We start from the raw sequence: 55881 nt of genomic DNA on the forward strand, positions 1-55881 counted from the left end.
ATCCTCGCGGACACCGGGGCGACGGTGCTGGTGACGGCCAATGCCATGCGGCTGTTGCGTTGGAAGAGCAGCTGGTAAGAGCGACAACGGCATCGTGTTAGGGCAGACCATGCAGCAAGCCATCACGTCGGACGGCCTTCGCCGGGTGGTGCTTGTCGTCGCACTGCTGAACCTGGGTTATTTCGGCATTGAATTCGCCGTCGCGCTGGCGATCGGCTCGGTGTCGCTGTTCGCCGACAGCGTCGATTTTCTGGAAGATGCCTCGGTCAATCTCCTCATACTGCTCGCCATGGGATGGTCGCTGCGTGCCCGCTCGCGGGTCGGCATGGCGCTGGCGCTTATCCTGCTGGTGCCGGGCCTGGCGACGCTGTGGACCGCGTGGGAAAAGTTCAACATGCCGGTGCCGCCGCAGCCAACGGCTCTGACGCTGGCGGGGTTGGGCGCTCTCGCGGTCAATCTGTCATGCGCCTACATGTTGGCGCGCTACCGCCATCACAGCGGCAGTCTTACCAGGGCGGCATTCCTCTCGGCCCGCAACGATGCGGTCGCCAATGTTGCGATCATACTGGCCGGATTGGTGACGGCCTTCCTGTGGCGCTCGGCGTGGCCGGATCTGATCGTCGGCCTGGGAATCGCGGCACTGAATGCAGACGCGGCGCGCGAGGTCTGGGGGGCAGCTCGGGAAGAGCACCGGGCCATTTCGTGAACTCCAAAACGCTCAGCGCGCTGCCGATTGCCACTCCGCCAATGCAGCAGTCAGCCGGAAACCTGCGCGATCTCTAATATAATCGCACCCTTTCAAAGCGGGCGGAGGGAGAACCGCTCATAAGTAAAATCGGAGGAAAACCATGAACAGCATGAGCCTCACCACACTTGGACGAAGTCGACCGGGTCGAAGCGGTGAAACGATGAACCGCTCAAGGCCACGCACGTCATCAAAAGGCCCGCGTCCCTGATGGAGGACGCGGGCCCGATTTTCGGCGGCATGCCCTAGGCAGGTATCAAGACGGCGATGCGGTGGATGCCGACCACCTTGCTGGTGTTGGCTGCCTCGTCGGTCTTGCCCTTGGAGCAGGTGTACACGTCACCTTCCTTGAGCTTGAATTCCTTGTCCGCCTTCTTGATCGTGAATTCACCGGCAGCAATGGTGCAGACCATGTCGTTGTCCATCACCATTTGAGGGGCGGCTGCTCCGGGCTGAAAGACTATATCGACAATTGAGATGCTCTTGTAAGCGGGGATATCGGAATTGCCGGTGCCGACCTCGACCAATCTGACGCCGGGGGCTATCTCCTTGCCTTCCTTCGGGCCGTATTTCTTGACCTTTGCAGCAGCCGCCAGCGTGAACAAAGGCGTTACCGCTGCCGCCGTCACGCCGAGCGCGATTGCAGACCTGCGATTTATGGTTTTCATCGCATCCTCCCATTTTATGTTTGGCCACGCACCAATGCGCATGACCACAATATATTAACACATATGCAGATAATTGCAGCACGGCGTTTCGGAGCTTCCGGGAGCGAACCGCCTCCCGGTCGAATGCGACCGAATAGCAAACAATTCCATGCTATGCTGACGAGCCATCAAACGGACGGCGGGGGATAGCAATGTTGGAAACGGACAAGGTATTCGCCGGCTCAATTCCGGAAAACTACGACCGCTATATGGTGCCGTTGATTTTCGAGCCGTTCGCCGCAGATCTTGCACGACGGGCAGCGTCCTTGTCGCCAAGCGCCGTTTTGGAAACCGCCGCGGGCACCGGGGTTGTCACCCGCGCATTGGCGCCAAAACTGTCCGCCGATGCAAGCTATGTCGTAACCGACCTCAACCAGCCGATGCTCGACTACGCCGCTTCGCGGCAAGCTCCCGACGATCGCATCAAATGGCGTCAGGCGGATGCTCTGGCGCTACCGTTTGAAAATGCGGCCTTCGATCTCGTTTGTTGTCAGTTCGGCGCGATGTTCTTTCCCAACCGCTCATCTGCCTACCGCGAAGCCCGGCGAGTCCTGAAGCCCGGAGGACATTTTCTATTCAGCGTATGGGATCGCATCGAGGAGAACGTGTTTGCCGACGATGTGACGAACGCTCTCGCAAGGATTTTTCCGAACGATCCGCCGCGCTTTCTGGCACGCACGCCGCATGGCTACCACGATACGGCACTGATCCGTAGCGAGCTGGAGGACGCAGGTTTTTCCGGTGTGGTGATCGAGACGAGGGCCGAACAAAGCCGTGCCTCCTCGCCGCGTCTTCCGGCCGTTGCTTATTGCCAGGGCACTCTCCTTCGCAATGAAATCGAGGCCAGAGAGGCGGGAAAACTGGACGCTGCAACCGACTACGCCGCAGCCGCGATTGCAGACAGGCATGGCAGCGGCGAGGTTGCTGCCAAAATCCAGGCTCACATAGTGGTGGCTGTGGCCTAGGTGTTGGATATCCCGCTCCGGCACTTGGCGACATTCAGCTGCTGTGCGGCAAACATCTTGCCGCTATCCCGAATTCTCAGACATTAACGTTCATTCGCCCGAGTGGCAGGTCGACAAGTGCCAGGTCGATAATCGCCGGTCTGACCGATCGCCGGGGCTTGATGGCGGCGGCTGCCGGCCGCAAGATTCCGGTCGGCCCGGCTTCACTTTCGCAGCCATGGCCGACTCCGCCCAGCAAGGTCTAGTCATTTCGCTTTCTTGACTCGGCCGACAAAAACGGGCAGCAAAGTCATCATTGGAGGGCAGTTTTGCCAACTATGCAGGTTTTGGAGGGCGTTTTTCGGTGTGACCGTCGCCCAATCGGCGGTCGGTAGAGGGATTGGTTAACCAACTTTGTCCATCTTTTGAATCAATCGGCAACAGACGCGAAGCGTGCTGGGGGCACCAGGCGAACTGTGAATGTCACGGCTGCGAAATCCGCTAGCCGGCATCGGCCGATTGAGAGTGGTTGAATGGCGTTTGTAAGTGCGAAAACCCGGGGTGACAGTCCTGCAACTGGATTGACTTCGATGAGGCCCGGCCTGCGCTGGGTCGCGGTTCCGGCCGTCGGCGCAGCCATTGCTTTATGGTCGGTGGCGACCTTGGCCGGCCTTTATTCGATGGGAACTTCGCTCACCGCCGCTTCCAACGGTCTCCCGCAAAGCCTGCTCGCGCCGCGCACCATCGCACTCGCCGATCCTCGCCGCAGCCTTGCAAAGGCGCAGGCCCCGACGTGGGCCGCAGCAAACGCGGCGCTGTCGGCCAAGCTGCTGCAGCACGGGTGCGATGCCAACTGCCTGCGGTCGGCGTCGAACTTCGTCCACCAGGGAAAATCGGCGCGTCTCAAGCGCAATACCGTGCCGCTTGTCGCCGATGCATCGCGGCAATCGAGCTTCGACGACGTGGTGGCCAAAGCAGGGCTGTCGCCGCAAAAGCTTGCCGCCGCCTTTGCCCGTGCCGGCTCACCCGTCATGCTCGCAAGCCTGCCGGCCGACGCCCGGTTCGCCGAGCCGGTACGCATACCCGACCCGAACGGCCCGGCGTCGGTGCGCTTCGGGCCGGCGGTGGCGGAGATCGAACGCTCGTCGCGCCTGGCGCTGGCGCTGGCGAATACATTGCCGGAGCAGATGATCGATGTGCTCCCGGCCGCCATCGCGGCAAGCGAGCCCGCAGCCTCACAAGAGCTGCAAGAACCTGAGGTCCAGCTAGCCTCGCTGCCGCCGCAGGACGACATGTCCGACAGCATTCCGCTGCCGACGCTGCGTCCGCGGGCGGACATCGATAAGCCGGCCGAGGCGCCGCGGGCTCAAGCGTCAAGAGATCAGGCGCCAAAAGACCAGGCGCCAAAGGCCCAGGCGCAAAAGGATCAGGCATTGAAAACGGAGCCGCCCAAGGCGCAGGCCTCCAGGACCGCCAAGGCGAGCAAGGTGCAGACGGCCGACGCCCCGCCGGTCGAGACGCCCGGCAGCCTGTCGCCTCGCAATTCGTCACAAGCGGCAGTGCCGGCCGTGTCGGGCAAGCCGGGCAAACGGTCGAAGACGCAGGGCGGCGATATGCTGGCCTATGCCAAGCCCGACATGTCTTCCGGCGGTCTCGGCGGAGCCTTCAGGAACCTGTTCACCACGCCTAACCTGGGCAGCGGCGTCGCCGTCTACGACATCTCGGCCAAGACCGTCTACATGCCCGACGGCTCGCGGCTGGAGGCACATTCGGGACTGGGCGCGATGGTCGACCAGCCACGCTACGTCCACAAGAAGAATGTCGGCCCGACGCCGCCGGACACCTACAATCTGACGATGCGCGAATCGCGCTTCCACGGTGTCGAGGCGATCCGTCTGACGCCGGCCAGCGGCAGCAACAAATATGGCCGCGACGGCCTGCTCGCCCACACCTACATGCTGCGCGGCGGCCGCGCCGAATCGAATGGCTGCGTCGTCTTCAAGGACTATGCCCGCTTCCTCGCCGCCTACAAGAAAGGCAAGATCAAGCGCCTTGTCGTCGTGCCGCGCCTGTCGAAGCCGCTGACACGCGTCGCCCAAGAGGGGCGAGGGGCGTAGATTGCTCGCGGCAGCCCTTCATGGCTTCGTCATCCCAGGGCGGAGCGAACGCGAAGCGGAGCGCAGACCCTGGGATCCATGCCGTTACGTCAGCCGAAGAATGCAACGACGCAGATTGAAAGCCGTTCTGTAGCGATCCCTTTCACCTCCTGTCCTTCCCGCATCAAAAAGTCCCGCCCGTTGCAGCGCGGAGAGGTCACGGCATGGATCCCAGGGTCTTCGCGACGTCGCTTCGCGCCTGCTCCGCCCTGGGATGACGAAGCTGGGGAGGTTTGGCCAATCTCGAAGGTTTTCATTCCCGGCCGAGGATATTATGACTGACCCGTAAGGGCGGCTCCAGCTTCAAACAATCGCGAGGACATCATGACAATACACGCTGTCGTCTGGGGCGAGAATATTCATGAGCGGACCAACGAGGTGGTCGCGGGCATCTATCCCGAGGGCATGCATGCGACGATCGCCAATGCACTGAAGCTCGACCCGGAGATTTCGGTGTCGTGGGCGACGCTGGAGCAGAAGGAGCATGGGCTGCCGGCCGACCGTCTGGCCGAGACCGATGTCTTGCTGTGGTGGGGGCACAAGGACCATGGCGCCGTCGCCGACGAAGTGGTCGAGCGCGTGGCGCGCCGCGTCTGGGAAGGCATGGGGCTGATCGTTCTCCATTCCGGCCATTTCTCGAAAATCTTCAAGAAGCTGATGGGCACGCCCTGCACGCTGAAATGGCGCGAGGCGGGCGAGCGCGAACGGCTTTGGGTGACCAGCCCCAACCACCCTATTGCTGCCGGGATCGGCGAGTATTTCGAGCTCGAGAACGAGGAGATGTATGGCGAGCAGTTCGCCGTGCCGGAGCCGCTGGAGACCGTCTTCATCTCGTGGTTCCAGGGCGGCGAAGTGTTCCGGTCGGGGCTGACCTATCGCCGCGGCGCCGGTAACATCTTCTATTTCAGGCCCGGCCACGAGACCTATCCGACCTATCACGACGCCAACGTCCACAAGGTGCTGCGCAATGCGGTGAGATGGGCGCACAACCCGCAAGGCTCCAATCCGGCCATCCTCGATGCGCCGAACGTGCCGGTGGAAAAGGCGCTCGAGCCGATCGTCGAGCGCGGCGGAAAACTTCATTCCGCGGGCGAAGCCGGCTTTCGCTAGACCAAATCCATGATCGAACAAGAAGATAAAGCCCTGTCCTAAGGATAAGAATCATGCGCCTCTTGATACTCGGCACCGGTTGGATGGCGGAGGAGCACGCCAGGCAGTTCGGCAAGATCGAGGGCGTCGAACTGATCGGCGCCGTCGATCTCGACCGTACGCGTGTCGACAAATTTTCGGACATCTACGGTATCCCCAACCGGTTCGCGTCGCTGGACGAGGCGCTGGCGTGGGGCAAGTTCGACGCGGTGGCGAACGTGACGCCCGATCGCATCCACCATCCGACCACCATGATGCTGATCGCGGCGGGCAAGCCGGTGCTGTGCGAGAAACCGCTGGCCGAAAACTTCGAGAAGGCCAGTGAGATGGCCGATGCCGCCGAGCGGGCCGGCATCATCAACATGGTCAACCTGACCTATCGCAACGTCGCGCCGCTGCAGAGGGCGCGCGCCATGGTGCTGGCCGGCGAGATCGGCACGGTCAGGCATGTCGAGGCGTCCTATCTGCAGAGCTGGCTGATATCCAAATTCTGGGGCGACTGGCGCACCGATCCGAAATGGCTGTGGCGGCTGTCGCGCGGCCACGGCTCAAATGGCGTGCTGGGCGACGTCGGCATCCACATTCTCGATTTCGCCAGCTATGGCGCGGCGCTCGACATCGACCATGTGTTCTGCCGCCTGAGATCCTTCGACAAGGCGCCCGGCAACCGGATCGGCGAATACGAGCTCGACGCCAACGACAGTTTCACCATGGCGCTCGATTTCAGCAATGGCGCCTTCGGCGTCGTCCATGCCAGCCGCTGGGCAACCGGCCATCTGAACGAACTCCGCCTGCGCATCTACGGCGACAAGGGCGGCATCGAAGTCGTGCACAATCTGACCGGCTCGGAGCTGAAGGCCTGCATCGGCGAGGATGTCGAGAACGCCAAATGGCAAGTTCTGGACGCCGGAACGGTACCGACCAACTACCAGCGCTTCGTCGATGCGGTCCGCAACGGCGTCCAGGCCGAACCGTCATTCCGCCATGCGGCCGAATTGCAGAAGGTGCTCGACCTCGCAGTCGTGTCGGATGAGAAGCGGGCCGAATTGAGCACCGATACGCAGTGATATCGTTCAGGGAATCGTGAGAGGAGCCAGCCATGATCACGCGGCGCGCCGAATGTTCCTGCGGTCAGCTGTCAGCCACCTGCTCGGGCGAGCCGGTACGCGTCTCGCTCTGCCATTGCTTGGCCTGCAAGCGACGCACCGGCAGCGCGTTCAGCTTCAACGCGCGGTTTTTGGACGGTGACGTTTCTGTCCAGGGCCGCTCTGCGGAGTTCACGCGCATTGGCGACGAGGGCGGCCGCGTCATCTACAGCTTCTGCCCGATTGCGGCACCACCGTCCATTACCGGATCGACACTCAGCCCGGTCTGACCGCCATCCCGGTGGGCGCTTTCGCGGACCCTGCGTTCCCGCCGCCCTTCCTGTCCTTCTACCACGAGAACCGGCGCTGCCAGTGGGTCGAGGTCCGAACCGAACCTTTGGCGACGTTCGGCTGAAGCCGCCGGCCACAGCCGGCTGACGTTTTAGGTCAAAACCCAATCATTCTGAACGACCGAGTTCGACCCGGTCCGACCGTACAAGGCATTTCAGGCGACGAAGTCGATCCATCACCGTGCGTGGCTCGATCGCGCCAAAACAAGGCATTGTGCGTCGGCTGAGCACGCTCCATCACACTTGCGCTCAACGGGGCACGACAAGTGCCGACGGTCCAATTGATCGCTGATAGTTAATACGTGCTGGCCATGCTAGAATTTAGCGTCCCCGACGCGGTTAAAATCGGGGAATTGCGACCGGTTGACGGCGCGGGAGGTCGACGGACAAACCACGAACAGACCACAGGGAGGAAGCAATGTTTCGGACACCAGTTCATCTTGCATTCTTGACAGCGTCGATTGTTGCCCTGCCATCTTACGCGGCCATGGCCGATGACACACAGATCGCACGCGGCGAATATCTGGTTACGATTGCCGGCTGCAGCGACTGTCACACATCCGGTTACTTCTTCGGGAAGCCCGACATGTCGCACTTCCTTGGCGGTTCAGATGTGGGCTTCGAGATTCCTGGCCTTGGTGTCTTTGTCGGCCGTAATATCACGCCTGACAAGGAGACCGGTATCGGAAGCTGGACCCCGGAGCAGATCGTCACCGCGATCCAGACCGGCGAACGGCCGGACGGCCGCATCCTGGCGCCGATCATGCCTTGGCGCGATTTTGCGCATCTCACCGCGGATGACGCCATGGCGATCGCGGCATTCCTCCAAAGTGTGAAGCCGGTCAGCCACCAGGTTCCCGGCCCGTTCAAACCCGGGGAAGCGGTGTCGACCTTCATGATGCGGATTATGCCGCCGGGGGAAACCGCAGCCGCTGCAACGAAGTAGGGCGGCTTTGATCGGAATGAGATTTTTCGCCGAATAATGGGTGAATGTCCGCCTTGGAGATGGTGAGGCCGATGCCGGAACGGCAGAAATGGGTCGATCGAGCCGTTGCGCGAGGGGAGCTTTGAGAAGCGCCATGAATGTCGCGATATTGGCGCTACCTACTCGTTCCCGTCGACGAGACGAATGGCAGCATTCCACCCTTCCCGGTCCTCGGCGGCGGACGCGATGAACGGCTCGATTGAGCCCGAAACCAACTTCTGTCACATCGGTAATCTGGCGCCACCTCCTCGGCAAGATATGTGCTATTCTGAGACTATGCCCGCGCCCTCCGACCGATCACCCGACAAGTCGCCGGAAGACGGTGCAGTTGCATCGGATCCGTATGCGGAGCTAGCCAATCGCGGCGATTGGTCCAGGCTTCACCGCGAACTGTCAGACAGAGACCGCTGCAGTGAACTTGACGGCGCCGAGCTCCAGCGCCTCGGGGAAGCCGCCTACATGCTTGGGCGCGAGGAGGAATTCGTTCGGGACTACGAGAGGGCCTTCGAAGAGCATCTCCGGAACGGACGCGAACGATCCGCGGCGCGTTGCGGCTTCTGGATCGGGCTCACCCTGATGTTTCGCGGAGAATTCGCCCAAGGCAGCGGATGGCTGACCCGCGCCAACCGGCTGGTCGAGGATCATACGCAGGAATGTGCAGAACAGGGTTACCTTCAGCTCCCAATGGTCGAACAACGTCTCGCCGCCGACAGGCCGGACGAAGCATTCGCGCACGCAACACGTGCCGCGGAGATCGGACAGCGCTGCGAAGATCCGGACCTCTTGGCTATCGCGCGCCACCTTCAGGGCCGGATATTGATCCTGCGCGGCGACTATGTGCGCGGCTTCGAACTGCTGGACGAGGCGATGGTTTCGGTCACCTCGGGCCGGCTCTCACCGATCGTTACCGGGCTGGTCTACTGCAGCGTGATCGAGATCTGTCAGAAATTTCATGCCACGGGCCGGGCGAGGGAATGGACCTCGGCGCTGGTCGGATGGTGCGCGGGACAGCCCGACATCGTTGCCTTCACCGGCAGATGCCTGATCCACCGGGCCGAAATTCTGATCCTCGACGGCCACTGGGACGAGGCCGGCCGCGAGGCCGGTGTCGCCAGCATCCGCCTTCAGCAGGGGCCCTCGAAACACCACGCCGGTCCGGCATTCTACCAGAAGGGCGAGGTATTTCGACTCCGCGGCCAATGGAACGAGGCCGATGCCGCCTATCGCGCGGCGAGCAGGCTCGGGTTCGATCCGCAGCCGGGGCTGGCGCTTATGCGATTGCAGCAGGGGCACGAGCAGCCGGCCCTTTCGGCGATCCGCCGCGCACTGCAGTCCGTCGACGACCTGCCGGGCAAACTCCGCCTCTTGCCGGCTGCGGTGGAAATCACTCTCGCCGTCGGTTCGGCCGATGACGCTTGGGAGCTGTGCGAAACACTGCACGACTGCGCGCGCCAATATTCCGCGGATGCAGTCCGCGCCGCAGCCGCCGAGGCTACCGCGCGGGTGCTGATCCATGCTGGTCGAGCCGCGGAGGCATTGGCCCATATCCGGCGCGCGGTAGCGATCCTCTGGGACCTTCGGGCGCCCTATCATCTTGCCCGGATGCGGGTGCTGACAGCGCGGGCCTGTCTCGCAACCGGCGATACTGAAGCGGCGCAGACCGAACTGGACGAAGCGATAAGACTTTTCCGCGAGCTCGGCGCGCGCCCCGACGAAGCCGTTGCCGGCAAGCTGCGGGTCACCATGACGGCGACAGGCGGCGAAGTTCTCACCCCCAGACAGACGCAGGTTCTGCGCCTGATCGCGTCAGGCCTGACCAACCCGGAAATTGCCGGCGAGCTCGGTCTGAGCCAGCGGACGGTAGACCATCACGTTAGCGATATCCTGACGCGGCTGAACGTGCGCACGCGCGCGGCAGCCACGGCCTATGCGGTCGAGCACGGCCTGATCGGCATGGTCGTATCTGGGTAATCCTACCCAAGCCAAAATTTCTCGTTGCGTGGGTACTTACGCCGAAGCGGGCAACCGTGGCGCGGGTCTAAACCTCATGGCGTGGTAAAGGCCACAGGAGGTTTTCCCGATGCAAACGAATAATAACAACATGAGCGGGCCGGGCGGTGTCTGGCTCGCCACCGGAACGCTGCTGCTGGCGGCTGCGCTCGTCTTTCACGGGCCACCGGACGCGGATTTGTCTGTTCAGATGCAGAATATCGCCGAGGGCCATGGGCGATGGGCTACGGTCCATTGGACGGCGGCAGCGGCGCTGTTCCTGATCGCCGGCGCTTCGTTCCTGAACCTGGCGCTCAACCCCCGGGTCCGGCATTCGCCGATGCTGAGTTCTGCCTGGATGGTGATGGCTCTCGGCGCCCTGACCACGTTCTCCACCGCAGTCGCCGAGGCATCGGTGGTCGCGGTCGCGGCGGACCGGGGTGACACCAGCGCCTTCATGACCTGGTGGGCGTTTTCCGGCGGCATGGGTAACGGATTCTGGGCGCTCGCCCTGGCGACAGCGCTTGTCGCGTATCACGACGCCCGCGATGACGTCGGGATACTGCCCCGATGGGCCGCGATCGTCGGCTCGGCGTTCGGTATCCTTTCGGCAACCGGGTGGACACTCGGTGAGCAGCTCGGGATCGGCATCGGAGGTCCGATCTGGCTGATTTCCTCGCTTCTCATGTGCCTGTGGCTCGCGTGGTACGGGCTGTCCTCAAGGAGCCTCCGGTCGGGCAAGCCACAGCGCAAAGCGCCTGATCCAGCATCATCGTAAAACAGGAGGAAAAAATGTCCCTTCAAACGAAGGAAATCGAAGCGACGATCCACGACGTCCACGAATTCTTCACCGACTGGGTGACGGGCCGATGCCGTGGCGACGATGCGATGTTCAAGAAGAACGCGCTCGACCGGATCAGCGAAGATCTGGTCGCCATCATGCCAGGCGGCAGGGCGTTCGGGAAAAAAGACTTCGCAGGTTACATGAAGAGCATCTACGGATCGAATCCGGCCTTCCGTATCAAGATACGCGACATCCGGATCAGCCATCAAAGCGCGACCTGGCGGTCGTGAACTACCACGAATGGCAACGCGACGCGAAGGACTCCGATCAACCGAACAATGGCCGGGTCACGACGATGGTGGTCCGCGATCGCGGCTACAGCCGGGGGCCCGAGATCTTGCAAGTTCATGAAACCTGGCTCCCAGCCGATGTCGTTCAGTCCGCGGATTTCGCGTTCTGAGAAGCGTCGGTCCGAAACGGGCAGAGAAAGGAATTGCGCTGGCGGGACCATCGGCTCTGCCGGCGTCATGGAGCCAGAACTGTGCTTCTTTTCAGCCCGTCGGCTGGGTCGAGATCAGCGCCGACCCTCTGGCGACGTTTGGCTGAAGACGCCGGCCACGGCCGGCTGACGTTTTAGGTCAAAACCCAATCATTCTGAACGACCGAGTTGAACCTTCTGCAGACCTCTCGGCATGCTGTGTAAACCACGTCCGTTAGTTGACATTGAGGGCCAGGGACTCGGCCGCTATATTGAAAGCGTGATGCGCTTTCTCTAATTCGCAAGTTGCTTCTTCCGCCTGCTTGCTCGCTATTAACAATATTCTTGTCCGGCTTTTTCGTTTGGGAGGCCGGCATGTCAAGATTGTATATCAATCAATTAGAGCGCCTAAAGACGGCGAAAGGGGAAGAGCTTTTGACTGCGGATCGGTTAGAGGATGGAAAGATTGCTAACGTAGCTCCACCGCCTATCCCGAGTGACAAGCGCATTAAGATTGAGCGTGGCGACAGAGCTGTGACCAAGGTCACGGTGCGCGAGTCCTAAGGTCGATTTCCACTCATCTCTGTCGCAGCCGGCAGTCAGCTAATTGAGTTGTTAGCCCTAATGCCGCAGGATCTTGCTGAGAAAAGCGCGGCTGCGGTCGGTCTTCGGGTTGGAGAAGAACTCGTCCGGCGTGCCGCTCTCGACGATGGCGCCGGCGTCCATGAACACGACGCGCTGGGCGACCTTGCGGGCAAAGCCCATTTCGTGCGTCACCACCATCATGGTCATGCCTTCCTCGGCCACCGCGACCATGACGTCGAGCACTTCGGAGATCATCTCGGGATCGAGGGCCGAGGTCGGCTCGTCGAACAGCATGATCTTGGGGCGCATGCCGAGGCAGCGGGCGATCGCCACGCGCTGCTGCTGGCCACCAGACAGCTGCGCCGGATAGGCGTTCACCTTGTCGGCAAGACCGACCTTGGCGAGCAATTCGCGCCCGGCCATTTCGGCCTCGGCGCGCGGGATCTTGCGGACATGGATCGGCGCCAGCGTGACGTTCTCGAGCGCCGTCTTGTGCGGATAGAGGTTGAACGACTGGAAGACGAAGCCGATCTCGGTGCGCAGCCGCGTCATGTTGGTGGCGGGGTCGCCGAGGCGCTGGCCGTCGACCGTCAGGTCGCCGTCGCGGATCGTCTCCAGGCCGTTGATGCAGCGGATCAGGGTGCTCTTGCCCGAGCCGCTTGGGCCGCAGACGACGACCACTTCGCGCGGCTCGACGCTGAGCTTGATGTCCTTCAGCACGTTGAGCGTGCCGAACCACTTGTTGACGCCGCGAAATTCGATCATGCCGGTTTTGGTCATATTGCCGGACCCTTGAGGTTCGATGTCACAACTGCACCTCGCCATGCGCCGCGCCCATGCGTTGCTCCAGCCGGCGGGCCAGCATGATCAGGGGGTAGCAGACGATGAAGTAACCGAGCCCGACGAGGAAGAAGACCAGCAGCCCATTGGGTACACGCTGCACCACCAGCCAGCCGACGCGGGTGAGGTCGGTGAGGCCGATGGCCGAGACGACCGAGGAATCCTTGATCAGCAGCACATATTGCCCGACCAGCGGCGGCAGCACGATGCGCATCGCCTGCGGCAGCACCACCTGGCGCATGCGCTGCCAGCGCGACAGGCCGGACGCAAGCGCTGCCTCGACCTGGCCTGATGGCACCGAGCGGATGCCGGCGACGACGATCTCGCAGATGAAGCAGGCGGCCAGGTTGGTCAGCGCGATGATGCCGGCGGTGAAGGCGTCGAGCTCGATGCCGAGTTCCGGCAGGATGAAGAAGATCAGGAAGATCTGCACCAGGAACGGCGTGCCACGGATCAGGTCGACCCAGGCGCCGATCGCGCCGCTGATCAGCCGGTTGCCGCCGGTGCGCAGGATGCCGAGGCCGAAGCCGAGCAGCGTGCCCAGCACCAGGCTGATCAGCGACAGCACCACGGTCATGCCGAGGCCGCGCAGCGCGAGCGGATAGCTGCCGGCGACGCTTTGCAGCTGCTGCCAGATCATGTCCGTGCCCCCGCCAGGCCGAGCCAGCGCCCGGAGAGCGCCGCCAGCCCCTTCAGCCCGTAATAGAGCAGGAGGTAGAAGGCGGCGATGGTGATGAAACCTTCGGCCGGCATGAAGCGGTCGGAGGCGAGCAATTGTCCGGCGCGCGTCAGTTCGGCGACCGAGATCAGCGACAACAGGGCGGAATCCTTGACCAGCACGATTGCCTGGCCGAGCAGCGGCGGGATCGTCACCTTGAACGCCTGCGGCAGGATGACGAGGCGCATGCGCTGGACATAGGTCATGCCCGAAGCAACGCCGGCCTCCACTTGGCCGCGCGGGATCGACAGGATGCCGGCGCGGATGATCTCGGCGACATAGGCGCCGCTGTTCAGTGACAGGGCCAAGATGCCGACGACGAGCTCGGGCAGGACGAAGCCGAGCCGCGGCAGGCCGAAATAGAGGAAATAAAGCTGCGCCAGCAGCGGCGTGGCGCGCACCGCGTCGATATAGGCCTTGGCCGGGACGCGGAACAGCCGGCCGCGCTGCAGGTTCATGGCGGCGAGCACGATGCCGACGGCGAGCGCGCCGGCAAAGGAGAGGACAGACAGCCACACGGTCGTGACGAGGCCCTGCCCGAACAGGGGCAGATATTCGACGATGGTGCGGAAGCTGAAGTTTTCGAGCATGGTGGGGCGGGGTTCCTCTAGCGGACAAGCGACTTCGGACGGTTTCGTGAACGCGCGCGAAACCGCCCGAAATCTATTGCCGCTTAGTGATCCTTCTTCCAGGCGTCGGAATTGACCCAGTAATCGAGGTTCTTCTGCAGGCGGCCGTCGAGGCTGACCTGGTCGAGGAACAGGTTCATCCAGACCAGCAGGTCCTGCTCGTCATAGCGTGTGGCGAAGGCCAGCGGCTCTTTCGACAGCATGTCCGGCATGATGATGAAGCTGTCGGCGGGATAAGCGGTCGACTGGCCCTTGACCGCCGAGACGTCGTTGACGCCGCAATCGGCCTGGCCGTTGTTGACGGCGTCGAGCAGCAGCGGGCCGCCGCCCTTGTAGCTCTTGATATCGGCGTCGGGGAAGGCGGCCTTGGCTTCCTTCTCGCCGGTGGCGCCGAGCAGCACGGCGATCTTGGTGCCCTTGGCCTTGCAGTCCTCGGTGGACTTGAAGGCGGTACCAGCCTTGGTGAAGACGGTGCTGCCCGTGTACATGTAAGGCTTGGTGAAGGCGACCTTCATGCCACGCGCCAGTGTCGGGGTCATGTCGGCGACCAGAAGATCGGCCTTGCCCGACAGCAGCGCCGGGATCAGGCCGTCCCAGTCGAAGTCGAGGAAGGTGATCTTGACGCCCATTTCCTTGGCCATCAGTTCGGCGAGTTCGACCGAACTGCCGGTGCGTTCGCCGGCAGCACCCACCAGCGAGAAGGGCGGTCCTTGCGTCTGCACGGCGACGCGCAACTCTCCGCGCTTGGTGATCTCGTCGAGCGTTCCCGCACTGGCGGCAGCGGTAAGGCCAGCGAGCGCAAGGCCGGCGATAAAAAGCTTGGCAATCTTCATTTGGGCATTCCTCCTTGTTGTCGTTTGTTGTTCCACTTGTTGTTTCACCCCTTTGATTTCCGTTGGGGGGCGCTTTTGAGCGGCGGCGCCGTTGCCGGCGGCAACCACCGTTCGAAAATCTTCAATCCCAGCTCACCGTTTCGGCGACATTGATGCCACGCCTGGCGAGCTCATCGAGGAAGCGGCCATCCGGCACATGCAGCAGCGGGTTGAGCAGGCCGGGCGTGGCGATCTCGCGCCGTGCCAGCATCTGCGCCACGATGCTGGCGGGATAGCCGACGCCAAGGCTCATGCCGAACAGGCCGGAGGCGAGGTCGCGTTCGATGACCAGCTCCGAGGTCACCGTCTTGCGGCGGCCGCCTTCGCTGCCGACAAAGACGTTGCGCATGACGCAAAGGTCCTTTTCGTCGGCGCCATATTGCAGTTGCGGGCCAAGCAGCCGGCCGAGGAATTCGCGTGGGCTGGCACCGGTGCTTTGCACCTTGTCCTCGGACAGGAAGCCGAGCTGCTTCAGCGGCGCCCAGAACGCCGACCAGCCGGGCCAGCGAAGCGAATAGCGGCCGGAGCGCTGCAGCCCCTTGGCGGCGGCGAGCATGCCGGCATAATGCGGCGCGTCGCCATTGGGGAAGGCTTCGAGCCTGCCCAGTCCCGCCACCTCGATCTCGTGGATGAAACGATTGTCGTGCTGGCGGGCGGCCGGCACATCGACCCGTTTGCCGTCCTCGACCAGCACGCTGTCGCGGTTCTGGCTGACCAGAACCATGTCGAAATTCCAGCTCACCTTGTAGCGCAGCGGCTCGACCACCGCCTTCGGCTCGGGAATGCCGCCGCAGTAGGAATCGATCGCGGTGATGGTGTCGAACTGGCTGGCGGCGCGCGCGTAGAGCACCAGGTCGATGCCGGGGTCGAGCCCGCATTCGGTCACGATCGACACGCCGGCCTTTTCGGCCTCGGGAGCGAGATCGGCGATGGCCTTGCCGTAATTGGTGGTGACCAGCGGCGTGCGCGTCGCGATCGCCGCCTGCACCGCGTCGCGCATCAGCGGCTGCGGCAACAGGTCGATGACCGCACCGACGTCCTTCATCACCTCGGCCAGCGCCGGACCGATCGCGCCCTCCGGCACTACAAAACGCACGCGGGCAAGGTCGGTCAGGCCGCCGAGCCGCGCAGCGCCGCCGGTTGCAGTGTCGACGCAGACCACTTGCTCGACGCCGTCGCTGGCAACGAGGTCGGCGATAGCCGCCCGGCCTTGCAGGCCGAGCCCGCCGAGAACCGCGATCTTCATGCCATTTCCTTCCGCGTCTCGTCCGACCAGCAACCTTCCGGCAGGCTGACCCATTTGTTGCAGGACGCCATGACGACGAAAGTCTCGCTGCGCACGACCTCGCCCGGCTCGCCGGCGCCGGGGATCAGCTCGCTGGTGACGCGGTAGAGATCGGCGACATCGCCGGCCACGGTCACGTCGACGATGATGTCGAAGCGCCCGGTGACGACGGTGGCCGAGTTCACGAAAGGCAATTCGGAGATGCGCTGCGCCAGTTCCCGGGCCCGGCCGCGCCCTTGCGCGTTGATGCCGACGATGGCCGAGATCAGTTCGGGGCGCTCGGTCAGGTTGAGCAGCCCAACGATCTTGAGCAGGTTGCGGTCGAGCAGGTTGCGCAGCCGCATGCGCACCGTCGGCACCGAGATCGCCATCTTCTCAGCAAGGCGGTTGACGCCAAGCTGCGCGTCCTGCGACAGCAGCTTGACCAGTCGCCGGTCGGTCTGATCGAGATGTTCCCGCAAACGCTCAGGCTTTCATAAAAGGAAAGAAACGATTGGATTTTCTTTCAGATATGAAAATACCTTATGAGAGATTTTTAACAACGGCAAGAGCCATGTCATCCGCCATGGCTCTGTGCCTGTCGGCAATTTTCGTCGAGTGCGCCACATTTTGTTCTTGCTTTGTGCCGGCAGCTATGCTATTAATTTGGATATGGTGCCAATTTGGCTCCAACGACCCGTCCTCCCGAGGCGGGTTTTTGTTTCCGGATCTTTTGAAGGTTCAGCGCCGCCGGTCTAAGATTGGCGGGACAGCGTGGTTCCGCGGGGCGCAGCCGCAACTCATGCCTTCACGTGACGGGCGGAAAGGCTCATCCGCGAAATGGCCAAAATCGGCTTTTCAACAAAACTGTAGCTGGCCAGGGAGACGGCAATGCAGGCGGTGACAATAACCATGCCAGCAAGCCATGGTGATACGCTGACGCTTGCAACGACAGGAGCGGTCGCAAGCAGCACGATAGGATGCGTCAGATAGAGAGAGTAGGAGGCATCGCCCAACCTTGCCAGCAGGCGAGGAGCAAAAAGCCGGAAGTAGCTTTCCAGGCTGATGCAACCGGCGACAAGGATCAAGGCCGGGATTCCCTGAGCAAGGGTTCGCGGCAAGTTGAAGCCAAGTACCATCACCAGCATGGACACGATGGCGAACACGAGCGCCGAGACACCCAGGACGGTCGGCAAACGCGCCAGTCTGCCGACCAGGTGGCCGAGCGCCATGCCGGCAAGGAACTCAAACAGGATTGGCGTGGTATAGAAAAACAGCACAGTGTCGGCGGCGGGTTTGAAGACGATGCGCGCCGCTACGGCGATTGCAAAGACAACGCCGACCATGGCCATTTGCGTCAGCGTGCCGAAACGCATAGTCGCTGCGAACAGAATGTAAAACAGGATTTCCAGATTGAGCGTCCAACCCACGCCAAGCACCGGTTGGACATAGCCTGTGACCGTATCGAGATAGGCTATGAAAAGCAGGCTATTGGTGATCTGCTCAAGAAACACTGCACGACCGGCAAACAACCAAAGTGCGGCGACCATAAGGAAGGTCATAACCCAATAGAACGGAACGACGCGCGTGAAGCGCTGCATCAAAAAAGCACGGTGGTCGGCGCGTCTGTTCTCTGTCGAGAGAACCATTACAAAACCACTAATGACGAAAAACAGGTCGACGCCGCTGTTTAGAACGGGAATACGCAGATCGAGCATGCCCAGCGCGGCCGGAAGATGATAGATAACAACCATGAGAGCTGCCAGCCCCCGCAGTACCTGTATCGATGTATACTGTTGAATCCGACGCGGCGCAGCGTGATCATTCTGTGGAATGATGTTCATCAAAAAATGGTCCCCGGTGCAGGAGAGCATTAACATACGTGATCGTTGATGTGCCGATTAATTGTTGGTTTAATTAACACGTGAAGGTTTAGATAAGTTTTATTGATATAGCGTGCCGCCACACTTATGCTCGGCCGACTTTGGCCTGCCTCGTTGCCAAACTTGGCATCTCCCCAGTGAAGAGGAGATTGGCCGTTCCCGCGCTAACGGCTGGACTCGAAGATAGCGACGGCTGCCGCTGTCAGCGCAGCGTTACCGGGTGATACTGTTCCATCAGGAAGCTCCTTGCCGTCTTCCAGTCCGACGCGCGTCGACCAACGGCGTTCCGGCGCCTGGTGCACGAAAGGCCAGACCGTGGCGTCGGCGCCGTGCAGCAGGATTGCCCGGCGCATTCCGGCGCCGTCGAGCACGGCGGCGATATCGTCGCTGATCTCAAGCGCAGCGTCCGGCTCCTGCTCGGAGATTTCGATCAGGATGCGCAGCACGCGGTTGCCATGGTCGAGGCTCACCAGGCGTTCGGCGTCGGCAACGGAGGCGAGCCCGGCCTCGATGCCAATGCCGCGCTGGCGCAGACGGTCCATGACTGCCGGTGCTGCATTCTCGCTGAGATTGACCGAGGCATAGTCGGGCAGCTCGCTCCAGCCGGCGATCGCAACCAGCGTCCGCTGGTCGTCGTTCTCGATCCAGGCACCCGTCGACACGCCAATCAGCGTCCCCGGGCAGGCGCGGCGGAGCGCCAGCACCGTCCGATCCATCGCCGCCGGAGCCAGGCTTTCCCGACCGTCCAGCCCGCGGGCATGAACATGCAGTTCGGCGGCGCCGGCAGCGATGCAGGCCGCGCCGTCACGCGCCATGGCCTCCGCCGTCAGCGGCAGTTGCGGGTGGAAATCGGCGCTGCGCGCGCCATTGATGCAGGTCTGGACGATCATGCCAGGGGCAGTCCGGTTGCGGTTGCTGCCAGTCTAGCGCGGGCCAGTGAAAACCGGAATCGCGCTGGCGAAGGCTCCTGACATATGGACGCGGCACAGCCTGAATCAGTCTGGCAGAATGCACCTGTATTGTGTTGTTCGGCATAGTCTTCTTAGCAAACGAACATCCGTCGGGCAGAGTTACGGCGAAACACCCAACTCGCGTAACGCAGCGTTGGCGGCACGGTATTCGATAAAAATCTTTGGACAATGGCTGACGGTATGCCTTGCTCTGTCGCATCCTCGATCATGCGCGTGCAGGCGGCGATCCGCGTGCTTGCCTCGACCTCGTCATCGCTGACGCAGTCGTTGCTGGCGGCCAGCGCCGGAAGCCCCGTGACAAGCAGGAGGATGAGACCAGCCAGCGTGCGCCAGAAAAACCTGTGCCGTTCTCGAACCGGTCCGGTCAAGTCGCTCCTCGGGTCATCAAAAAGTCTTGGAAATTGTCTTCACGGAACCGCGCCCAACTCGTGCAGAGCGGCCTTGGCCGCAACGTATTCGTAATAGTCCCCAGGGCAATCGCTGGCAGCGACCCGGTAGAGCCGCAAGGCTTCGTCGTCATGGCGTTGCAGCCGATCGAGTTCGGCGATGAACAGGTTCGCCTCGCACAAATTGCCACGCTTCTTGGCCGGGTCGGCGTCGTCGGCTGCCGCCGATACCTCGGCCGGCGTCAATTCTCCAAGCAGCATGCGAACCGCTGGCGCCGGCCATTTGGTCATATCGAGCTTTTCAGTCGCTTCCTGCAAGTGGCCCACCGCACCATTGCGCCGCTCGGTCATCTCCAGCCAGATCGCAAAATAGGCATTGTCGGGCTTGAGCGTGGCCGCCTGTCCGAAATCGGCTTGCGCCTTGGCCAGCGCGCTCGAATAGAAGGCGAGAATGCCGCGGCCAAAATAGGCATAGGCATATTTCGGATCGAGGCTGATTGCCTGATCGTAGTCGGCGGTCGCGCGGGCGTAGTCGCCCTTTGCCGACCAGACAACGCCCCGGCCATTGTAAGCACGGGCGTCTTTCGGATCGAGGCTGATCGCCTTGTCGTAGTCGGCAATGGCGCGGTCATCATGGCCCTTCTTGTGCCAGATACGGCCTCGGTACCTGAAGGCTTTCGCATGTACTGGATCGAGCATGATCGCCTGGCTATAGTCGGCAATGGCGCGGTCATCGTCGCCCTTGTGTGCCCAGGCATTGCCTCTGTTGTCGTAGGCAGTTGGGTCTTTAGGATCGAGCGTGATTGCCTGGCTGAAGTCGGCAATGGCGCCATCATAGTCGCCCTTGTCAGACCAGACGAGGCCCCGGTTGTACCAGGCATCAACGTTTTTTGGATCGAGGCTGATTGCCTGGGTGTAGTCGGCGACAGCGTGGTCGTCGTCACCCTTCTTCTTCCAGGCAATGCCACGGTTGTTGTAAGCCGTGGCATCCTGGGAATCGAGGCCGATCGCTTGGTCATAATCCGCGATAGCGCGGTCGTAATCGCCCTTGTGTTTCCAGGCAACGCCTCGATTGTTGTAAGCACTAGCGTCCTGAGGATTGAGGCCGATCGCTTGGTCATAATCGGCGATGGCACGGTCATAGTCGCCCTTGTGCGACCAAGCCAGGCCTCTGTTGTAGTAGGTGCTGGCGTCTTTCAGACCTAGGCCGATTGCCTGATCGTAGTCGGCAAGGGCGCGATCATTATCGCCCTTGCGTGCCCAGGCGATGCCACGATCTCCATACGTGTCGGCATGTTTCGGGTCGAGGTCGATCGCCCGATCATAGTCTGCAATGGCGCGGTCATAGTCGCCCTTGTGTACCCAGACAGCACCACGATTGCTGTAGGGTCTGGCGTCTTTCGCATCCAGACTGATCGCCTGTTCATAGTCGGCGATGGCTCGGTCGTATTCGCCCTTTTGTTTCCAGGCAACACCACGGTTATTGTAGGCACCCGCATTTTTAGGATCGAGGCTGATTGCCTGGTCGTAGTCGGTGATGGCACGATCGTAGTCGCCCTTGTCTGCCCAGGCGTTGCCCCGGTTGCTGTGGGCGTCGGAATGCTTCGGATCGAGGCTGATGGCCTGATCATAGTCTGCAATGGCGCGGTCGTAGTCGCCCTTGTGCTCCCAGGCGACACCTCGGCTGTTGTACGGCTCCGGGTTTGTCGGGTCGAGGCTGATCACCTGGCCAAAATCGGCGATGGCGCGATCATTTTCGCCCACTTCGACCATTGTGGTGCCTCTGGCATAGTAAGCACCGGCGAATTTCGAATCGAGGTCGATCGCCTGGCCCAAATCGGCAATCGCACGGTCGTAGTCGCCTTGTGATGCCCGTGCCTCGCCGCGCTTGTAGTAGGCAGTCGCGCGGTTGGCCACAGGCTCTGTCGCATCCTCGATCATGCGCGTGCAGGCGGCGATCCGCGTACTTGCCTCGACCTCGTCGTCGCCGACGCAGTCGCTGCTGGCGGACAAGGCCGGGAGTATCGAGACCAGCATGACGACGAGGCAAACGAGGAATTGCCGGGGGACTGCCCTGTCCCTTTGTCGAACCCGTCCGATCAAATCGCCCCCCCATCGCGGCAAGCCCCGCTGCATTGTATTCAACGAAATCCCCGAGACAATCGCTAACGAGTTCACCCGGCAAGAAACGGGTGGTCCGCGCGCGCCGTTTCACCCATCTCAATGACACGGAAGCCACAGGAGGCGAAGCCATGACCATCCTTTCGATAGGCGCGAAAGCGGCGGTGAAATCGGCGGAGGTGCGCGTTGCCGGATATGACTGGCGGACGCTGGCCGATGAGCTGAGCGGCTATGGCTGCGCGGTGATGGAAAAGCTGCTGACGCCGCAGGAGTGCCGGAATATCGCCGGGCTCTATCCGGACGAGAGCCATTTCCGCAGCCATGTGCACATGGCGCGGCATGGTTTCGGCAAGGGCGAGTACCGCTATTTCCGCTATCCCTTGCCCGACTTGATCGGCGGCTTGCGCACCGCGCTCTATCCGCGCCTGGCCGCGGTCGCCAATGACTGGAACGAGCGCATGGGTATCGCGCAGCGCTACCCCGACGAACACGCCGCGTTCCTCAGGCAATGCCACGAGCAGGGCCAGACGCGGCCGACGCCGCTCCTGCTGCAATATGTTCCCGGCGACTTCAACTGCCTGCACCAGGATCTCTACGGCGATCTTGCCTTCCCGCTGCAGGTGGCGATCCTGTTGTCGGAACCAGGTAAGGATTTCACCGGCGGCGAGTTCGTGCTGACCGAGCAGCGTCCGCGCATGCAGAGCCGCGCCGAGGTGGTGCCGCTGCGCCAGGGCGATGCGGTCGCTTTCGCGGTCCACAATCGACCGGTCCAGGGCAGCAAGGGCAATTACCGCGTCAATCTCAGGCACGGCGTCAGCCGGCTTCGCTCCGGCATGCGCCACACTGTCGGCATCATCTTCCACGACGCCAAATAGCCGAGCCGCTCGGTCGAGGCCCGGCGGCGATTACCGGGAAAAATCGCTGCGCACGATGCCGTGGCGCTGGAGCTTGTCGTAGAAGGTCTTGCGCGGAATCCCCAACGCTTCGATCGTGCGCCTGACGTCGCCGTCGTTGCTGCCAAGCGTCTCGCGGATGATGTCGGCCTCGTAGCGCTCCAGCCGCTCCGGCAGCTTCATGGCGGCGTTCGATTCGGTCAGGGCAGGGGGTTGTGCTTCGGCGCCTTCCTCCAACCCAAGCACGAACCGCTCGGCGAAATGCGCCAGTTCGCGCACATTGCCCGGCCAGTCATGGTCGCTCAGATGGCGATGCACCGAAGCCGGCACTGCCGGCACCTGGCGGTGGAAACGGGCGGCGGCGCGCTCGGCGAAGTAGAAGAACAGCAGGGCGACGTCGTCGCGGCGTTCGCGCAGTGGCGGGATCGAGATCGTCACCACGTTGAGCCGGTAGTAGAGGTCCTCGCGGAAGGCGCCGCGCTGGCGCGGATCGCCGAGATCGACCTTGGCGGCGGCGACGACGCGCAGATCCACCGGCCGCACCTCGTTGGTGCCGAGCGGGGTGACCTCGCGCATCTCCAGCACGCGCAGCATCTGCACCTGTGTCGAGACCGGCATGCTTTCGATCTCGTCGAGGAACAGTGTGCCGCCGCTGGCGTGCTCGATGCGGCCGATCCGTTTCTTCTGCGCGCCGGTGAAGGCGCCGGCCTCATGGCCGAACAACTCGCTCTCGATGACGGTCTCCGGCAGCGTGCCGCAATTCAGCGCGACGAAATTGCCCTTCGCGCGGCGGCTCCAGCGATGCAGAAGGCTTGCCACCACCTCCTTGCCAGAGCCGGTCTCGCCGGTCACCAGCACATCGACGTCGGTGTCGGCGATCTGGCGTAGTGTGCGGCGCAGCCTGTCCATCGCCGGCGTCTGGCCGATCAGCGGCAGGCCGTCCTGCGCCTCTCCGGCCGCCTCGCGCAAGGCGCGGTTCTCCATCACCAGGCGGCGCTTTTCCGCTGCGCGGCGCACGCTCTGTACCAGCCGGTCGGCGGCGAAGGGCTTTGTGATGAAGTCGTAGGCGCCGTCCTTGATCGCCTTGACGGCCATGGCGATGTCGCCGTGGCCGGTGACGAGGATGACGGGAATGTCGGCATCCAGCCGCAGGATGCGATTGAAAAGCTGCAAGCCGTCGATCTGAGGCATGCGGATATCCGACACCACGACGCCGGTAAAACCGGCGTCGAGCCCGGCCAGCGCCTCGGCCGCCACCGCAAAGGCGGAGACCGAGAAGCCGGCAAGCTCCAGCGTCTGCACGGTGGCCTTGAGGAGATCGCGGTCGTCGTCGATCAGGATCACCGGCGCGGCATTATCGTTCGTCATGATGGCTTACGCTGCTGTCTGGAGATGAATGGTGAAGCGGGTGCCGCTGTCGTCGCTTGAGACCTCGATGCGGCCGCCATAATCGGCGACGATGTCCTTCGAGATGACGAGGCCAAGGCCAAGGCCTTTTTCCTTGGAGGTGTTGAATGGCGTGAACAGCGATTTGAGGATCGCGGGTGGAATGCCGGGTCCGTTATCGGACACGCCGACCGTCACGCCGTCCGCGGTCTCCTCGACCGACACCTGCACATGAGCGTCGTCGCGGCCGTCGAGTGCTTCGAGCGCGTTCTGGAAGAGGTTGATCAGCACCTGTTCTAGCCGCACCCGATTGCCCATGACCTTGAGGCTCGGCGGCGGCAGGTCGATGGCCAATGCGTCGAGCCGGCCGGCAAAGCGGCTTCTCAACAGCATGACGGCGCCCTCGACGACGCCGCGCAATTCGACAGGCTCGGCGGCGGTGCGGCCCTTGCGGGCAAATGCCTTCAACTCCTCGGTGATTGAGCCGATGCGTTCGGTAAGGGCTGCGATAGCGCCGAGGTTTTCCTCGGCCGGCCCGGTCTGCTTGCGGTCGAGGAAGGTGCGGGCATTGTCGGCATAGGCGCGTATGGTGGCGACCGGCTGGTTGATCTCATGGGCGACACCGGCCGCGACCTGGCCGAGGATGGCGAGGCGGTTGGCCTGGACCAGATCCTGCTGCACGATTTGGAGCTTGGCTTCCGTGCTGCGGTGGCCTGTTATCTCGGCCTGCAACCGGTCGCGGGCGCGGCTCAAATCCTCGGTCCGTTCGACGACGCGGCGTTCGAGTTCGGTGCGGGCCGCCTGTTCAGCGGCAATCCGCATCTGCGCCGACTGCCGGCGCCACAACAGATACGCGGCAAGGCCGAGCAGCGGGACGACGACGCCGAGCGCAAGAAGCCGCATTTCGCGGACGGCGGCGGCGATCGGCGCTTCGACCGGGACAAGATAGTCGAGCCGCCAGGGGGTCGAAGGAACCGTCGTGGAAAGGCTGAGATACTCCGCGTCGCTGCCGCCGGGTGTCACCGCGTGGACGATCGACACATCCGGGCTGAGCGCCCGCGGGTGCTTGATCGGCAACGGCACAAGCGGCGCGTCGCCGAACTGTTGGCTGTCGCGGATCGCGGCTTGCTTAGGTGCGGCCAGCGGTGCGGTTGTCATGAAACGCCAGGACGGCACGCTGGTGATCAGCACGACGCCATTCTCGTCGCTGACATAGGCCGGGCGGTTTGCCTCGCGCCAGTCGGCTTCGAGCTGGTCGAACTCCATCTTGACGACGACGACGCCGAGCGGTGCGTCTGTGTCGCCGACGCGCCGCGAAATGTAGAGGCCAGGGCGCTTGCTGACATTGCCGAGCGCAAAATACTCGGCGGTTCCAGCCTGCATCGCGCCGGAGAAATAATCGCGGAAACGGTAGTCATTGCCGACGAAGCTGATCGGCTCGCGCCAGTTGCTGGAGGCGATCGCCAGTCCATCGGTGCCGACGACATAGAGTACCGACGCCTTGGTGCCGGAGACCAGCCCCTCGAGCTTGCGGTTCAGCACATCGATTGCCGCGGCATTTTTCTGCGTCAGCGCGTCACGCACTTGCTGGTCTGCGGACAATAGCAGGGGCAGGGCACGCGGGCTTTCGAGCACGGCGCGCAGCAGCGCGACCTTCAGATTGGCGTCGGTACGCCCCTGCGCCGCCAGGGTCTCGACCTCGGCGGTGCGGCCGTAGAGGCCGGCGCCGTAGAGCGCTGCGGTGACGATCAGCAGGGCGACGGCCGCAAACAGCAGCCAGGCTCGGCGCGCCCGCCTGGCGAGTTGCTCGGGCGTCGAAGACAAGGCACCGGCGGGGCGTTGCAGCATCGCCCATTTGTGCATGAACTCGCACAAAACACAATTCGACCTATGCGGAGAGTCGCACTTGACCATGCGTCCGGCAGTGCGGACGTTTGCGAATGCTCAATAAAATCAATGCTGAAGCACTCTTCTGCGTATCTGGCACGGCTGTTGCAAACACGAATTCAGCAGTCGCGAGGCTGCTGGTCTCAAAACAACTGCCCCGGGGAGTCGAGCTTTCGATCGGGGCGCCATGGAGGACGTCATGCAGACAGCAATCGCTGCCGCCGAGCCGCGCGGCAAACTTCCCTTATACCGGCATCTTTATGTGCAGGTGCTCGCGGCGATCGCCGCCGGCGTGCTGCTCGGCCATTTCTATCCCGAAACCGGCGAGGCGATGAAGCCGTTCGGCGACGCCTTCATCAAGCTGGTGAAGATGGTGATCGCGCCGGTGATCTTCCTGACCGTGGCGACCGGCATCGCCGGTGTTTCCGACCTGCAGAAGGTCGGCCGCGTCGCCGGCAAGGCGATGATCTATTTCCTGGTGTTCTCGACGCTGGCGCTGGTCGTCGGCCTGGTCGTCTCCAATGTCGTCCAGCCCGGCGCCGGCATGCACATCAATCCAGCGACGCTCGATACCGCCAAGGTGGCGGCGTATGCCGAGAAGGCGCACGACACAACCATCGTCGGGTTCCTGATGAACATCATCCCTGACACCATCACCGGCGCCTTCGCGCAGGGCGACATTTTGCAGGTGCTGTTCTTCTCGGTGCTGTTCGGCGTCGCCCTGGCGTTGGTCGGCGATCGCGGCCGTCCGGTTGTCGATTTCCTGCAGGCGCTGACCACGCCGATCTTCCGCCTCGTCGCCATCCTGATGAAGGCCGCACCGATCGGCGCGTTTGGCGCCATGGCCTTCACGATCGGCAAATACGGCATCGCCTCGATCGCCAATCTCGCCATGCTGATCGGCACGTTCTACTTGACCGCGCTGCTGTTCGTGCTGGTGGTGCTCGGCGCGGTTGCCCGCTACAACGGCTTCTCGATCCTGGCGCTGATCCGCTACATCAAGGAAGAGCTGCTGCTGGTGCTTGGCACCTCGTCCTCGGAAGCGGCATTGCCGGGCCTCATGGCCAAGATGGAGCGCGCCGGCTGCAACCGCTCGGTGGTCGGCCTGGTCATCCCGACCGGCTATTCCTTCAATCTGGACGGCACCAACATCTATATGACGCTGGCGGCGCTGTTCATCGCGCAGGCGACCGACACGCCGCTCACCTACGGCGACCAGATCCTGCTGCTCGCCGTCGCCATGCTGAGCTCCAAGGGGGCCGCCGGCATCACCGGCGCCGGCTTCATCACCCTGGCGGCGACGCTTTCGGTCGTCCCCACCGTGCCGGTCGCCGGCATGGCGCTGATCCTCGGCGTCGACCGCTTCATGTCGGAATGCCGGGCGCTGACCAACTTCATCGGCAATGCGGTGGCGACAGTGGTGGTGGCACGCTGGGAGGGAGAACTCGACCAGACGAAGTTTGCCGCCGCCATGGCCGGCGACTTGCCGGAGGAAGTCGACCTGTCGCTGCCGGGTTTGCAGGCCGCCTGACCGTCTAGGCCACATGACCACAAGGCCCCGGAGGCGGTTCGCCGGCTTCGGGGCAACAGCGGCGGCGGTCGCGGCATGCCGCCTGAAACGCAACCTGAAGTGGCGCTATTTTCGATGCGGGGCTTGTTCCAGCCGCATTTGCAGGCCAGTATCCGCCGTGCCTTCATGGCACCGTCCGCTTCGCTCCCGACCTGATCGCGAGGCGAGACATTTCCGTCGGGCTCGGTTTGCAACATCATCCTTGCCGAACCGTCGGAGCTTTTGCTGCCGACCGCGTTCTGACTATGGCGGCAGCCCTCGAAGGCAATGGCGGCCTCACTGCGAAGTCGCAAGCGAAACGTGACCCGTCTCCTGGTGGAAAGCGCAAGCTTTTCTGAGGGGAACTCGTCGCGCCTGAAGAGGGGCACTTGAAGAGGGGCAGGCCCATGAGGGCCTTTGCCGAACCAAAGCAAGATGCGAGGTCAAACGCGATGCAGCCTGTCATTCCGGTATCCATCATCATCCCGAACTACAACTATGCGCGGTTCCTCAAACGCAGCATCGACAGCGCCCTCGAGCAGGACTACGCGGATGTCGAAGTCGTCGTCGTCGACGATGCATCGCAGGACAATTCCACGACAATCATGGAATCCTATCGCGACGAGATCCTCGCATGCCCGCGGGCGCAAAATGGCGGACACGCGGCGGCGTTCAACACCGGCTTCGCGGCGAGCTCGGGCAAGATCGTCCTGTTCCTCGACGCCGACGATTATCTTTATCCAACCGCCGTCTCCACCATTGTCGAAACCTGGGACGAGGCAACCGCTCAGGTCCAGTCCAGACTGCATATCGTCGACGAGGGGCAACGCATCAAGGATGTCTTTCCGCCGCCCGAATTGCCTTTCGACAGCGGTGACGTCATGCCGAAACTCCTGCACAAGGGCCGCTATCAGACGACAGTGACCAGCGGGCTGGCCTTTGACCGCGCAACGCTCGAATCGATCATGCCGATACCGGAGCCGGAATTCCGCCAGGGCGCCGACGGCTATCTGGCAACGCTGGCGCCGATGTACGGGCATGTCCAATCGATCGACGAATGCCTCGGCGCCTACCGGATCCACGGCGCCAACCATTCAGTCTTCGGTGAAAAGCTCGCCGAGCGGGCACGCTGGCGGGTAACCCACGATTTCCGCCGCATGCAGGCGCTGTCGGACCAGGCCTCGGGGATCGGCCTGACCATCGTGCCGTCGGATGCTGTCCGCCACGATCCGGTCCACCTGGAAGAGCGGCTGGCGTCGCTCTGCGCCGACAGCGGCCGACACCCCGTGGCCGATGATTCCCGGCTGGCGCTCGGGGCGGCCGGCGCCGTCGCCAGCCTCGAAATGACCGCATCCTTGCGGCGGCGCGCCATCCTTGCCGCCTGGTTCCTGTCGGTCGGGCTGTTGCCGCGGAAAATGGCGACGGCAGTGCTGTCGTGGAAGCTCGACGCATCGTCGAGGCCGGCATTTTTGAGCCGCCTGTCCAAGACTATTCGCCACGCCATGGGATAGCGGATAATGCCGTGACATAGGTCCGCCAGGTATTCGGCTGGCCCGGCTCAGCATCCAGCGGGCGTAGCTATTGCCTCCGATTGGCTGGACCATTCTGTAAATCATTTGCTTACACCTGCTTGACCCGCGTCAGCAATATGCTTACATGTTGCATGATCAAGTCGTTCAAGCACAAGGCGCTGGCGGACCTCTTTCAAACCGGAAAGACCGGAAAGATAGACGCCAAGATGCATAAGCGCATCCTTGTCCGTCTTGACCGCTTGGAAGTCTCGGAAAGGCCTGATGACATGGACCTGCCCGGCTTCGACTTCCACGCTTTGGAGGGCTTTAACCCGACCCGCTACACGGTGCATGTCAACGGGCCGTGGTGCATCACATTCGAATTCGACGCCAATGATGCTGCCCGCGTCGATTTCGAACAGTACCATTGAGACGGCTTAGATTGGAGAATCGATTATGAGCGTGTATGAGCCGATGCGTCCGATGGAGCGCTGCCCATCCCACCCTGGGGCGCTGCTCGACGACATTATCCCGGCAACCGGAAAGACCAAGGTGGAAATCGCCAATCTGCTCGGAATCTCGCGCCAGCAGCTTTATGACATCATCCGCGAAAAGAAGCCGGTGTCGCCGGCTGTCGCTGCCCGTCTTGGAAAGATGTTCGGCGACGGCGCCGCGATCTGGCTCAGGATGCAGGCTGCCTATGATGCCTGGCATGCGGAGCGCGAGGTCGACGTCAGCGCCGTTCCAAGGTTGCATGCTGCCTGAGATGCAATAAATCCGCCGAACCACCGAGCTCTCAAAAATCGATCACGGTCCTGCCTGCCTGGACCGGTTCTCCGGTTCGACGGCGCGCTCGACCAGGACATGCGCCTCCCGCGCGGCCTCGACGAATGCGTTCCTGGCGGCTTCGGTCCAGCGGTCGTCGCTCATGGCGCGGCGGCATGTGCGCAGTGCCACCCCGTGTTTGGCGCTGCCGGTGTCACGCCAGTGGGCTTCCAGCAACGCGACAGCCTGCCGTGCGTTGGAAATGTTGCGGATATCTCCCACGATGCCGACCGCAACCGCAACCGGCTTGGCAAACCATCCTTGGTTCATGGCGGGGCCTTCGACCTGTTGAACCATCTATAACGAAAATCGTAGCCCAAGGTTTCATTCGCGCCAGTCACCACGGCGTGAGGCGGCGTCTACTGCGCCGCGCGCAGCCTGACCACGACGCTTCGCGCCACAAGCACCAGCACGGTGATGACGATCAGGATCACCGAGAGCGCTGCGATCGCCGGGTCGATGTTGTCGCGCAGGCCCATCCACATTAGCCGCGGCAGCGTGATGGCGTTGACCGAGGTGATGAACAGGGTGACGCCGATCTCTTCCCAGGACAGCACGAAGGACAGCAGTGCTGCGGTGACGATGCCGAACTTGATGTTGGGCATGATGATGCGGGTGGCGCGCTCCCACACGGTCGCGCCGAGGCCGCGGGCTGCGAGGTCGATGCGGCGGTCGAGCTGGCTAAGCGACACCAGGATCAGCACCGTGGCGAAGGGCACCGTCATCACCGCATGCGCCATGGCGACACCCAGCCAGGTGTCATAGCCGAAGAACGACGAGAACCCCGAGATCGAGGTCAGCAGGAAATAGAGCGTGATTGCCGAGACCACCGGCGGCACCACCATTGGCAGCAGCACGAAGCCGACGAGAGCGGCGGTGAAGCGCGGCTGGAACATCCAGACGCCGAGGCTGAAGCACAGTGCCAGCACCGTGGAAAAGGCGCTGCTGACTATGCCGATCCTGATCGAGAGCAGGATCGAATTGATCCAGCGCGGATCCTCGATCAGCGCCTGGTAATGGCGCAGCGACAGTTCGCCCGACGGCATCGCCAGCATGCGGCTCGGCGTCAGCGATACCGGGATGACGGCGAGCAGCGGCAACAGCAGGAATAGCGCGACCAGGGCGGCGAGGATCAGCGAGACGGGACCGGGGCGGTAGGTCGGCATCGCGCTACACCAACTGCTTCGGCCTGATATAGCGGAAAAGCAGCGCCATCAGCGCGCCGACGAATAACACCAGCACCACGCTGATCGCCGCGCCCAGGCCCCAGTCTGGGCTCTGGAAGATGCGGAGATAGATCAGCTCGGCGATCATCACGCTGCGGCCGCCGCCGAGAATCGCCGGCGTGACGAAGAAGCCGAGCGAAAAGACGAAGACGATCAGCGCCGAGCCGATGATGCCGGAGCGGGTCATCGGCACGAATACCGACCAGAAGGTGCGCATGCGGCTGGAGCCGAGGCCGCGCGCCGCCAGCAGCACACGGTCGTCGAGGCTTCGCATCGAAGAGGCCAGTGGAAACACCGCGAAGGGGATGAGGAAATGCGTCATGCCGACGATAACGCCGAACTCGTTGCGCACCAGCGCCAGCGGCTCCGAGATGAAGCCGACCGCCTGCAGCCAGGTGTTGATCAGGCCGCGATTGGACAAAAGCGCCACCCAGCCGAAGGCGCGCGTCAGCACCGAGATCCAGAACGGCACCAGGATGCAGAACTCGGCCACGACGCGCTGCACCGGCGTGCCGCGTACCCAGACAACGGTGATGGCGTAGGCGGCGGCAACCGAAACGATCGTCACGATCGCGGCGATACGCAGCGTGCGGATGAAGACCGACTGCACCAACTGATCCGTGAGCAGCGCATTGTACTGCCCCAGCCCCGGCGTGGGCAGGGTGAAGCTCCATTTAACCACGCCAAGGAATGGCCAGGCGTAAGCCAGCACAAGAAAGAGGAGCAGCGGCGCCATCAACAGCGCCGCGCCCATCCTGTCGGAGAGGTATGCTCTCATCCGGTTATCCCGGCTTGTCAGGCGGAGATGATCTTCGTGTATTCGTCGAGTGCCGCCCCGTAGTTCTTGGCGTACCAATCCATGTCGAGCGGAATCTGCTTCTTCATGTTCTCGGGATCGACCGGATTGATACGCCTCTTGTCGGCGGGGATCAGCGCATCGGTGGCCGGGTTGGCCGGACCCTGGCCGAGCTTGTCGAACATGATGAGTTCCTTCTCCGGGTCCTGGGTGCTGGCGATGAACTTCATCGCCGCGTCCTTGCCGCCGGGATTGCCCTTGAGCACGGCGAGCGCGCCGGGCGAGATCAGGCCCTGGTCCCAGATGAACTTGATCTTGCCGCCGGAATCCTGCTCGATGAGCGAAGCCCGCGTCGACCAGACGATCGCCATCGAGGCCTCGCCATTGAGCAGCACGCTCTGGCTTTCGGCGCCGCCACCCCAATAGGCGACGACGTTTTCCTTGAAGGCGGCGATCTTGTCATGCGCGCGCTTGAGGTCGAGCGGGTAGAGCGAGGCCGGCGCGATGCCGTCGGCGAGCAGTGCCGCTTCCCAGCTCGACACGCCCCATTTGTAGAGCGAGCGCTTGCCGGGGAATTTTGCCACGTCAAAGAAGTCGGCCATGCCGGTCGGTGCCTGGCTGCCGTATTTCTCGGCATCGTAGGCGATGACGTAGGAGAAGAAATAGGTCGAGGCAGCGTACTCCCAGCCGAATCCCGGCCGCATCTTCTTCTTGTCGACGACCGCATAGTCGATCGGCTCCAGCATGCCTTGGGCGCCGAGCGTGATGGCCGAGAACGGATCGACGTCGACCAGATCCCAGGTCGGCGCGCCGCTCTTGAACTGCGCCGCGATCGCGCCTTCGGTCGGGCCGGAGCCGTCCATCTTGACGGTGATGCCGGTCTCCTTGGTGAAGGCCTGGCCATAAGCCGCATCGTAGGCGGTGATGGCGTCGCCGCCCCAGTTGACCAGCACCAGTTCCTTCGCCGCGGCAACGGCGCCGGTCGAGCGCAGCAGCATCGGCGTGCCGGCCAGCACCAATGCGGCCAGCTGCGTGAACTGCCGGCGCGAGATCTCGCCGCGCACTGCCCTGGCGGATAGCGCCTCGATGGAATTTTTCTTGGTTTGGTTTGTCATGTCAGTTCCCCTTTTGTCGTTGGTATTTCCTGAATGTCAGCTTGGCGAATTCGCCACGCCGATCGTCATTGCTCTCCATCCGGAAGGAGGAAGCCTTTCTCCGCGGGCCAGGTCAGCCAGACGGAATTGCCCTTGCTGAGGGCAGAGGCGGCGACCTCGTTCGGCACCGAGACCGTCACCTTGGCGCCTTGCCGCGTCGTCAGATCGAGCCGCGTCGCAGCGCCGAGATAGGTCGAGGCGACGGCAGTCGCGGCAATGCCGTTCTCGCCTGCCGCGGCTTCGCGGGCGATCGACATGTATTCCGGCCGGATCGCCAGGATGGCATCGCCACGGACCTTCTCGGCCCTGCAGCGCATGCTGATCGCGCGGTCTTCGCAGAGGCCCGTCGAGCCATTGTCGGCCGGGCGCACGCCCTTCAGCGGCAGCATGTTGATCTCGCCCAGGAACTCGGCGACGAAGCGGTTGTCCGGCCGGTCGTAGACCTCGTCCGGCGCGCCGACCTGCAGCAATTTGCCATGGTTGAAGATGGCGACGCGAGATGACAACGCCAACGCCTCGCTCTGGTCATGGGTGACGAAGACGAAGGTGGTGCCAGTCTCCTGGTGCAACCGCTTCATCTCGGCCTGCATCTGGCCGCGCAGGCCCTTGTCGAGTGCCGAAAACGGCTCATCGAGCAAAAGTACGCCCGGCTCGAACACCAGCGCCCGCGCCAGCGCCACGCGTTGCTGCTGGCCGCCGGACAATTGCGACGGCAGTTTCTTCTCGTGGCCCTTGAGCCCGACGCGCTCGATCATTTCGCCGACGCGGCGTTTGATCTCGGCCGCCGGTTTCTTGCGCACCTTGAGCGGGAAGGCGATGTTGGCCTCGACGCTCATATGCGGGAACAGCGCATAGCCCTGGAACACCATGCCGGCGGCACGCTGCTCGGCCGGCCGCTCGGTGATGTCGACGCCGTCGCTGTAAAGGCGACCGTCGGTCGGCTGAATGAAGCCGGCAAGGATCATCAGGAAGGTGGTCTTGCCGGAACCGGAGGGGCCGAGCAAGGTGAGGAATTCGCCACGGCCGATATCGAGCGTCAGATCGTCCAGCGCACGGAACGAGCCGAAGCTCTTGCCGATCCCGATTGCCTTGATCTCTGCGGCCCGGCCGGGTTGCTGCATCCTGCCCTTTCCTTAGCGTAGGCGAAATCGTAGGCAGGGCGGCGGCTCACCGCAACCGAATAGTTTTCGCCTGATCGGCAAATTTGATTCATCTATGCGCCAATCTCCCCCCTCGAGGGGGAAATGTCGCCGAAGGCGACAGAGGGGGTCGCTTCGCTTGAAGTGCCAACCTCCTCTGCAGCAGCAGGCCGAGCCCAGTTGGACCGACCCCCTCTGGCCGCTTCGCGGCCATCTCCCCCTCGAGGGGGGAGATTAACGCTGGTTCTCCGACAGCTTCGATCTCAGCCACCGCCCAAACGCCTCCAGCACCGGATGCGCCGCCTTGGCGTGCTCGGAAACCAGAAAATACGAGCGCGGTGAATTGATCGCTATGTCGAAGGGGCGGACCAGCCGGCCTTCGCTCAGTGCCCGGCCGCTGGTCAGCTCGTCGCCCATGGCGATGCCCTGGCCGGCGATCGCCGCCGAAAAGACCAGGTTCATGTCGGAAAAGAAGATGCCGCCTTCCGGGTCGGGGTTCTCGACCTTGGACAGCGCCAGCCAGCGCGCCCAGTCCTCGGTATCGCCGAGATGCAGGAGATTGGCGCGCAGCACGTCGGCCGGCTTGGAGAAGCCGCCGATCTTGTTGAGCAGCGTCGGGCTGCACAGCGGCGTAAAGGAGATCCCGCACAACAGCTCGACCGCGCGGTTCGGCCAATTGCCGACGCCGAAGGCGATGAAGGCATCGGCCTCGGCATTGCTCACGTCGTCGAGACGGCGCGGCGTCAGGATGCGCAGCGCGACATCGGGGTACATCTGCCGGAACTCGCCGATATGGGTGCACAGGAACAGGGAGGCGAAACCCGGCGTACAACTGACACTGAATGAGCCGCCGATGCCGGTGCCGGCATGGCGTGTCACCGCGTCGCCCAGCACCGTCAGCGCCTTGCGCACGTCGCTGGCATAGCGTTGGCCGCGTGGCGTCAGCGCCACGCCCTTGCCGATGCGTTCGAGCAGATCGAAGCCGAGATCGCGTTCGAGCAGGCGCAACTGATGACTGACGGCACTGCGGGTCAGATGCAGTTCGTCAGCGGCGCGCCAGACGCTGCCGTGGCGGGCAAAACTGTCGAGGGCGCGCAGCGCCTGCGTCGAGGGAATTCTCAAGAGGTGAACCGAATTTGCATGAGCCGGGAAAACATATCACTTTTTGGCGGGGCGCTTCACTGCTTTCTTTCCGCCATGGAGAAACCGGTGACCTCGGCGCAAGCGACCGCGCTTGCCTGTCTGGACGACATCCAGCCGTCGCTGTCGGCGTGGACGCGGACCATCTTCGATTTCGGCGAGACCGCCTGGCGCGAATACCAGTCGGCGGCCTGGTATGTGGAGCAGTTGAAGCACGAAGGGTTTTCGGTCGAGGAAGGATCGGGCGGCATGCCGACCGCCTTCTGCGCCCACTGGACCAACGGGACCGGCCCGACGATCGGCATGTATGCCGAGTACGACGCGGTACCTGGCAATTGCCAGGATGCGGCGACGGTGAAGCGACCGCGCCCGGGGCTGGGCGAACAGGCCGGCGGCCACACCGATCCGCATTCCGGCCTCGGCATTGCCAGCCTCGGCGGGCTGCTGGCGACCAAGGCTGCGATGCAGCGCCACGGCATATCAGGCACGCTGCGCTTCACCGGCGAGCCGGCGGAGAAGGTGAGGGGATCGAAGCCGATCCATGCCGCGAAGGGCTATTACGATGGGCTGGCGGGCATGATCTCCTTCCATCCTTTTTACATGCTGCCGCTGTGCAACACGGCGCGCTGGGACACGCATTGCGGTGCGGCCTATGCGATGATCTACCGCTTTGTGTGCGACGAACCCGAAAATTGGGTTCGCGCAAGCGATGCAGCACCCATCCCGCAGGCGCATTCGGCAGTCAGGGCGCCCGGCGCCAACGACGCGCTCATGATGATGTATATGGCGTCCAAGGCGCTGCGCGATTCCATGCTGCCGCACCAGGGCGGCTGGTCGATCAGCGAGGCGATCCTGACGGCGGGCCAGGCGACCGCCGACAATCTGCCGGCCGGGCTGGCTGAGATCCAGTACATGATCCGCGTGCCGACGCTTGCCATGGCGGAGCAGGTCACCGCCATGCTCGACCGCAATGCGGAAGCCGCAGCCAGGATGAGCGGCTGCCGCTATGAGCGGCACTGGGTGTCGAAGTCGCGGCCGGGGCTTGCCAACCACGCAATGGCCGGCATTGCCTTCGACGCGCTGGCGGCGGTCGGGCCGCCGTGCTGGGACGAGACGGCCAAGGCGATCGCCCGCGAAATCCAGGTCAATGCCGGGGGCGAGGCGACCGAGGAACCATTCATCGACGAACTGGAGCGGCTGATTGCACCACAGGCGGCCGAGACGCTACTGCGCCACGACCTGCCGCCTTGGCAGCTCAATTCCACCTCCGACGATTACACCGACATGTCGTGGCATACACCGACGGCACGATTCTACGTCGCCCGGCCGGCGCTGCGATCCGAGAACGGCCACGCGTTTCCGTCCTGGGCGATGAATGCGCTGGGCGGCATTTCTGCCACCATCGACCCGATGGTCATCTGCGCCGCAAAGACGGTCGCGCTGGCAGCACTTCGCCTGTTGGAAGACGAGGCTGCGCGCGACGCGGCGATGGATGAATTCGTCACCCGCACCGGCGGCGGCATCGGCGGCTCGAACTGGATCGCGCCGCTCTGCGACTACGATCCGCCGATTGGATTTCGCTGGCCGGAATACATCACCACCCCGCGCGGGCGGGATTGGTGGATACCAAGCAACCAAGCCGCATGATCAACCAAGCCGCCCTTCACGAGGAGAAACCCCATGACCGTCCATGACCGCATCGTCACCGAGCCGTTTTCGCTGCAGCGCCGCAACCCGGCCGGCGGCACCAAGCCGCTGACCGCCTGGGGTTTCGCCAACGAAACCGATGTTCTGACCGACGTGCTGCTCGGCTCGCCGAATTTCCTGCGCCATCTCTCGACCAGCTCGCTGTCGCGCAAGCATCTGCGCGAAGCGCCATGCAACGTCCAGATCGCGCAAGCGCAGCACAAGGATCTGGTCGCCGCCTATGAGCATTTCGGTGTCAACATCCACTGGCACGAGCCGACGCCGGAACTGCCGATGCAGGTCTACTCGCGCGATTCCAGCGTCATGACGCCGTATGGCGCCATCATCACCGCCATGGCCCAGTGGTGGCGGCGCGGCGAGAACTACGCGGCGATCCGCACCTATGAGAAGCTCGGCATCCCGATCTACGACATGGTCACCGCGGGCACGTTCGAGGGCGGCGACTTCAACGTCATCGAGGACGGCGTCGTGCTGATCGGCTGCGGTGGCGCCCGCACGCAGGAGGAGGGCGCGCGCCAAGTGCAGGCCTGGTTCGACAAGGATGGCTGGGAGACCCGCATCGCCTTCATCGACGAATATTATGTCCATATCGACCTGATGGTGGTGCCGATCGCTGAAAAACTGACCGCCGTCTGCCTCGCCTGCACGGAGCCGGGCATCGTCGATTGGCTGAAGGGCAAGGGCCACGAAATCATCGACGTGCCGTTCCAGGATACCATGGCGCTCGGCTGCAACTTCATGTCGCTGGGCAAGGATCGGGTAATCGCGCCGACCTCGAGCCAGACGCTGATCGGTCAGCTCAAGGCGCGCGGCTTCGAGGTGGCGGCCATCGACATGAGCGAGATCTCGAAGACCGGCGGCGGCATTCACTGCATGGCGCAGGCGCTGAAGCGCGAGCCGGCCTGAGGGGCCGGCCTTTAGCCCGGCCGCTTGCGCGAAAGCGCCATTGTCAGCACCGTCGATCCCGCATGGCGCGCGGTACGCGCCTACAGCACGATGAGCTTTCCCTTGCGCAGACGCCGGGCGCAACGATAGACGAGGTCGGCGGCGACCATGTCTTCCATCGCAATGCCCATCGCCTTGTAGGTGGTGATCTGTTGATCCGAAACGCGGCCCGGCGCGCGGTCGAGCAGCATGGCGCCAAGCTCGGTGCCGAAATCCGGGTCGAAGCCGGCAAGCTCGCAAGATCCGACCGGGGTCGGTTTGAATGCATCCTTGGTTTCGACAAAAAGACTGGATCTGCCGATGAGCTCGATCGGCATTTCACCGCCGGGCGGCGCCACCCCGACCGAGGAGACATGCGTGCCCGGCTGGACCCAGCCTGCGTCGATCACCGGCTGGTAGGAGTGGGTCGCCAGGCACACCACGTCGGAACTGCGCACTGCCGTCTCGAGGTCGGCGACCGCCACCACCGACGGATGCAGCCGGGCAAGTGCTGCCGCATCGTCGAAGCTCTTCGAAGCGACACGGATTTCGGCAAAATCGCGCACCAGCGGCAACAGATGCAGGTGCTGGTTGGCCTGCACGCCGGCGCCGACCACTGTCGCTATCCTGGCATCCCGGCGCGCAAGCGCGCGCACCGACAGCACGGCGGAGCCGGAGGTTCGCACCGCGGTTATGAAGGTGCCGTCCATGATGCAGACCGGCAGGCCGGACAGCGGATCGAACAGGCTGATGGTGGCGAGGTGGCTGGGCAGGCCGATTGCCAGGTTGCCTTCGAAGACATTGACGATCTTGACGGTCAGGTTCATGCCCTCCATCCAGGCCGGCATGGCGAGGCTGTAGCCGGCCCCGGGGATGTCGAGTTGTGGTCGGGGTGGATTGACGACCTTGCCTTGTGACAGCGCCTTGAAGCCGTCTTCCAGAACATCGAGAAGCTGGCTGAGGTCGATGCATGCCATCACGTCGGCTTCGCTCAGCACCAGGATCTCGGTCGTTCCCTTGCTGATTTCCGCCGCACTCCTGCCGGCTGGGCTGAACGCTTGTTTGGTCATCCTGCACTCCTGTGGTCGTCGAAATCGGCTCACCGCGTTTGCTTAGGTGAGAGAGGGAAGCGCAGGTTATTGCGACGTTTTATGTGATGAAATACGTTGTTTTTGGCATCTCTGCGTGAAATAAGCACAAAAATCTCTGAGATAGCGTGGATTGTGGAATGGAGGATCTCGACCAGATAGACCGCAGCCTGCTCAGGCTGCTCCAGGAAGACGGCCGTCGGACGACGCTTGATCTTGCCGGGCGCGTCGGGTTGTCGCCGACCGGAACCAGCCAGCGGGTGAAACGCCTGTTCCGCGACGGCTTTATCACCGCGGTCAGGGCCGTGCTCGATCCGCGCAAGATCGGCCGGGGAACGCTGGTGTTCATCGAGGTCCGGCTTGACCACACGGCGCCGCACGTCTTTGACCGCTTTGCCGAAGCCGTGGCGAAAGCTCCGGAGGTTCTGGAGTGCCATATGGTGGTTGGCGGTTTCGATTATCTGGTCAAGGCGCGGATCGCCGATATGGCGGTGTTCCAGGATTTCCTGCAGCGGGTCATCCTGCCGCTGCCCGGCGTGCGCGAAACGCACACCTTCGCCTCCATCGCCGATGTCAAGCCGAACGCCCTTTTGCCGGTGTGATCGGGTAGAGGAGGGGAACGCTGTTCAGGGCGACCTGCATCGCATCTTCGCCATCTAATCGCTCCCCCTGGCGCGCCTTCGGGTGCAGCGATGCCGGAGACCGGCTCTAGCTTTGCTGGGTCAGCAGGTTTGCGTCGCGCGCGAGCCGCCACTCACCATCCGCCTCCTTGCGCAGGAGCGTCAGCGCATATCCCGATCGATGGACCGGCTCGCCATTCGGCGGGGTCGCGGTCATATTGATGCGGCTGCGGATGAAAGCCCAATTGCCGAGAAGCTGTAGTTCCACGATATCGCTCGTGCCGTCGATATGAACGCCGGCCGTCTCCAGCGCGGCTGCCGCGAAGATCTCCTTGTCGAAGGGTTCCCGGCCGGGAACCATGAAGATCGCATCGTCCGTCATCAAGCTGAGGACGGTCGCGATGTCTCCACGCTTGCTCGCATCCATCCACGTCTCGACCAGCTTTCGGATTGCTTTTTCGTCGCCCGTCATCCGTTACCTCCCTGGCATCTCGCCGTCATCGATGGCGCACGGCGCTCCTCCCTCGCTGCTACATAGGGCTTAGATCGCTCTCGTCATCGATTGCAGTGCGTCGCGCCGCGGGTAGCACGGTCCGCGAGCCGGCAGGTTCGCGCCCTCCATGCCTATCGCCAGCCACCGGAGGCGGTGATGCGCTCGCCGGTCAGCCAGGACGCTTCGTCGGAGGCGAGGAACACCGCGACGCGGGCGACGTCGTCGGGCAGGCCGAAGCGACCGAGCGGCGTCATGGCTATAATCTGCTTCTCGAATTCGCTGCCGATGATGCCGATGCGCGCGAGGCCCTCGGTATCGATGCCGCCGGGCGCGATGGCGTTGACGCGGATGTTGCGTGCGCCGAGCTCCCGCGACATCGACAGCGTGATCGTGTCCACCGCACCTTTGGTCGCGGCGTAGACGAGCGAGTTCGGCTGCGGATTGCGGCTGGCGACCGAGCTTATGTTGATGATGCTGCCGCCGCCCGCGCCAAAATGGTTCACTGCTGCTTGCGTGGTCAGAATGATGCCCAACACATTGGTGTCGAACTCGCGGTGAAACTCGGCCTCGGTAATCGCTTCCAGCGGCTCGAATGCGAAGACTCCGGCATTGTTGACCAGTATGTCGAGCCCGCCAAACTCCAATTTCGCCGCCTCGAACAGGCGGCGCACATCAGCCGCTTGCGACACGTCGCCCTGGACGGCGACGGCGCGGCCGCCACGGTCCTCGATCTCGGCGACGACGCGGTCGGCGCCTTCCCGTGACGAGGCGTAGTTGACGACCACTGCGGCGCCGGCCGTGGCAAGACTCTTGGCGATGGCGGCGCCGATACCCTTGGAGGCGCCGGTGACGATGGCGACCTTGCCGTTCAGCTTGCTCATCAAATCTCTCCTTTGTTGACGATGAGCGGTATTTAATCATGATCGAAACGCGTATTATGGTGCCCACAATCCGTTCTTTCGTGCCTGGAATTCCGGAATGACCACCATCCTCGAAAAGACCGCCGGTCTCGTCGCCTTCGTCCGCACGGTCGATGCCGGCTCGTTCCATGCCGCCAGCCGGCTGGTCGGCTCCAGCCCGTCGGCGGTGTCGAAAAGCGTGGCGCGGCTCGAGCGCCGGCTCGGCGTCAGGCTGATCCAGCGCTCGACGCGTCGGCTCGGGCTCACCAGCGAAGGCCTCGCCTACTACGAGCGCGTGGCGCCACTGCTAAGGGCGCTGGACGATGCCGAAGACATCGTCCAGATGGCCGATACGGCGCGCGGCCTGCTGCGCGTTACAGCGCCGGTCGAACTCGGTCGCGGCCTGATCGCGGCATGGGCGCAAGCGTTCCTTGCGCAGCATGGCGAAGTGAAGGTCGAGCTCAGCGTCACCGACCGCCACGCCGACCTGATCCGCGAAGGCTATGACGTTGCGGTGCGCATGGGGCCGCTCTCAGACACTGGGCTCGTCGCGCGCAAGATCGCCAATCTGCCGATCATGCTGGTGGCCTCACCAGCCTATGTCGAGCGGCGCGGCCGTCCGGCATCGGTCGAGGATTTACGGGACCATGAATTCGTCCGCCACCAGATGGCTGGCCGGCCTTATCCGGTCACGTTTGCCGACGGTACGATGATCGTGCCGGATGGGCGGTTAGACACCGACGACGGCGGCGCCATCCGCAATGCGGCACTTGCCGGCGCCGGCATCGCGCATCTGATGCGGTTTGCCGTGCAGAACGATCTCGACACGGGTCGCCTGGTCCGCATCCTGCCCGAGGTGGCGATGCCAACCATGCCGGTGCACATCGTCCATGCCTACGGGCGACAGCTGCCGGTCCGGGCGCGACTGTTCGTCAATTTCCTGGTGGGCCAAATGGCGGCACTGACGCGATAGGGCAGACGCGGTCTGACGCAAGCACCCAGGTTTGGCAGAGACCAACCGTGCCGGCCGGTGCGAACCACCTTTACCGGAAGCTAGAAGGTGATCTTCACTGAATCGGCGCTGCGGCTGGCCGGGCCGTGGTGGACGGCCTCGATGTTGTTGCCGTCGGGGTCGAGCAGGAAGGCGGCGTAATAGCCGGGATGGTAGGATCGTTCGCCCGGCGCACCATTGTCGGTGCCGCCGGCCTCAAGCCCGGCCCTGTAGAAGGCATCGACCATCGCACGGTCCTTTGCCTGGAAGGCCAGGTGGTGGCGGCCGGTCAGCTTTCCCAGGGCCGCCGGGCTGTCGGGGCTGGAGATGAACAGCTCGTCGGCCCAGAAATAATCATTGCCGGCGCCACCGATCGGGATGCCGAGCACGTTGAGAACCGCCTCGTAGAAACGGCGGCTGGCCTTGAGATCCCTGACCACCAGCTGGAGGTGGTCGATGAGACGGCCGCGATGAAGTTCCTGATTTGCCATGCTTGACAGCTCCTGATCGCCGATTGGAAATCTAGCTTCGAATGGTGCGCGGTCAATCCAGAAAGCCGTGGAATGGCGCCATCGCGCCGACTGGATAAAAAATGCAACCGGATTGTCGGATTCAAGACATCTCCAACGTCCTTCGGACGCAAGCGGCTCGGCGAAGCTCGAAAAGGTCGTGCCGTATCAACGCTTCCGACATGGGAGAAAAGTGAAATGAGCCTTCCCTATCGTTGGGTTATCGTCGCGGCTGGCGCACTGATGACCTGTGTTGCCCTCGGGGCGATGTTCTCGCTGGCGATCTTCCTCGAACCGATGGCGCTCGACACACAATGGTCGCGCGCCGGCATATCGAGTGCGATGACGCTGAACTTCCTGGTAATGGGTCTCGGCGGCTTCGCCTGGGGCGCCATTTACGACCGCTTCGGCGCCCGCATCGTCGTCATGACCGGCGCCGTGCTGCTCGGCCTGGCGCTGGTCCTGGCCAGCCGCACCGGTTCGCTGCTCGTTTTCCAGTTGGCCTACGGCGTGCTCGTCGGCCTCGCGGCAAGCGCCTTCTTCGCGCCGATGATCGCGCTGACCTCCGCCTGGTTCGACACGAACCGCAGCCTCGCCGTCTCGCTGGTCTCGGCCGGCATGGGCGTGGCGCCAATGACCATCTCGCCGTTCGCCCGCTGGCTGATTTCGGCCTACGACTGGCGCACCGCGATGTTCGACATCGGCATAACCGCGTGGGTGCTGCTACTGCCGGCCGCGCTTCTGGTGCGCCAGCCGCCCCAACCCGCTGCCGACAGCGCTACCCCAAGCGTTGCCGCCGAGGGTGCCGGCATGACGGTTCCGCAGGCGCTGCGCTCGCCGCAATTCATCGTGTTGGGACTGACCTTCTTTGCCTGCTGCGCGGCGCATTCCGGGCCGATCTTCCACATGGTGAGCTATGCGATGCTGTGCGGCATAGCGCCGATGGCGGCGGTCAGCATCTACAGTATCGAGGGCCTGGCAGGGCTGGGTGGCCGGCTGCTTTACGGCGTGCTTGCCGATCGGTTGGGCGTCAAGCCGGTGCTGATCACCGGGCTGGCCATACAGGCCGTGGTCATCGCCGCCTATCTGGCGGTCAGCGAGCTTGGTCAATTCTACACGCTCGCCGTCATCTTCGGCGCCACCTATGGCGGCGTCATGCCGCTCTATGCGGTGCTGGCGCGGGAATATTTCGGCCAGCGCATCCTCGGCACGGTGTTCGGTGCCGTAACCATGCTGTCCAGCCTCGGCATGGCTTTCGGCCCGCTCGCCGGCGGCATGGTGTTCGATGCCTATGCCAGCTATTCCTGGCTGTTCATCGGCTCGGCCCTTGTCGGGCTTGGCGCGATGGCGATTGCGATCGCCTTCCCGCCGCTGCCGCGCAGGGAGTTGCAACCGGCTTAAAGCAGGATCGGCGGAAAAGGGCGGCCGCTTGGATGGCAAGCGGCCGCGATCCAAAAATAGCTGGCAGTGTTCGGCATTATGAAACGCGAATTGCTATGCAAGCAGAGGCACCACCTCGGCGCCATCAAGCGTGTAGCGCGCATAGCGGAAATCGCGAATTCTCGCCAGTCTGTCGCCGGCCCATTCCAGCAGGATGAAATATTTTAGCCCTCTGGCCGAGTCGTCCGGATCGATCACCAGAATGGCTGGCTGCCGATCCACCAGGCCTGGAAGCAGCCGCCAATCGTGGATACCCGCGTAATTATGGAAGTACCGGCCCACTTTCGTGCGGCCACTCGCCCGGAGCCGGTTGACGAGGTCAAGCCGGACGTCCTCGGCCAGCATGTCGCGGATCGCATCGAAGTCGCGGGCGTTGAACCGCTCTACATAGGCTGCCAGACGCGCCCGTTCGGCCTCGGCCAACACCGGCACAGGCCGATCGTGAGGCTCGCCGGCGACCTGGCGCAGGCGCAAACGGCCGCGATGCAGTGCGGCTTTCACCGCCGGAACGCTGCTGTCGATAATGTTGCCGATCTCTTCGATCGTATAGCCGAGCACATCCATGAGGATGACGCTGCTACGCTGCGCCGCGGGCAGGCGCATGAAAGTCTGCAGGCTTGCGGCTGCAGTGTGTCGACCCTCGGCCGACATACCGGGGTCAGGGATCATATCGATATCCTCAACGACATGCGCGGCATCCAACCTGGCACGACGGCGTAGGTGGTCGAGCGCGGCATTGTGCGCGATGCGAAACAGCCAGCCCTCGACATTGGCTATCGGCCCGGTCCCGGGGAACGCCTCGAGCGCCTTGACCGTAGCTTCCTGGACGACATCCTCGGCATCGATCACCGAACCGGTCATGCGGGCACAATAGCGGTGCAGTTTCGGCCGCAATTCGCCGAGCAGCCGGTCAAATGGCTCCCGTCCTTCTGGGGTGCCGGTTGCGGATCCGGTCATCGCACAAGGGTCGATTTCATGCGTATCTCCCAGGCAGAGGCGCCCGCCATCGGGCGCAGCGTCCTATAGACGCTCGACGATGGCAAAAGGATTCGGTCGAAAAAACTTTCTTTGGCTGGAATCCTTTGGTGGTGCTTCCGCGTCTCTGGATCGTGGGCCCGCGACCTGGCGGGCCCTCTGTTCAAGCCGGAGGCGCCATAGTCATGAGCAAGCAAAGTGCGGGATCAACGAAGGTCTGGGTTCTCGCCCTCACGTCGATAGGCTCCTTGATGGTCGTTCTCGATGCGATGGTTGTGGCGACGGCATTGAGCACGATGCGGGTCGAGCTCGATGCCTCGCTGGAGACGCTGCAATGGACGATGAACGCCTATAATTTGAGTTTTGCCGTCCTGCTCATGACCGGGGCTGCGCTCGGTGACCGGTTCGGCCGCCGCCGTACGCTCGTTGCCGGATTGGCGTTGTTCGTCGCAGCGTCGGTTGCCTGCGCGCTCGCTGGCAATGCCGGATTGCTGATTGCGGCGCGTGCGGTCCAGGGCGCAGGTGCCGCAATGGTCATGCCGCTGGCGATGGCGCTGCTGAGCGTCGCTTTTCCCCCGGAGGAGCGAGGCAAGGCGCTGGGTATCTTCAGCAGCATCACCGGCCTGGCCCTGATCATCGGCCCGATGGCGGGCGGTGCGATTTCCGAAGGCCTCTCCTGGCACTGGATATTCTGGCTCAATGTTCCGGTCGGCATCGTTCTCATCCCGCTGGTGATGCGTCGGATTCCGGAGAGTTACGGGCCGGGCACGGCAATCGATGTCCTCGGCGTCGTCCTGGTAACTGCGGCGGCATTTGGAGTGGTCTGGGGTCTGATGCGCGGCAACATTGTGGGCTGGAGCAGCGCTGAAGTGCTGTCGGCGCTGACGGCCGGGCTGCTTCTGGCCATCGCATTCGTCCTTTGGCAGCTGCGTACCCTTGAGCCCATGCTGCCTTTGCGGTTCTTTCAGGCGCGCGCATTCTCCTCGGGCGTAGGGGCGAACTTCCTGCTCTGCGCCGCCATGTACGGGCTCGTGTTCCTGTTGCCGCAGTTTCTGCAGTTTGCCCAGAGCCGTGAGCCGTTCGGCGCCGGCATGGGATTGCTGCCTTGGACCGCGACGCTTTTCGTGGTCGCACCGATCTCCGGCAGCCTGATCAACCGCGTCGGCGAGCGCTGGCTTGTCGTGGCCGGACTGATCCTGCAAGCGGCTGGAATGGCCTGGCTGGCGCAGATCGCCGCACCTGATCTGCCCTACGTTCAGCTAGTCGCCCCGCTGATCATTACCGGTGCCGGCGTGTCGATGGCAATGCCTGCCGCGCAGAATGCGGTTCTCAATGCGGTCGCCCGGCCGGAGGTCGGCAAGGCTGCCGGCACGTTCAACACATTCCGCTTCCTCGGCGGCGTATCCGGGATCGCCATCGCCGGTGCGGTGTTCGCCGGCACCGGAAGCTTCGCATCCGCCGACGCGTTCAGCGATGGCTTCATCTCGGCAATCGACGTCTCCGCTCTGCTCTCGCTCGCCGGCGCGCTCGTCGGATTGGGGCTCCCGGAGCGTCGCGCAGTGGCGCTCGCGAATGCCAGCAAGGAGGCGTAACTCGAAGGCGGGAAGCTTGCGCTTGTTCCCACTGTTGTCGCGCTAACAGCAGCCGCGCCAGCGCAGCAAAAAGGTCGTCGAGCGTCGGTTGCCGGCCGGTCCTGTGGCGGGAGCATCTGTGTCCAGACCCAGATCTTGCGCCCGTGATGGCGGCGAACATGCTGCATCGCAGCACCCTGTCGCCGATATCGGCGGGCCAAGGCAGTGCGAGAAAATCGTCAAGAATGGACAATTCAGGCTGTTCCTGCTGTTTTTTGGCTTTTATTAGTCGCGCCTCACGTTCCTGTTTCAAATGTGTCAACTTTTTGTGTTGCGTTGCACAATGGTGGTCCTATTCTGCGCAAGGGGGGCGCTTCCGATTGGAATGCGCCGTGAACGAAGCCGCTATATTGACCGATTGGCAGTTTCGCTGTCCCGCCGGCGTATGCCGCTAATGGGAAATGCGCGCGACACCCAATTGGACGCGCTGAGGGCCATCGCCGTGACGATGGTGCTGTACGCCCACTTCTTCGCGGCTGGAGGGTCCTCGTTCTGGGGCCATATCGGCGTGCGCCTGTTCTTCGTGCTGAGCGGCTTTCTGATCACCCGCCTGCTGCTCGAAGCCCGCTCGGCCGCCGAATTCGAAACCGGACCGGCGCTGAAATCCTTCTATATCAGGCGGGCGCTGCGAATATTCCCGCCCTATTTCGCCGTGCTGGGTTTCGTCTGGCTGATGGACCTGGAGCAGTCCAGAGGATCGCTGGCCTGGCATGCCCTCTATCTGTCGAATTTCTGGTACGCGGCGCAGAATGAATGGACGCCCTGGCTGCTCTGCCATTTCTGGAGCCTGAGCATCGAGGAGCAGTTCTATATCGCCTGGCCGCTGATCGTCCTGCTGGCGCCGCGCCAGCGCCTCGAAGCGATCTGCATCGGCGTGATCGTGCTGTCGCTGGCCTACCGGTTTTATTGGCCGATCGCGGGAACGCCCGGTTTGGCGCGCGACCTGCTGCCGCCGGCGTCGATGGATGCATTGGCGTCAGGCGCGCTGCTTGCCGCTTACCGGTCAAGAACAGCCGGCTTGCCGCAATGGCTTCGAGCTGCCTGGCCGGGGCTCGCGGTGGCGTTTTTCGTTCTGCAGTGGTTTGCGCCGGCGCCGGCAAATCCGGTGCAGGAATGGGGCCTCTGGCTGCTGTTGCAGATCCTGCCTGTCGCGCCTCTGGTGGTCATCGTTGCAAGCTGTTCAGCGGGCATTGGCGGTCGCGTCGGAAAACTTCTCGAACTGCCGCCGCTGCTTGGCCTTGGCCGCATCAGCTACGGCGTCTATCTCTACCATCCCATAGTGCTGGCTCTGGTCGTCAAGTCGCAGCCCTGGATCCCGCTCAACGTCTCGGAACAAGGGCCGGGACGGTTCCTGGTCGCGGGAACGGCGACGCTCATGCTGGCCTCGGTCTCGTGGCTGCTTTTCGAGAAGCCGCTCAACAGCCTCAAACGCCACTTCCCCTATGTTGCTCGAAAGGGCCGCGGCGCCATCCCGGCAGGCATCGACGTGGGCAATGCCGGATGGCTCGCGGCGGGAGCATATCCGGGCAGGCCGCTTGATGGTGGCACGTCACCCTTGCCGCGCAAGCTGCAGCGAACCGATCGGAGCTGATCATGGCTGCTCCCTTGGTGTCCGTCGTGCTGCCGATCTACAATGCCGGACCTTATCTCGCCGCTGCGCTGGGCAGCATCCTGCGGCAAGATTACGAGCGTCTGGAGGTCATCGCCATCGATGACGGCTCGACCGACAACTCGCTGCAGATCCTGCAGAAATACCGCCAGGCCGACAATCGCATCTCGATCATCTCACGCGAAAACCGTGGCCTGATTGCAACTTTGAACGAAGGCCTGGCCGTGGCCCGCGGCGATCTGGTCGCCCGGATGGACGCCGACGACATCGCCTATCCCCGGCGCCTGTCGCGTCAGGTCGCGCTGTTTAGTCAACAACCTGACCTCGCGCTGTGCGGCGCAGGCTTCGATACCTTGCTCGGCGACCGCATCGTCAGGGGTTCGCCCGATCCGATATTCCAGGACAACATCCTGCGAATACTGTCAATGTTCTTCACGATCTTCATGCATTCCACGGTCGTCTACAACAGGAAGGTCATCGAAGAGAGCGTTCTATTTTATGACGAAAGCTACAAGCATGCCGAGGATTTCGACCTGTTCAGGCGGCTGACCGACCGCTACCCGGCGGCCATGATCCCCGAAAGCCTGATCGCCTATCGTATCCATGACGACAGCGTGACCAACAGGCACAAGCGCGAAATGCGCAGGACCCATTTGAAGATCGTCGCCGAGAACCTCGAGCGCGAAGGGCTCGCACAAGAGACGCAAGGCCTCCGCGACATCGGTGAGGTCCTGTCGATGGACACGGTTCGCCGTGCCGCCGAATGGATCCTTGCGCTGGAAGAAAGGATTTCCGCACTGCCGGCCGAGACGAGGCCGAGCTACCAGGCCGGCACGCTGAACCTGTTCTATTTCCTCTACCAGCTGATATCGGGGGAAAGGCAGCCGCTGCTGATGCACGAATTCCTGACGCGGACGGCGAAATGGAAACTCATCCGGCGGCGCGAGCAGTACGTGTTTCGCACCGGTGCCTTCGCGCCGCGCTTCAGTCTCGCCTCGATGTCGGTCACCAGGCAGGTGGATGCCTTGTCGCGGTATCTGCAATCCGTGCCGGCCGCGGCGGTTTTGCCTTTCCTTGAGTTGAGCTAGCAACGCATGTTCGTCAAATCGCATCAGCTCCAGCAGCGCGGCCGCTCGACGGTGCCGGCGGCCATGTCGCCCCGGCCGCAGCACGGGCCGGCACCGGAGGTCAGCTTCATTGTCTGCACACGCGACCGCGTCAACGTGCTCGAGCCTTGCATAAAGTCGATCCAGGCCGCGTGCCGCGCCTACGCTGCCTTCTCTGCCGAACTGGTGGTTGTCGACAACGGTTCGACCGACTGCACAGCCAAACGGCTGGCCAGCATCGCCGAACTGTCGGACATCCCGTTCACGGCCATTTGCGAGCCGCGACCCGGATTGGCGGCCGCGCGCAACGCGGGGCTGGAGCGGGCGCGGGGACGCGTGCTGGTCTTCGTCGACGATGATTGCGCTGTCCACAAGGATTATCTGCGCGATCTGCAGCGGCACTATGCGGCCGGCGAACGGGTCATCCGCGGTGGCCGCGTCGAGATCGGCGATCCTCGCGACCTGCCGTTCACCATCAAGCGGTCGCCGGTGCGCGCGCGGCTTACGCCGGATGTCCATCCCGGCGGCTTCGTGCTTGGCTGCAACATGACGATGCACCGCGATGTTGCCGCCCGCATCGGCCGTTTCGACGAACGGTTCGGCGCCGGCGGCCCGCTGCGCTCCGCCGAGGATACGGACTATCTGGTGCGGGCGGTGCTGCTTGGGATTCCGGTCGAATATGTGCCCGACATGACTATCTATCACCATCACGGCCGGCGCGACCGCAAGGCCATCGAAAAGCTGCACCGCGACTACAGCATGGGCAATGGCGGGCTTTGCCTGAAACATATCCGCCACGCGCCGTGGCTGCTTCGGCATTGCTACTGGTCGATGAGGGCGGCCTTGCGCGAACTGGTGAAAGGCCCTCTGTTCGACCGTGAACTCAAGCTGTCGCACTGGCCGATCGTCGGCATGAATTTGCTCGGCGCAGCCAAATTCGCGGTGCTTTTGCTGGCGAAATCGCCGCAGCCGGCGCAGATGCGACAGGAGCAACAGGCAAATGCCGAGGCGAGGTGATCCGCCACCATGCGATTGATGCCGCCCAGCCTGCCGATGCTGCGCCGCGCGCTCGGAAGAAAGCAGTTGCGCCTGCTTCCTGCCGTGGTGGTGCTCGGGCTGCTCAGCGCCGCGCTTGAAGGCTTCGGCATCGGCCTGATCATTCCGTTGCTGAAACTAATCATGGGGCAAGGGCAGACCGGCATGGCCGGCTTCTCCGCCGTCTTCCAGCATGTCGGATCGAGCCTGAGCGAGCGCGACCGGCTGATCGTCATATCGGTCGCCATCCTCGGCTCGATCGTGCTGAAGAACCTGTTCGCCTACGCCAATACGCTGCTGACCACCTTCATCTATGGCAAGGCCAGTCATTCGATCCGCAGCGCGCTGTCGGAGCAGCTGCTTAGGGTAGGCTATCCGTTCTTCCTGCAGCAAAGCCCGGGACGGCTGCTCAACATCATCTCCAACGAATCCTGGCGGGCCTCGGATGCCATCCAGATCACGCTGGGGGCAATCGTCAACGCATCGGCCGCAATCATCCTCCTGACCTTCCTGCTGCTCCTGTCGTGGCAGATGACGCTGCTGGTGACGCTGGGCCTGGCGCTGGTCCAGGTCGCGCACGCCGTGCTGTCGGCCAATCTGAAGGCGCCGAGCCGCAGCGTCGCCTCCCGCAACAGCCAGCTCGCATCGCAGATGCTGCATCTGGTGCATGCCGGGCGGCTGATCCGCATCTTCGGCCAGGAGCAACGCGAGAAGGCGGCATTCGACCAGGCATCGGATGCGGTGCGCCGGGCGGCGTTCGTGCTTTTGACGCGTCAGGGAGCTTTGCCGCCGCTGACCGAGGTTCTGCACGCCATGCTGTTCCTGGCGGTGGTGATCGGCGCCTGGTTCGCCAATGTTTCCTTCCCGCTGATCGTCGCCTTCGTCATCCTGCTCTACAGGCTGCAGCCCTATATGCGGTCGCTGCAAATGGCCTGGAGCCAGCTGCAGGGCCTGAGCGGATCGCTTGAAGAGGTGACGTGGATGCTGGACCCATCCGGCAAGCCCGCGCCGCCGCAAGGCAGCGCAGCGTTCCCTGGGCTCAGCCAAGGCATCAAATTCGAGGACGTCACCTTTACCTATTCTGGTTCGGAACAGCGCGCGGTGGTGCTGCATGCGGCGAGCTTCGACATCCGCAGCGGCCGCTCGACCGCGCTGATCGGCCGCTCGGGCGCCGGCAAGACTACGATCGTCAATCTTTTGTGCCGCTTCGTCGAACCGGATAGCGGCAGGATCCTCGTTGATGGATCGCCTCTGGACCGCATCGACCCCAGCCAATGGCGAAAGCACATCGCGCTCGCCAGCCAGGAGCTGGAGCTGGTCGACGGCACGATTTTCGACAACATCATCTACGGCCAGGACGCGGCCTCGGCCGACGACGCCGAGCGCGCCGCAAGGCTGGCCGAAGCCCATGACTTCATCGAGCAACTGCCGCAAGGCTACCGGACGGTCGTCGGCTACCGCGGCGTCAATCTTTCAGCGGGACAGCGACAGCGGATCGCGCTGGCCAGAGCGCTGGTGCGCGATCCCGATATCCTCATCCTGGACGAAGCCACCAATGCGGTGGACGGCCTGTCGGAGGCGGCAATCGTCGAGACGCTGAAGTCGCGCGCCGGCCGCCGCACCACCATCGTCATCAGCCATCATCGCAGCACCATTTCGTTCTGCGACGACGTCGTGATCCTGAGCCACGGCCGCGTGAAAAAGCAGGCGCCGTTCGCCGCGCTTGCGACGCTCAGCATGGACGAGCTTTACCAGCACGAGGCGCTGGAAGGCTGAGGGCGACCCCGCTGCGTGCGCGCGCTGGGAGGTCGTCTCGGATGTCAAGCCAGGTCAAGCATCTCAGGGGCAAGGAAGACCTCCGCCATACGTCTCTACGGGATTTCTGGGATGATGAGTGATCCCGAGCTTACCCGCTTTTCATCTGGAGCGTACAGAACCAAGGGTCCGCCTGCCAAATCCAGCAATGGCGGCGGACCCTAATCAGCGCATGAAGGGACTGATTCTGCGCCGATGTCTCCTCGAGGAGGTGACGCCATCAACTGAAGACGGGCGCAGTTGTTCCCGACGCCGGCCGTACACAAGACCATTGCGCAGGCAGGTCAGACTTAGGTCCCTGTAAACGCGCATCGCTGGCTGGAGTGAACATCGGATCGGCTCGGTGGTAGCGAAACTTCGGCCGGAGATAGATGCAGCCATTGGGTTCCGGGGCATGACCGGCTCGGCGCTGATGATGGGCGGCGATCGATCCCCGCACGACTGATGCCGAGGGGCGCTTGCATTCCTGCGGAATACGCATCCACCGGCGCCAGTGAAGTTGTCCAAGCGGTACGGGCTCAGCGGTCGTCAAGCTGTTGCTAATATGCAGCACACGCAGCGCTCTATGAACGGCGTCGCTTGGAACCGCTACCTCCGACCAACCGTTAGTGTCACAATGACAAACCAAAAAGTGAGGCTGATGATGGACCCGCTGCAAAACAACACGTTGGAGATCTGGTGTCTTGCGGCCGTTCCGCTGTCGCTGCTCCTTACGGTGTTATTAGCCGGATTTATCCTTTAGCCGGACCCAAAGAGGCCGGCTGCGGACCGGGGCCTGGAAGATGAAAATGCCGGCCATTTAGGCACGCTAGGCGTCGCGGACACCTCGTAGCACCAGGCCGTGGCAGCCTTTCCAACATTGCCATCATAATCGGCTCTTTCGACCGGTCCGGTCGGCGGCGATTGCTCGCAGGCCCGTTGCGAGGGCGAGCATGCGAGCTCGTACGTTTTTTACACAATCTCTGATTGGTGGACTCGCCCGCCGCCATCGACGTTAATTTTGCGTTAGCGACAGGAGGGGGGAGATCGCTAACGGGAGGAAGAAAATGAAAGAAAACTACGATCTGACGATCGACTACGACGAACCTTACGACAACAAGCCTTACGATCTAGCCACATTCGCAAGGAAGCACGGGCTCAACATTCGAGCCGCCGAGCTTCTTCTTTTCGCCAAAGGCCCGTCTCGAGCGGCCTGCGATGCCGCGGCGAGGGCTTTTCTCGCGGCGGTAGCCGCACAAGCTATGAGACAATCGGCGCGGTAGGTCTCACAAAGCCATTGCTGACACGGCCTGCCGTGTCAGCAACCCAACGGACAGCGCTGGAAATTCCAGGCCGTTTCCAACAAGATGCCTGAGCATCCGGGAACGGCCTGAAAATGTGCAATCTCTACAACATCACGACCAGCCAGGAGGCTATCCGCCAGTGGACCCGCGCCTTGCGCGACATCCTCGGCAATCTCGAACCCTCCATCGACATCTATCCCAACCAGCCCGGCCCGGTGGTGCGCAACGCGCCGGACGGCGAACGCGAATTGGCCAATCTGCTGTGGGGCATGCCGACGCCACTGGAGCGGGTCAAGGGCAAGGCCGACTACGGCACCACTAATATCCGCAATCCGCAATACGGCCACTGGCAGCAATATCTCGGCATCGAGAACCGCTGCGTGGTGCCCGTCACCAGCTTCGCCGAGCCCAGCCCGACGCCCGGCGACAAGGACCCCGAGACCGGCATTCAGCGCAACTACTGGTTTGCACTCGGCGAGGACCGCCCGCTATTCTTCTTTGCCGGCCTGTGGACGCGCTGGCATGGCCTTCGCAAGGTCAAGGACCGCCCTGCCGATCACCAGGTCTATGGCTTCATGACGACCCAGCCCAACGCGCTGGTCGCGCCGATCCACGAAAAGGCAATGCCGGTGATCCTGGCCACGCCGGAAGAAACCGAGACCTGGCTGACGGCGCCATGGTCCAAGGCAAGGCATCTGCAGCGCACGGCGCCCGATGATGCGCTGGTGATCGTCGACAAGCCGGCGACGCAGATCAAGTTTCCGCAACAGGCGCCGGTGCAAGGCTCATTATTTTAGCGCTTGAACTTCTGCAGCACCCAGATGTAGCCCTTTGGCGGATGATCCTGGTCGATGAACTGCGTCTTCACCGTCGTGTCCTTGCGGCTGCATCGCTTGCACCTGAACCTGATCGCTTCCAGCGGCTTGTTCCAGCCCACCACCTGGGCCACGTCATTCGCCCTGAACCGTCCGACATGGTAGCAATGGCCGCACTCCACGATGAGCAGCATGTTGGCCTTGGCGGCACGCCCAACGCTGTCCATCGGCCCGGCCATGGCTCATTTCCGGGTCGAGTAATCCTCGGGCAGCGGAAGCAGGCCAAGCTCCGCCATCCGGTAATCAGGCTCCTTCTCCGCGACGCTGGCCAGCACCCCGTGCAATTTCTCGAGAAGCCCGCAAAGCTGCCAGAACAGCTCGCCATGCGCCTTCAGATGCAGCTGCGACGACAGCACCGTCTTGCGCAGGCTCAAAGCGTCCCTGATGATCGCCTCCGCATCCCTCGCCGACAGCCTGTCAAACCGGCTTTTTCGTCTGCCCATTGCGGCTCTCCTCGATTTGTGAGCAACCGCCCCGCCTACTGACAAATAGGAAGGCATTCCTCGCAGAGTCAATTCGCTCTTGACATTTTTGTTCCCGTTTTGTTCAATTTCAACAGGAACGCTGGAGGCACCGCCAAGGACCACATCGTGACGCTGGACAGCCGCCAGGAGGCCGCCCTCCGGCGCGGCTGCCTGGGAAGCGACAGCACTCCCCTCAATGCCTCTTGAAATACTGCACCTCGCGTTCGTGCTTTTCGGCGGCCTCGCGGGTATCGAAGGTGCCGAGATTGCGGCGCTTGCCGGTCTTTTCGTCCTTCTTGCGCGAATAGAGGCGGTATTTTCCGTCTTTGAGTTTTCTGATCATCTGTCACTCCCCGAGCCGCTGCTTCCCCTTAAGGTTGCGCGCGGCTTGTTCGATAGCCGCCCTGTCGTTTCCCGGCCTGTCGATCAGCTCCTGCGCCTGTTCGCCCGATATGCCGGTGCGCACCGCCAGGGCCTCCACCGTCAAAACGTCGGAGCTCGCGACCTCGCGGGTTTCCGGCAGGGCATCGCCTGCCGTCAGTGGCAGGGCTGCCTCCCTGTCGATCTCGGCCTCGGCCTGGTGCCAGTGCCGCTCGGGATCGCCATGGATCCCGCCTTCGCGTTCCCAGATCTGGTATGCGCGCTCACGAATCTTGTCTTCCCGGTCGTCGCCCATGTTGATTTCTCCTTTGGGTATCGGATGAACGCCGCGCCAACCCGAACGATCCAAGAAATCTGCGTGATCGTTGGGTGGGGTCGCACAAGGCGCCATGCACTGCGGCCGCCAGCCACCCCCCGGCCTGCCTACTCGCACTGCCTGCGCGGCCCCCCGGAATATGGCTGATAGCTGTTGTCCTCCGGTCGATATGACCGGTAGCGGCTGAAGCAGTATTGGACGTGATCGGATGAGAGCTCGGCGGCGCCGGTTTCGTCCGATGGCGGGTAGCCCTCCACTGACGACCTATCGCTCGCCTCGAAATAGCTGCCGTCATCGGCGGCGCCGGTGTCGAGATAGGGCGAGATGCAGGGGCGCTGTTGTCCGCTGTAGGACGTGTAGCGGTTGTCGTCCGGCCGGTAGGAGCGGTAGCGGCTGGCGCACCATTCGACATGGGCGGCGGGTAGCGTCTGCTGCTCTTTCACCACCGGCTTGATGGAGCCGGTGGTGTCGGGTGTCGAAGCTGCTGCGGTGTCGGCGGGTTTCGCGGTGCGATCAACTTCCGAGGTGCGAACGGGGACCGGGCGGGCCGGGAGGCGCTCGAGGCGCTGCGCG

The 55881-nt window shown here is 63.1% G+C and carries 58 protein-coding genes (2 of these 58 cut by a window edge); 29 read left to right on the forward strand and 29 right to left on the reverse strand.

The genetic code is table 11. The features are described 5' to 3' along the window. Together NKJ73_RS09120 and NKJ73_RS09125 are read left to right on the forward strand one after the other, a co-directional pair. Positions 1–78, forward strand: the 3' end of a protein-coding gene (locus NKJ73_RS09120) for a heavy metal translocating P-type ATPase (protein ID WP_352569091.1). It extends 2124 nt beyond the left edge of the window; the window shows 78 of its 2202 coding nt (coding positions 2125–2202); its start codon lies beyond the left edge, outside the window; it ends in the stop codon at positions 76–78. A gap of 31 nt (positions 79–109) precedes the next feature. Next, positions 110–706 carry a cation efflux transmembrane domain-containing protein gene (locus NKJ73_RS09125; protein WP_352569092.1) on the forward strand — a complete coding sequence of 199 codons (597 nt, stop codon included), beginning with the start codon at positions 110–112 and terminating at the stop codon, positions 704–706. 284 nt (positions 707–990) lie between these two features. Here the strand turns inward: NKJ73_RS09125 and NKJ73_RS09130 are convergent, their stop codons facing one another. Further along, complete coding sequence (locus NKJ73_RS09130) at positions 991–1413, reverse strand: cupin domain-containing protein (protein ID WP_031211929.1); 423 nt, start codon at positions 1411–1413, stop codon at positions 991–993. 191 nt (positions 1414–1604) lie between these two features. Here NKJ73_RS09130 and NKJ73_RS09135 point away from each other — a divergent pair, with 191 nt between their 5' ends. The 10 genes from NKJ73_RS09135 (at position 1605) to NKJ73_RS09180 (ending at position 11354) form a co-directional block, all read left to right on the forward strand. Further along, a complete protein-coding gene (locus NKJ73_RS09135) occupies positions 1605–2417 on the forward strand; it encodes a class I SAM-dependent methyltransferase (RefSeq protein WP_352569094.1) in 813 nt (270 codons plus the stop codon). 569 nt (positions 2418–2986) lie between these two features. Beyond that, positions 2987–4513 (forward strand): DUF2778 domain-containing protein, encoded by a 1527-nt coding sequence (locus tag NKJ73_RS09140; protein WP_352569095.1) that lies wholly within the window; start codon positions 2987–2989, stop codon positions 4511–4513. A 363-nt stretch (positions 4514–4876) separates the two neighbouring features. Beyond that, positions 4877–5662 carry a ThuA domain-containing protein gene (locus NKJ73_RS09145; protein WP_352569096.1) on the forward strand — a complete coding sequence of 262 codons (786 nt, stop codon included), beginning with the start codon at positions 4877–4879 and terminating at the stop codon, positions 5660–5662. A gap of 53 nt (positions 5663–5715) precedes the next feature. Then, positions 5716–6768, forward strand: coding sequence for a Gfo/Idh/MocA family protein (locus NKJ73_RS09150; RefSeq protein ID WP_352569097.1), 1053 nt, complete (start codon positions 5716–5718; stop codon positions 6766–6768). Positions 6769–6800: 32 nt separating this feature from the next. Beyond that, positions 6801–7076, forward strand: a complete 276-nt coding sequence (locus NKJ73_RS09155) for a GFA family protein (RefSeq protein WP_352569098.1) — start codon at positions 6801–6803, stop codon at positions 7074–7076. 478 nt (positions 7077–7554) lie between these two features. Next, positions 7555–8082, forward strand: coding sequence for a c-type cytochrome (locus NKJ73_RS09160; RefSeq protein WP_031211934.1), 528 nt, complete (start codon positions 7555–7557; stop codon positions 8080–8082). Positions 8083–8580: 498 nt separating this feature from the next. Further along, positions 8581–10092, forward strand: coding sequence for a LuxR C-terminal-related transcriptional regulator (locus NKJ73_RS09165; RefSeq protein WP_352569099.1), 1512 nt, complete (start codon positions 8581–8583; stop codon positions 10090–10092). 109 nt (positions 10093–10201) lie between these two features. After that, positions 10202–10888 (forward strand): hypothetical protein, encoded by a 687-nt coding sequence (locus tag NKJ73_RS09170; protein WP_352569100.1) that lies wholly within the window; start codon positions 10202–10204, stop codon positions 10886–10888. A gap of 14 nt (positions 10889–10902) precedes the next feature. Further along, a complete protein-coding gene (locus NKJ73_RS09175) occupies positions 10903–11184 on the forward strand; it encodes a hypothetical protein (protein ID WP_352569102.1) in 282 nt (93 codons plus the stop codon). After that, positions 11181–11354 (forward strand): hypothetical protein, encoded by a 174-nt coding sequence (locus NKJ73_RS09180; protein ID WP_352569103.1) that lies wholly within the window; start codon positions 11181–11183, stop codon positions 11352–11354. Before NKJ73_RS09175 ends, NKJ73_RS09180 begins: the two co-directional genes overlap by 4 nt. Positions 11355–11993: 639 nt before the next feature. Here the strand turns inward: NKJ73_RS09180 and NKJ73_RS09185 are convergent. From NKJ73_RS09185 to NKJ73_RS09230, 10 genes are all read right to left on the reverse strand, one after another. Beyond that, a complete protein-coding gene (locus NKJ73_RS09185; protein WP_352569104.1) occupies positions 11994–12737 on the reverse strand; it encodes an amino acid ABC transporter ATP-binding protein in 744 nt (247 codons plus the stop codon). Between the two features lie 25 nt (positions 12738–12762). Further along, on the reverse strand, positions 12763–13437 hold the full coding sequence (locus NKJ73_RS09190) for an amino acid ABC transporter permease (RefSeq protein ID WP_352451493.1): 675 nt from the start codon (positions 13435–13437) through the stop codon (positions 12763–12765). Next, positions 13434–14105, reverse strand: a complete 672-nt coding sequence (locus NKJ73_RS09195; protein WP_023720609.1) for an amino acid ABC transporter permease — start codon at positions 14103–14105, stop codon at positions 13434–13436. Before NKJ73_RS09195 ends, NKJ73_RS09190 begins: the two co-directional genes overlap by 4 nt. Before the next feature lie 83 nt (positions 14106–14188). Beyond that, positions 14189–14977, reverse strand: a complete 789-nt coding sequence (locus NKJ73_RS09200) for an ABC transporter substrate-binding protein (protein ID WP_352569105.1) — start codon at positions 14975–14977, stop codon at positions 14189–14191. Between the two features lie 121 nt (positions 14978–15098). Then, a complete protein-coding gene (locus NKJ73_RS09205; RefSeq protein WP_352569106.1) occupies positions 15099–16262 on the reverse strand; it encodes a saccharopine dehydrogenase family protein in 1164 nt (387 codons plus the stop codon). After that, entirely contained in the window at positions 16259–16762 is a 504-nt protein-coding gene (locus NKJ73_RS09210; RefSeq protein ID WP_352569107.1) for an Lrp/AsnC family transcriptional regulator, read from the reverse strand. The genes NKJ73_RS09205 and NKJ73_RS09210 overlap by 4 nt, the downstream gene beginning before the upstream one ends. Positions 16763–17080: 318 nt before the next feature. After that, positions 17081–18124: an acyltransferase family protein gene (locus NKJ73_RS09215; RefSeq protein WP_352569108.1), complete on the reverse strand. Its 1044-nt coding sequence runs from the start codon at positions 18122–18124 to the stop codon at positions 17081–17083. Positions 18125–18327: 203 nt separating this feature from the next. Then, a complete protein-coding gene (locus NKJ73_RS09220; protein WP_352569109.1) occupies positions 18328–19053 on the reverse strand; it encodes a 3-keto-5-aminohexanoate cleavage protein in 726 nt (241 codons plus the stop codon). Positions 19054–19205: 152 nt separating this feature from the next. Next, the gene (locus NKJ73_RS09225) at positions 19206–19502 is read right to left on the reverse strand and encodes a hypothetical protein (protein ID WP_352569110.1); all 297 of its coding nucleotides are present in this window, start codon (positions 19500–19502) and stop codon (positions 19206–19208) included. A gap of 39 nt (positions 19503–19541) precedes the next feature. Further along, positions 19542–21533: a tetratricopeptide repeat protein gene (locus NKJ73_RS09230; RefSeq protein ID WP_352569111.1), complete on the reverse strand. Its 1992-nt coding sequence runs from the start codon at positions 21531–21533 to the stop codon at positions 19542–19544. A gap of 239 nt (positions 21534–21772) precedes the next feature. Here NKJ73_RS09230 and NKJ73_RS09235 point away from each other — a divergent pair, with 239 nt between their 5' ends. Then, positions 21773–22516, forward strand: a complete 744-nt coding sequence (locus NKJ73_RS09235) for a 2OG-Fe(II) oxygenase (RefSeq protein WP_352569112.1) — start codon at positions 21773–21775, stop codon at positions 22514–22516. A gap of 30 nt (positions 22517–22546) precedes the next feature. On the opposite strand, the gene NKJ73_RS09240 is transcribed toward NKJ73_RS09235, so the two are convergent. Both NKJ73_RS09240 and NKJ73_RS09245 read right to left on the reverse strand, forming a co-directional pair. Beyond that, positions 22547–23902: a sigma-54-dependent transcriptional regulator gene (locus NKJ73_RS09240; protein WP_352569113.1), complete on the reverse strand. Its 1356-nt coding sequence runs from the start codon at positions 23900–23902 to the stop codon at positions 22547–22549. Between the two features lie 6 nt (positions 23903–23908). After that, the gene (locus NKJ73_RS09245; protein WP_031211942.1) at positions 23909–25768 is read right to left on the reverse strand and encodes a sensor histidine kinase; all 1860 of its coding nucleotides are present in this window, start codon (positions 25766–25768) and stop codon (positions 23909–23911) included. A 238-nt stretch (positions 25769–26006) separates the two neighbouring features. Here NKJ73_RS09245 and NKJ73_RS09250 point away from each other — a divergent pair, with 238 nt between their 5' ends. From NKJ73_RS09250 to NKJ73_RS09265, 4 genes are all read left to right on the forward strand, one after another. Beyond that, complete coding sequence (locus tag NKJ73_RS09250) at positions 26007–27338, forward strand: dicarboxylate/amino acid:cation symporter (RefSeq protein WP_352569114.1); 1332 nt, start codon at positions 26007–26009, stop codon at positions 27336–27338. Positions 27339–27808: 470 nt separating this feature from the next. Next, positions 27809–28867: a glycosyltransferase family 2 protein gene (locus tag NKJ73_RS09255; protein WP_023677263.1), complete on the forward strand. Its 1059-nt coding sequence runs from the start codon at positions 27809–27811 to the stop codon at positions 28865–28867. A 152-nt stretch (positions 28868–29019) separates the two neighbouring features. After that, a complete protein-coding gene (locus tag NKJ73_RS09260) occupies positions 29020–29298 on the forward strand; it encodes a type II toxin-antitoxin system RelE/ParE family toxin (RefSeq protein ID WP_023677264.1) in 279 nt (92 codons plus the stop codon). Between the two features lie 25 nt (positions 29299–29323). Continuing rightward, positions 29324–29632: a HigA family addiction module antitoxin gene (locus tag NKJ73_RS09265; RefSeq protein ID WP_023677265.1), complete on the forward strand. Its 309-nt coding sequence runs from the start codon at positions 29324–29326 to the stop codon at positions 29630–29632. A gap of 42 nt (positions 29633–29674) precedes the next feature. Here NKJ73_RS09265 and NKJ73_RS09270 read toward each other — a convergent pair whose 3' ends face one another. From NKJ73_RS09270 to NKJ73_RS09295, 6 genes are all read right to left on the reverse strand, one after another. Then, a complete protein-coding gene (locus tag NKJ73_RS09270; RefSeq protein WP_031211945.1) occupies positions 29675–29962 on the reverse strand; it encodes a DUF982 domain-containing protein in 288 nt (95 codons plus the stop codon). A gap of 89 nt (positions 29963–30051) precedes the next feature. Further along, complete coding sequence (locus NKJ73_RS09275) at positions 30052–30858, reverse strand: ABC transporter permease (protein ID WP_352569115.1); 807 nt, start codon at positions 30856–30858, stop codon at positions 30052–30054. A gap of 4 nt (positions 30859–30862) precedes the next feature. After that, complete coding sequence (locus NKJ73_RS09280) at positions 30863–31696, reverse strand: ABC transporter permease (protein WP_031194462.1); 834 nt, start codon at positions 31694–31696, stop codon at positions 30863–30865. Positions 31697–31713: 17 nt separating this feature from the next. Further along, the gene (locus tag NKJ73_RS09285) at positions 31714–32829 is read right to left on the reverse strand and encodes an ABC transporter substrate-binding protein (RefSeq protein WP_352569116.1); all 1116 of its coding nucleotides are present in this window, start codon (positions 32827–32829) and stop codon (positions 31714–31716) included. A gap of 65 nt (positions 32830–32894) precedes the next feature. After that, positions 32895–33989 (reverse strand): ABC transporter ATP-binding protein, encoded by a 1095-nt coding sequence (locus NKJ73_RS09290; RefSeq protein WP_352455434.1) that lies wholly within the window; start codon positions 33987–33989, stop codon positions 32895–32897. Positions 33990–34241: 252 nt separating this feature from the next. Further along, a complete protein-coding gene (locus NKJ73_RS09295; protein ID WP_023677271.1) occupies positions 34242–35129 on the reverse strand; it encodes a LysR substrate-binding domain-containing protein in 888 nt (295 codons plus the stop codon). A 75-nt stretch (positions 35130–35204) separates the two neighbouring features. On the opposite strand from NKJ73_RS09295, the gene NKJ73_RS09300 reads away from it, so the two are divergent. Both NKJ73_RS09300 and NKJ73_RS09305 read left to right on the forward strand, forming a co-directional pair. Then, positions 35205–36794, forward strand: a complete 1590-nt coding sequence (locus tag NKJ73_RS09300) for a zinc-binding metallopeptidase family protein (RefSeq protein WP_352569198.1) — start codon at positions 35205–35207, stop codon at positions 36792–36794. 33 nt (positions 36795–36827) lie between these two features. After that, the gene (locus tag NKJ73_RS09305; RefSeq protein WP_352455436.1) at positions 36828–37760 is read left to right on the forward strand and encodes a dimethylarginine dimethylaminohydrolase family protein; all 933 of its coding nucleotides are present in this window, start codon (positions 36828–36830) and stop codon (positions 37758–37760) included. A gap of 80 nt (positions 37761–37840) precedes the next feature. Here NKJ73_RS09305 and NKJ73_RS09310 read toward each other — a convergent pair whose 3' ends face one another. Next, positions 37841–38848, reverse strand: coding sequence for an ornithine cyclodeaminase family protein (locus NKJ73_RS09310; protein ID WP_352569118.1), 1008 nt, complete (start codon positions 38846–38848; stop codon positions 37841–37843). 158 nt (positions 38849–39006) lie between these two features. Between NKJ73_RS09310 and NKJ73_RS09315 the strand changes: the two genes are divergently transcribed. Continuing rightward, the gene (locus NKJ73_RS09315) at positions 39007–39468 is read left to right on the forward strand and encodes an Lrp/AsnC family transcriptional regulator (RefSeq protein WP_352569119.1); all 462 of its coding nucleotides are present in this window, start codon (positions 39007–39009) and stop codon (positions 39466–39468) included. A 106-nt stretch (positions 39469–39574) separates the two neighbouring features. On the opposite strand, the gene NKJ73_RS09320 is transcribed toward NKJ73_RS09315, so the two are convergent. Then, complete coding sequence (locus NKJ73_RS09320; protein ID WP_352569120.1) at positions 39575–39958, reverse strand: YybH family protein; 384 nt, start codon at positions 39956–39958, stop codon at positions 39575–39577. 152 nt (positions 39959–40110) lie between these two features. After that, positions 40111–40860, reverse strand: coding sequence for an SDR family NAD(P)-dependent oxidoreductase (locus tag NKJ73_RS09325; RefSeq protein ID WP_352569121.1), 750 nt, complete (start codon positions 40858–40860; stop codon positions 40111–40113). 97 nt (positions 40861–40957) lie between these two features. Here NKJ73_RS09325 and NKJ73_RS09330 point away from each other — a divergent pair, with 97 nt between their 5' ends. Next, positions 40958–41851 carry a LysR family transcriptional regulator gene (locus NKJ73_RS09330; RefSeq protein WP_352569123.1) on the forward strand — a complete coding sequence of 298 codons (894 nt, stop codon included), beginning with the start codon at positions 40958–40960 and terminating at the stop codon, positions 41849–41851. 80 nt (positions 41852–41931) lie between these two features. Here the strand turns inward: NKJ73_RS09330 and NKJ73_RS09335 are convergent, their stop codons facing one another. Beyond that, positions 41932–42360, reverse strand: a complete 429-nt coding sequence (locus NKJ73_RS09335) for a VOC family protein (RefSeq protein WP_023677279.1) — start codon at positions 42358–42360, stop codon at positions 41932–41934. A gap of 216 nt (positions 42361–42576) precedes the next feature. On the opposite strand from NKJ73_RS09335, the gene NKJ73_RS09340 reads away from it, so the two are divergent. Continuing rightward, positions 42577–43779, forward strand: coding sequence for an MFS transporter (locus NKJ73_RS09340; RefSeq protein WP_352569124.1), 1203 nt, complete (start codon positions 42577–42579; stop codon positions 43777–43779). 93 nt (positions 43780–43872) lie between these two features. Here the strand turns inward: NKJ73_RS09340 and NKJ73_RS09345 are convergent, their stop codons facing one another. Then, positions 43873–44775, reverse strand: a complete 903-nt coding sequence (locus NKJ73_RS09345) for a sigma-70 family RNA polymerase sigma factor (protein WP_352569125.1) — start codon at positions 44773–44775, stop codon at positions 43873–43875. A 203-nt stretch (positions 44776–44978) separates the two neighbouring features. Here NKJ73_RS09345 and NKJ73_RS09350 point away from each other — a divergent pair, with 203 nt between their 5' ends. From NKJ73_RS09350 to NKJ73_RS09380, 7 genes are all read left to right on the forward strand, one after another. Beyond that, on the forward strand, positions 44979–46385 hold the full coding sequence (locus tag NKJ73_RS09350; protein WP_352569126.1) for a DHA2 family efflux MFS transporter permease subunit: 1407 nt from the start codon (positions 44979–44981) through the stop codon (positions 46383–46385). A 433-nt stretch (positions 46386–46818) separates the two neighbouring features. Next, positions 46819–48015, forward strand: coding sequence for an acyltransferase family protein (locus NKJ73_RS09355; protein ID WP_352569127.1), 1197 nt, complete (start codon positions 46819–46821; stop codon positions 48013–48015). Between the two features lie 2 nt (positions 48016–48017). After that, a complete protein-coding gene (locus NKJ73_RS09360) occupies positions 48018–49121 on the forward strand; it encodes a glycosyltransferase family 2 protein (RefSeq protein WP_352569128.1) in 1104 nt (367 codons plus the stop codon). A gap of 6 nt (positions 49122–49127) precedes the next feature. Next, entirely contained in the window at positions 49128–50156 is a 1029-nt protein-coding gene (locus NKJ73_RS09365; RefSeq protein WP_502896709.1) for a glycosyltransferase family 2 protein, read from the forward strand. Between the two features lie 9 nt (positions 50157–50165). Continuing rightward, entirely contained in the window at positions 50166–51950 is a 1785-nt protein-coding gene (locus tag NKJ73_RS09370; protein WP_352569129.1) for an ABC transporter ATP-binding protein, read from the forward strand. Positions 51951–53035: 1085 nt separating this feature from the next. Further along, complete coding sequence (locus tag NKJ73_RS09375; RefSeq protein WP_023677289.1) at positions 53036–53251, forward strand: hypothetical protein; 216 nt, start codon at positions 53036–53038, stop codon at positions 53249–53251. Positions 53252–53364: 113 nt separating this feature from the next. Then, the gene (locus NKJ73_RS09380; protein WP_352569130.1) at positions 53365–54069 is read left to right on the forward strand and encodes an SOS response-associated peptidase; all 705 of its coding nucleotides are present in this window, start codon (positions 53365–53367) and stop codon (positions 54067–54069) included. Here the strand turns inward: NKJ73_RS09380 and NKJ73_RS09385 are convergent. The 5 genes from NKJ73_RS09385 to NKJ73_RS09405 all read right to left on the reverse strand — a co-directional run. Beyond that, positions 54066–54326 carry a hypothetical protein gene (locus NKJ73_RS09385; RefSeq protein ID WP_023677293.1) on the reverse strand — a complete coding sequence of 87 codons (261 nt, stop codon included), beginning with the start codon at positions 54324–54326 and terminating at the stop codon, positions 54066–54068. The two genes, NKJ73_RS09380 and NKJ73_RS09385, sit on opposite strands and share 4 nt — an antisense overlap. 3 nt (positions 54327–54329) lie before the next feature. Then, entirely contained in the window at positions 54330–54590 is a 261-nt protein-coding gene (locus tag NKJ73_RS09390; RefSeq protein WP_352569131.1) for a hypothetical protein, read from the reverse strand. Between the two features lie 214 nt (positions 54591–54804). Continuing rightward, on the reverse strand, positions 54805–54954 hold the full coding sequence (locus NKJ73_RS09395; protein ID WP_023677295.1) for a hypothetical protein: 150 nt from the start codon (positions 54952–54954) through the stop codon (positions 54805–54807). 3 nt (positions 54955–54957) lie between these two features. After that, complete coding sequence (locus tag NKJ73_RS09400; protein WP_352569133.1) at positions 54958–55287, reverse strand: DUF2934 domain-containing protein; 330 nt, start codon at positions 55285–55287, stop codon at positions 54958–54960. Between the two features lie 128 nt (positions 55288–55415). Further along, positions 55416–55881, reverse strand: partial view of a BA14K family protein gene (locus NKJ73_RS09405; RefSeq protein ID WP_352569134.1) — the 3' portion only. It continues 170 nt past the right edge of the window; 466 of the gene's 636 nt are visible here — the last part of the coding sequence; its start codon lies off the right edge, out of view; its stop codon occupies positions 55416–55418.

This window comes from Mesorhizobium sp. M0074 (genome assembly GCF_040322975.1).
In the GTDB taxonomy this organism is placed as follows: domain Bacteria; phylum Pseudomonadota; class Alphaproteobacteria; order Rhizobiales; family Rhizobiaceae; genus Mesorhizobium.

Coding starts and splice junctions, on each gene's coding strand:
- NKJ73_RS09275 (WP_352569115.1), bottom strand. CDS start 30,858: ATGCCGACCTACCGCCCCGGTCCCGTCTCGCTGATCCTCGCCGCCCTG.
- NKJ73_RS09380 (WP_352569130.1), top strand. CDS start 53,365: ATGTGCAATCTCTACAACATCACGACCAGCCAGGAGGCTATCCGCCAG.
- NKJ73_RS09390 (WP_352569131.1), bottom strand. CDS start 54,590: ATGGGCAGACGAAAAAGCCGGTTTGACAGGCTGTCGGCGAGGGATGCG.
- NKJ73_RS09135 (WP_352569094.1), top strand. CDS start 1,605: ATGTTGGAAACGGACAAGGTATTCGCCGGCTCAATTCCGGAAAACTAC.
- NKJ73_RS09395 (WP_023677295.1), bottom strand. CDS start 54,954: ATGATCAGAAAACTCAAAGACGGAAAATACCGCCTCTATTCGCGCAAG.
- NKJ73_RS09280 (WP_031194462.1), bottom strand. CDS start 31,696: ATGAGAGCATACCTCTCCGACAGGATGGGCGCGGCGCTGTTGATGGCG.
- NKJ73_RS09150 (WP_352569097.1), top strand. CDS start 5,716: ATGCGCCTCTTGATACTCGGCACCGGTTGGATGGCGGAGGAGCACGCC.
- NKJ73_RS09125 (WP_352569092.1), top strand. CDS start 110: ATGCAGCAAGCCATCACGTCGGACGGCCTTCGCCGGGTGGTGCTTGTC.
- NKJ73_RS09165 (WP_352569099.1), top strand. CDS start 8,581: ATGCTTGGGCGCGAGGAGGAATTCGTTCGGGACTACGAGAGGGCCTTC.
- NKJ73_RS09335 (WP_023677279.1), bottom strand. CDS start 42,360: ATGGCAAATCAGGAACTTCATCGCGGCCGTCTCATCGACCACCTCCAG.
- NKJ73_RS09250 (WP_352569114.1), top strand. CDS start 26,007: ATGCAGACAGCAATCGCTGCCGCCGAGCCGCGCGGCAAACTTCCCTTA.
- NKJ73_RS09145 (WP_352569096.1), top strand. CDS start 4,877: ATGACAATACACGCTGTCGTCTGGGGCGAGAATATTCATGAGCGGACC.
- NKJ73_RS09205 (WP_352569106.1), bottom strand. CDS start 16,262: ATGAAGATCGCGGTTCTCGGCGGGCTCGGCCTGCAAGGCCGGGCGGCT.
- NKJ73_RS09255 (WP_023677263.1), top strand. CDS start 27,809: ATGCAGCCTGTCATTCCGGTATCCATCATCATCCCGAACTACAACTAT.
- NKJ73_RS09175 (WP_352569102.1), top strand. CDS start 10,903: ATGTCCCTTCAAACGAAGGAAATCGAAGCGACGATCCACGACGTCCAC.
- NKJ73_RS09245 (WP_031211942.1), bottom strand. CDS start 25,768: ATGCTGCAACGCCCCGCCGGTGCCTTGTCTTCGACGCCCGAGCAACTC.
- NKJ73_RS09360 (WP_352569128.1), top strand. CDS start 48,018: ATGGCTGCTCCCTTGGTGTCCGTCGTGCTGCCGATCTACAATGCCGGA.
- NKJ73_RS09325 (WP_352569121.1), bottom strand. CDS start 40,860: ATGAGCAAGCTGAACGGCAAGGTCGCCATCGTCACCGGCGCCTCCAAG.
- NKJ73_RS09160 (WP_031211934.1), top strand. CDS start 7,555: ATGTTTCGGACACCAGTTCATCTTGCATTCTTGACAGCGTCGATTGTT.
- NKJ73_RS09185 (WP_352569104.1), bottom strand. CDS start 12,737: ATGACCAAAACCGGCATGATCGAATTTCGCGGCGTCAACAAGTGGTTC.
- NKJ73_RS09350 (WP_352569126.1), top strand. CDS start 44,979: ATGAGCAAGCAAAGTGCGGGATCAACGAAGGTCTGGGTTCTCGCCCTC.
- NKJ73_RS09385 (WP_023677293.1), bottom strand. CDS start 54,326: ATGGCCGGGCCGATGGACAGCGTTGGGCGTGCCGCCAAGGCCAACATG.
- NKJ73_RS09260 (WP_023677264.1), top strand. CDS start 29,020: ATGATCAAGTCGTTCAAGCACAAGGCGCTGGCGGACCTCTTTCAAACC.
- NKJ73_RS09365 (WP_502896709.1), top strand. CDS start 49,128: ATGTTCGTCAAATCGCATCAGCTCCAGCAGCGCGGCCGCTCGACGGTG.
- NKJ73_RS09300 (WP_352569198.1), top strand. CDS start 35,205: ATGGAGAAACCGGTGACCTCGGCGCAAGCGACCGCGCTTGCCTGTCTG.
- NKJ73_RS09310 (WP_352569118.1), bottom strand. CDS start 38,848: ATGACCAAACAAGCGTTCAGCCCAGCCGGCAGGAGTGCGGCGGAAATC.
- NKJ73_RS09215 (WP_352569108.1), bottom strand. CDS start 18,124: ATGAACATCATTCCACAGAATGATCACGCTGCGCCGCGTCGGATTCAA.
- NKJ73_RS09290 (WP_352455434.1), bottom strand. CDS start 33,989: ATGCAGCAACCCGGCCGGGCCGCAGAGATCAAGGCAATCGGGATCGGC.
- NKJ73_RS09220 (WP_352569109.1), bottom strand. CDS start 19,053: ATGATCGTCCAGACCTGCATCAATGGCGCGCGCAGCGCCGATTTCCAC.
- NKJ73_RS09200 (WP_352569105.1), bottom strand. CDS start 14,977: ATGAAGATTGCCAAGCTTTTTATCGCCGGCCTTGCGCTCGCTGGCCTT.
- NKJ73_RS09285 (WP_352569116.1), bottom strand. CDS start 32,829: ATGACAAACCAAACCAAGAAAAATTCCATCGAGGCGCTATCCGCCAGG.
- NKJ73_RS09340 (WP_352569124.1), top strand. CDS start 42,577: ATGAGCCTTCCCTATCGTTGGGTTATCGTCGCGGCTGGCGCACTGATG.
- NKJ73_RS09240 (WP_352569113.1), bottom strand. CDS start 23,902: ATGACGAACGATAATGCCGCGCCGGTGATCCTGATCGACGACGACCGC.
- NKJ73_RS09305 (WP_352455436.1), top strand. CDS start 36,828: ATGACCGTCCATGACCGCATCGTCACCGAGCCGTTTTCGCTGCAGCGC.
- NKJ73_RS09140 (WP_352569095.1), top strand. CDS start 2,987: ATGAGGCCCGGCCTGCGCTGGGTCGCGGTTCCGGCCGTCGGCGCAGCC.
- NKJ73_RS09355 (WP_352569127.1), top strand. CDS start 46,819: ATGGGAAATGCGCGCGACACCCAATTGGACGCGCTGAGGGCCATCGCC.
- NKJ73_RS09270 (WP_031211945.1), bottom strand. CDS start 29,962: ATGAACCAAGGATGGTTTGCCAAGCCGGTTGCGGTTGCGGTCGGCATC.
- NKJ73_RS09375 (WP_023677289.1), top strand. CDS start 53,036: ATGAAAGAAAACTACGATCTGACGATCGACTACGACGAACCTTACGAC.
- NKJ73_RS09190 (WP_352451493.1), bottom strand. CDS start 13,437: ATGATCTGGCAGCAGCTGCAAAGCGTCGCCGGCAGCTATCCGCTCGCG.
- NKJ73_RS09195 (WP_023720609.1), bottom strand. CDS start 14,105: ATGCTCGAAAACTTCAGCTTCCGCACCATCGTCGAATATCTGCCCCTG.
- NKJ73_RS09320 (WP_352569120.1), bottom strand. CDS start 39,958: ATGACGGGCGACGAAAAAGCAATCCGAAAGCTGGTCGAGACGTGGATG.
- NKJ73_RS09170 (WP_352569100.1), top strand. CDS start 10,202: ATGCAAACGAATAATAACAACATGAGCGGGCCGGGCGGTGTCTGGCTC.
- NKJ73_RS09370 (WP_352569129.1), top strand. CDS start 50,166: ATGCGATTGATGCCGCCCAGCCTGCCGATGCTGCGCCGCGCGCTCGGA.
- NKJ73_RS09345 (WP_352569125.1), bottom strand. CDS start 44,775: ATGACCGGATCCGCAACCGGCACCCCAGAAGGACGGGAGCCATTTGAC.
- NKJ73_RS09130 (WP_031211929.1), bottom strand. CDS start 1,413: ATGAAAACCATAAATCGCAGGTCTGCAATCGCGCTCGGCGTGACGGCG.
- NKJ73_RS09400 (WP_352569133.1), bottom strand. CDS start 55,287: ATGGGCGACGACCGGGAAGACAAGATTCGTGAGCGCGCATACCAGATC.
- NKJ73_RS09330 (WP_352569123.1), top strand. CDS start 40,958: ATGACCACCATCCTCGAAAAGACCGCCGGTCTCGTCGCCTTCGTCCGC.
- NKJ73_RS09315 (WP_352569119.1), top strand. CDS start 39,007: ATGGAGGATCTCGACCAGATAGACCGCAGCCTGCTCAGGCTGCTCCAG.
- NKJ73_RS09155 (WP_352569098.1), top strand. CDS start 6,801: ATGATCACGCGGCGCGCCGAATGTTCCTGCGGTCAGCTGTCAGCCACC.
- NKJ73_RS09265 (WP_023677265.1), top strand. CDS start 29,324: ATGAGCGTGTATGAGCCGATGCGTCCGATGGAGCGCTGCCCATCCCAC.
- NKJ73_RS09235 (WP_352569112.1), top strand. CDS start 21,773: ATGACCATCCTTTCGATAGGCGCGAAAGCGGCGGTGAAATCGGCGGAG.